Annotated in this window: 47 protein-coding genes and 1 pseudogene (2 of these 48 cut by a window edge); 43 read left to right on the top strand and 5 right to left on the bottom strand. The window is 36.0% G+C overall.

All coding sequences use genetic code 11. The annotated features are described in order from the left end of the window. A protein-coding gene (locus tag D9842_RS07045; protein WP_121661912.1) for a (deoxy)nucleoside triphosphate pyrophosphohydrolase crosses the window boundary here: on the bottom strand, positions 1 to 178 show its 5' end (the start). The gene continues 218 nt to the left of window position 1, outside the view; only the first 178 of its 396 coding nucleotides appear in the window; its start codon is at positions 176 to 178; its stop codon lies beyond the left edge, outside the window. Positions 179 to 442: 264 nt separating this feature from the next. On the opposite strand from D9842_RS07045, the gene D9842_RS07040 reads away from it, so the two are divergent. From D9842_RS07040 to D9842_RS07010, 7 genes are all read left to right on the top strand, one after another. Next, the gene (locus tag D9842_RS07040) at positions 443 to 745 is read left to right on the top strand and encodes a hypothetical protein (protein ID WP_121661911.1); all 303 of its coding nucleotides are present in this window, start codon (positions 443 to 445) and stop codon (positions 743 to 745) included. A gap of 694 nt (positions 746 to 1,439) precedes the next feature. Next, on the top strand, positions 1,440 to 2,147 hold the full coding sequence (locus D9842_RS07035) for an HAD family hydrolase (RefSeq protein ID WP_121661910.1): 708 nt from the start codon (positions 1,440 to 1,442) through the stop codon (positions 2,145 to 2,147). 215 nt (positions 2,148 to 2,362) lie between these two features. Next, entirely contained in the window at positions 2,363 to 2,746 is a 384-nt protein-coding gene (locus D9842_RS07030) for a MazG nucleotide pyrophosphohydrolase domain-containing protein (protein WP_121661909.1), read from the top strand. Between the two features lie 91 nt (positions 2,747 to 2,837). Further along, positions 2,838 to 3,527 carry a response regulator transcription factor gene (locus D9842_RS07025; protein WP_121661908.1) on the top strand — a complete coding sequence of 230 codons (690 nt, stop codon included), beginning with the start codon at positions 2,838 to 2,840 and terminating at the stop codon, positions 3,525 to 3,527. Between the two features lies 1 nt (position 3,528). Beyond that, positions 3,529 to 4,533, top strand: a complete 1,005-nt coding sequence (locus D9842_RS07020) for a sensor histidine kinase (RefSeq protein ID WP_121661907.1) — start codon at positions 3,529 to 3,531, stop codon at positions 4,531 to 4,533. A 148-nt stretch (positions 4,534 to 4,681) separates the two neighbouring features. Then, positions 4,682 to 5,365 (top strand): ABC transporter ATP-binding protein, encoded by a 684-nt coding sequence (locus tag D9842_RS07015; protein ID WP_121661906.1) that lies wholly within the window; start codon positions 4,682 to 4,684, stop codon positions 5,363 to 5,365. Continuing rightward, complete coding sequence (locus D9842_RS07010; RefSeq protein WP_121661905.1) at positions 5,362 to 7,953, top strand: ABC transporter permease; 2,592 nt, start codon at positions 5,362 to 5,364, stop codon at positions 7,951 to 7,953. Before D9842_RS07015 ends, D9842_RS07010 begins: the two co-directional genes overlap by 4 nt. A 134-nt stretch (positions 7,954 to 8,087) precedes the next feature. Here D9842_RS07010 and D9842_RS07005 read toward each other — a convergent pair whose 3' ends face one another. Next, on the bottom strand, positions 8,088 to 9,779 hold the full coding sequence (locus D9842_RS07005; protein ID WP_121661904.1) for a hypothetical protein: 1,692 nt from the start codon (positions 9,777 to 9,779) through the stop codon (positions 8,088 to 8,090). Positions 9,780 to 10,071: 292 nt separating this feature from the next. Here D9842_RS07005 and D9842_RS26635 point away from each other — a divergent pair, with 292 nt between their 5' ends. The 14 genes from D9842_RS26635 (at position 10,072) to D9842_RS06935 (ending at position 30,521) form a co-directional block, all read left to right on the top strand. Beyond that, complete coding sequence (locus tag D9842_RS26635; protein WP_373995096.1) at positions 10,072 to 10,164, top strand: putative holin-like toxin; 93 nt, start codon at positions 10,072 to 10,074, stop codon at positions 10,162 to 10,164. A gap of 336 nt (positions 10,165 to 10,500) precedes the next feature. Further along, entirely contained in the window at positions 10,501 to 11,505 is a 1,005-nt protein-coding gene (locus D9842_RS07000; RefSeq protein WP_121661903.1) for a macro domain-containing protein, read from the top strand. Between the two features lie 68 nt (positions 11,506 to 11,573). Continuing rightward, on the top strand, positions 11,574 to 11,891 hold the full coding sequence (locus D9842_RS06995) for a DUF3784 domain-containing protein (RefSeq protein WP_121661902.1): 318 nt from the start codon (positions 11,574 to 11,576) through the stop codon (positions 11,889 to 11,891). Positions 11,892 to 12,312: 421 nt separating this feature from the next. Then, a complete protein-coding gene (locus tag D9842_RS06990; RefSeq protein WP_121661901.1) occupies positions 12,313 to 12,966 on the top strand; it encodes a vWA domain-containing protein in 654 nt (217 codons plus the stop codon). A 474-nt stretch (positions 12,967 to 13,440) separates the two neighbouring features. Beyond that, on the top strand, positions 13,441 to 15,009 hold the full coding sequence (locus D9842_RS06985) for a response regulator (protein ID WP_121661900.1): 1,569 nt from the start codon (positions 13,441 to 13,443) through the stop codon (positions 15,007 to 15,009). 247 nt (positions 15,010 to 15,256) lie between these two features. After that, complete coding sequence (locus tag D9842_RS06980) at positions 15,257 to 17,584, top strand: glycoside hydrolase family 3 N-terminal domain-containing protein (RefSeq protein WP_257536056.1); 2,328 nt, start codon at positions 15,257 to 15,259, stop codon at positions 17,582 to 17,584. A gap of 99 nt (positions 17,585 to 17,683) precedes the next feature. Beyond that, on the top strand, positions 17,684 to 20,065 hold the full coding sequence (locus D9842_RS06975; RefSeq protein WP_257535997.1) for a beta-glucosidase: 2,382 nt from the start codon (positions 17,684 to 17,686) through the stop codon (positions 20,063 to 20,065). Between the two features lie 100 nt (positions 20,066 to 20,165). Beyond that, complete coding sequence (locus tag D9842_RS06970) at positions 20,166 to 21,491, top strand: prolyl oligopeptidase family serine peptidase (RefSeq protein WP_121661899.1); 1,326 nt, start codon at positions 20,166 to 20,168, stop codon at positions 21,489 to 21,491. A gap of 307 nt (positions 21,492 to 21,798) precedes the next feature. Then, positions 21,799 to 23,271, top strand: a complete 1,473-nt coding sequence (locus D9842_RS06965) for a DUF262 domain-containing protein (RefSeq protein ID WP_162987342.1) — start codon at positions 21,799 to 21,801, stop codon at positions 23,269 to 23,271. After that, positions 23,255 to 25,189 carry a DUF262 domain-containing protein gene (locus tag D9842_RS06960; protein WP_121661897.1) on the top strand — a complete coding sequence of 645 codons (1,935 nt, stop codon included), beginning with the start codon at positions 23,255 to 23,257 and terminating at the stop codon, positions 25,187 to 25,189. Before D9842_RS06965 ends, D9842_RS06960 begins: the two co-directional genes overlap by 17 nt. A 129-nt stretch (positions 25,190 to 25,318) precedes the next feature. Then, positions 25,319 to 26,035 carry an HNH endonuclease gene (locus tag D9842_RS06955; RefSeq protein ID WP_162987341.1) on the top strand — a complete coding sequence of 239 codons (717 nt, stop codon included), beginning with the start codon at positions 25,319 to 25,321 and terminating at the stop codon, positions 26,033 to 26,035. Positions 26,036 to 26,824: 789 nt separating this feature from the next. Next, entirely contained in the window at positions 26,825 to 28,078 is a 1,254-nt protein-coding gene (locus D9842_RS06950; RefSeq protein WP_257536055.1) for a prolyl oligopeptidase family serine peptidase, read from the top strand. Between the two features lie 408 nt (positions 28,079 to 28,486). Continuing rightward, positions 28,487 to 29,428, top strand: coding sequence for a DnaD domain protein (locus tag D9842_RS06945; protein WP_257535996.1), 942 nt, complete (start codon positions 28,487 to 28,489; stop codon positions 29,426 to 29,428). 622 nt (positions 29,429 to 30,050) lie between these two features. Continuing rightward, positions 30,051 to 30,521, top strand: a complete 471-nt coding sequence (locus D9842_RS06935; protein WP_121661893.1) for a hypothetical protein — start codon at positions 30,051 to 30,053, stop codon at positions 30,519 to 30,521. Positions 30,522 to 30,593: 72 nt separating this feature from the next. Here the strand turns inward: D9842_RS06935 and D9842_RS06930 are convergent, their stop codons facing one another. Next, entirely contained in the window at positions 30,594 to 31,859 is a 1,266-nt protein-coding gene (locus D9842_RS06930; RefSeq protein ID WP_121661892.1) for an erythromycin esterase family protein, read from the bottom strand. 328 nt (positions 31,860 to 32,187) lie between these two features. Here D9842_RS06930 and D9842_RS06925 point away from each other — a divergent pair, with 328 nt between their 5' ends. From D9842_RS06925 to D9842_RS26630, 8 genes are all read left to right on the top strand, one after another. After that, entirely contained in the window at positions 32,188 to 33,162 is a 975-nt protein-coding gene (locus tag D9842_RS06925) for an SIS domain-containing protein (protein ID WP_121661891.1), read from the top strand. Between the two features lie 37 nt (positions 33,163 to 33,199). After that, positions 33,200 to 34,483 (top strand): ABC transporter substrate-binding protein, encoded by a 1,284-nt coding sequence (locus D9842_RS06920; protein WP_121661890.1) that lies wholly within the window; start codon positions 33,200 to 33,202, stop codon positions 34,481 to 34,483. Between the two features lie 72 nt (positions 34,484 to 34,555). Then, on the top strand, positions 34,556 to 35,440 hold the full coding sequence (locus D9842_RS06915; protein WP_121661889.1) for a carbohydrate ABC transporter permease: 885 nt from the start codon (positions 34,556 to 34,558) through the stop codon (positions 35,438 to 35,440). Between the two features lie 5 nt (positions 35,441 to 35,445). Next, on the top strand, positions 35,446 to 36,336 hold the full coding sequence (locus tag D9842_RS06910; RefSeq protein ID WP_121661888.1) for a carbohydrate ABC transporter permease: 891 nt from the start codon (positions 35,446 to 35,448) through the stop codon (positions 36,334 to 36,336). A 6-nt stretch (positions 36,337 to 36,342) separates the two neighbouring features. Beyond that, a complete protein-coding gene (locus tag D9842_RS06905; RefSeq protein WP_121661887.1) occupies positions 36,343 to 37,167 on the top strand; it encodes a PfkB family carbohydrate kinase in 825 nt (274 codons plus the stop codon). Positions 37,168 to 37,225: 58 nt separating this feature from the next. Then, positions 37,226 to 37,951, top strand: coding sequence for a GntR family transcriptional regulator (locus tag D9842_RS06900; protein WP_121661886.1), 726 nt, complete (start codon positions 37,226 to 37,228; stop codon positions 37,949 to 37,951). A gap of 34 nt (positions 37,952 to 37,985) precedes the next feature. Beyond that, positions 37,986 to 38,648 carry an HAD family hydrolase gene (locus tag D9842_RS06895; protein ID WP_121661885.1) on the top strand — a complete coding sequence of 221 codons (663 nt, stop codon included), beginning with the start codon at positions 37,986 to 37,988 and terminating at the stop codon, positions 38,646 to 38,648. A gap of 533 nt (positions 38,649 to 39,181) precedes the next feature. Beyond that, a complete protein-coding gene (locus tag D9842_RS26630) occupies positions 39,182 to 39,274 on the top strand; it encodes a putative holin-like toxin (RefSeq protein ID WP_353056958.1) in 93 nt (30 codons plus the stop codon). 839 nt (positions 39,275 to 40,113) lie between these two features. Here the strand turns inward: D9842_RS26630 and D9842_RS06890 are convergent. Further along, positions 40,114 to 41,133: a zinc-binding alcohol dehydrogenase family protein gene (locus D9842_RS06890; protein WP_121661884.1), complete on the bottom strand. Its 1,020-nt coding sequence runs from the start codon at positions 41,131 to 41,133 to the stop codon at positions 40,114 to 40,116. 418 nt (positions 41,134 to 41,551) lie between these two features. Between D9842_RS06890 and D9842_RS06885 the strand changes: the two genes are divergently transcribed. The 4 genes from D9842_RS06885 to D9842_RS06875 all read left to right on the top strand — a co-directional run bounded on the left by D9842_RS06885 (position 41,552) and on the right by D9842_RS06875 (position 46,655). Then, positions 41,552 to 42,559, top strand: coding sequence for an LLM class flavin-dependent oxidoreductase (locus D9842_RS06885; protein ID WP_121661883.1), 1,008 nt, complete (start codon positions 41,552 to 41,554; stop codon positions 42,557 to 42,559). Between the two features lie 132 nt (positions 42,560 to 42,691). Continuing rightward, positions 42,692 to 42,784, top strand: coding sequence for a putative holin-like toxin (locus D9842_RS26625; protein ID WP_353579933.1), 93 nt, complete (start codon positions 42,692 to 42,694; stop codon positions 42,782 to 42,784). Between the two features lie 491 nt (positions 42,785 to 43,275). Continuing rightward, entirely contained in the window at positions 43,276 to 45,078 is a 1,803-nt protein-coding gene (locus tag D9842_RS06880; RefSeq protein ID WP_218975602.1) for a tannase/feruloyl esterase family alpha/beta hydrolase, read from the top strand. 650 nt (positions 45,079 to 45,728) lie between these two features. Then, positions 45,729 to 46,655, top strand: coding sequence for a phytanoyl-CoA dioxygenase family protein (locus D9842_RS06875; protein ID WP_162987340.1), 927 nt, complete (start codon positions 45,729 to 45,731; stop codon positions 46,653 to 46,655). A gap of 185 nt (positions 46,656 to 46,840) precedes the next feature. Here D9842_RS06875 and D9842_RS06870 read toward each other — a convergent pair whose 3' ends face one another. Next, positions 46,841 to 47,485: a ThuA domain-containing protein gene (locus tag D9842_RS06870; RefSeq protein ID WP_121661881.1), complete on the bottom strand. Its 645-nt coding sequence runs from the start codon at positions 47,483 to 47,485 to the stop codon at positions 46,841 to 46,843. A 402-nt stretch (positions 47,486 to 47,887) separates the two neighbouring features. On the opposite strand from D9842_RS06870, the gene D9842_RS06865 reads away from it, so the two are divergent. The 10 genes and pseudogenes from D9842_RS06865 to D9842_RS26620 form a co-directional block, all read left to right on the top strand. Further along, a complete protein-coding gene (locus D9842_RS06865) occupies positions 47,888 to 48,307 on the top strand; it encodes an LPXTG cell wall anchor domain-containing protein (RefSeq protein ID WP_121661880.1) in 420 nt (139 codons plus the stop codon). 67 nt (positions 48,308 to 48,374) lie between these two features. Then, positions 48,375 to 48,983, top strand: coding sequence for a class D sortase (locus D9842_RS06860; RefSeq protein WP_121661879.1), 609 nt, complete (start codon positions 48,375 to 48,377; stop codon positions 48,981 to 48,983). Positions 48,984 to 49,499: 516 nt separating this feature from the next. Continuing rightward, positions 49,500 to 49,823: a nucleoside triphosphate pyrophosphohydrolase gene (locus tag D9842_RS06855; RefSeq protein ID WP_121661878.1), complete on the top strand. Its 324-nt coding sequence runs from the start codon at positions 49,500 to 49,502 to the stop codon at positions 49,821 to 49,823. Between the two features lie 17 nt (positions 49,824 to 49,840). Continuing rightward, positions 49,841 to 50,830, top strand: a complete 990-nt coding sequence (locus D9842_RS06850) for an HNH endonuclease (RefSeq protein ID WP_121664969.1) — start codon at positions 49,841 to 49,843, stop codon at positions 50,828 to 50,830. Positions 50,831 to 50,914: 84 nt separating this feature from the next. Further along, a complete protein-coding gene (locus D9842_RS06845; protein WP_121661877.1) occupies positions 50,915 to 51,802 on the top strand; it encodes a glycerol kinase in 888 nt (295 codons plus the stop codon). A gap of 763 nt (positions 51,803 to 52,565) precedes the next feature. Further along, positions 52,566 to 54,785 carry a dynamin family protein gene (locus D9842_RS06840; RefSeq protein WP_121661876.1) on the top strand — a complete coding sequence of 740 codons (2,220 nt, stop codon included), beginning with the start codon at positions 52,566 to 52,568 and terminating at the stop codon, positions 54,783 to 54,785. 13 nt (positions 54,786 to 54,798) lie between these two features. Further along, positions 54,799 to 55,644 carry a hypothetical protein gene (locus tag D9842_RS06835; RefSeq protein ID WP_121661875.1) on the top strand — a complete coding sequence of 282 codons (846 nt, stop codon included), beginning with the start codon at positions 54,799 to 54,801 and terminating at the stop codon, positions 55,642 to 55,644. Positions 55,645 to 55,656: 12 nt separating this feature from the next. Next, the gene (locus D9842_RS06830; RefSeq protein WP_121661874.1) at positions 55,657 to 56,784 is read left to right on the top strand and encodes a hypothetical protein; all 1,128 of its coding nucleotides are present in this window, start codon (positions 55,657 to 55,659) and stop codon (positions 56,782 to 56,784) included. 15 nt (positions 56,785 to 56,799) lie between these two features. Next, on the top strand, positions 56,800 to 57,183 hold the full coding sequence (locus tag D9842_RS06825) for an SMI1/KNR4 family protein (RefSeq protein ID WP_121661873.1): 384 nt from the start codon (positions 56,800 to 56,802) through the stop codon (positions 57,181 to 57,183). Positions 57,184 to 57,647: 464 nt separating this feature from the next. Next, positions 57,648 to 57,671, top strand: a pseudogene (locus D9842_RS26620) (DUF6979 family protein) (its annotated part continues 228 nt past the right edge of the window); the annotation flags it as partial.

Here is a 57,671-nt window from a genome sequence, read left to right as displayed (position 1 = left end):
TTAGCTCCTCTTTAATCTCTCTCACTAAAGCAGAATAAATGTCTTCGTCTTTTTCAACTTTTCCACCTGGAAACTCCCACATATTTGGCATAGCCATTTCCGGTGATCTTAAAGCACAAAGAATTTCCTTTTTCTCATTTTCAATGATTGCAGCAACAACTTTAACCGTTTTTTTCATGATTGCCCCCAAATAATGGATTTCCAAGATTATCATAGCATTTCAACTTTTATTTAAAAAGTTTATGTAAATGAATTTTTGATAATTTTTTAAATAAACAAGAACAAACGTTCCTGTTTTATGGTAAAATATAGATATGATCATGGGTGGTCATCTTTACCCAACATAAAAAGGAGTATGATGCTTATGTAATGATTTATTTAATCTGAAGTAGTAAACAAAAGCTGACAAATTTATATTATAATATCAGGTAGAGGTGATATAATGGATGAAAAAATTCTTAACCTACTCACTGAAATGAACAAAGATTTAAAGAATATGAAATTAGATATGACTCAATTTAAAACTGACGTGAACAAAGATTTAAAGAGTTTAAAAATAGATATGACACAATTCAAAACTGAAATGCACAATCGTTTTGACAAGATTGATGCAAAACTTGATGGTGTTGGTAGTCAGTTTGAATTAACAAACGAGCAAAGAATGAATGAATATGAATTTATTGCTGACAAAGTTAATAAACTAGAGAAGGAAATTTATTTTCTTAAAACTAAGAATAATAATTAACGATAGAAAATTTAAATAGAACATAAAAGCGATGGGTGTATGAATAGCCAGCTCGGTTTTCGAGTACAAAAACTTAATCCAGATACAAATTAGCAGTCCAATTCACAAAATGAATTGGACTGAATCTTTTTGTTACTTATCAAAATTTTTGCACCATACCTCGAATTCCTTCCAACAAGATGTCAAAAGTTAGTGTTACTAAATTAATTAGGATTCATGTCCTGAAAGTGGTAGGGCTTTGAATATTTAAGTTAGAAAATTTAGTAGAAAGGTTATTCAGGGAATTGATAGGCGGAGAAATTCCGGTTAAGGTATATAGTAGGTGCTTAAATTGCCGATATAGGCGGAAATATTCCGGTTAACTTCTATATTTTAAGCTAAATTTGGGGATTAGGTTCATATAAGCGAAAAAACTCCCCTTATTTTGTGTGGAATGTTGATTTTTCCCGATTTAAACGGAATTTTTACTTTTATTTTTCAAATTTTAGCGAAAACACAAGTACCAAGTGCAAAATACTTGGAGACACAATTCCAAGCGCTTTTACTAATCAAATTGTCGGTTAATTTAAGTGTTAATTTGATTAGTCCGGTTATTTCTAATTTAGTACTTCAAAACCGAACCCGTTTAAGAATGACCCCTCGTTTTAATTCTCATAATCAGTATGATTGTCAAAACAAAAGGAGCGCTGTAAAAATGAATACATATATTTTTGACGTCGATGATACACTTTACGACCAAGCACAATCTTTTCATAAAACGGTAAGGAAGCTGCTTCAAGTAGCTTTATCAGATGAGGAAATCGATCAATTATATAAAGCTAGTCGAAAATATAGTGAGATCTTATTCGATAAAAGTGAAACCGGTGAAATTTCTCAATTTGAATGGCAAACCGGTCGAATAATTGCTGCCTGTAAGGACTTTAACATTCCGATTGATACGGAAAAGGCGGCTATTTTTCATGAAACATATGTTGCTGAACAAAATAATATTACACTGTTTCCGGAAGTTGAAGAGCTACTGAATCTTCTTTACAGAGATGGGAAACAGCTTGGGATTCTTACGAACGGTGAAGAAAAACATCAAGCCATGAAAATTGACCAGCTCGGTCTTAATCGCTGGATACCTGCAGAACAGACGTTTATTTCTGGAAGTATTGGGCATGCGAAACCGAAACGGGAAGTGTTTGAGTTTATTGAACAGAAGATGGGTCTTGATCAAAGCAAAACGGTATATATCGGGGACAATTTTGAAAAGGATATTATTGGAGCAAAGCAAGCAGGCTGGCAGGCGATCTGGATGAATCATCGAAAGAAGGGGTTACCAGCAGGCGCTGCCTATACACCTGATTATGAGGTACATAGTGCTAAAGAGCTGTTACATTTGTTTAGTGAAAATTCGTGATTTACTAGAAAATGTTTATGAACCAGCCATGAACTAAACAACATATCAATTCGCTAATATATTCACTTCGTTTTTCTTATAAGGAGAAGAGCGAGGTGTTTTTTTGTTTAGGAAGTTGCTAAATAAAATAATATACTCTTATTCTAGTGTTGGCTTGAGCATCTGATTTGTCTTAAAATAGGTTTTATAAACTAAAGAATAAAAGAGGAACAAACATGAAAAAACTACAAGAGTTTTCAAAACAATACCAAGAGGAAATGAATTGGCAAATTAAAACAGATGATTACGAAAGAACAAAGTCATCACTATTAAATAATTACATGCTACTAACGACAGAAGTTGCAGAAATAGCGGAGGAATTACGCAAAGCCTTCAATTTGACAAATACAATGATCAATGATGGAATGCCAGAGGAACAAGCGTTCGGGATAGCGAAAGCCAGTATAAAAAAGGAACTAGGGAAAGAATTTGCTGATTGTCTTGCGTACATCACGAAGTTTGCAAATTACTTCGAAATTGATTTAGAGGAAAGCTTTTATCTGAAGATGGAAGAAGTTCAAAACAGAAAAAATAAAGACATTGCTATTGTGAAAAAATAATCACTTGTGCTTATTCTCGGGTTCAGTACATTGTTATCATAGGAGAAATTAAAATATCATTTGTAAAAATACAAGAATAAAGGTGCTAGATATGAAAATATTACTTGTCGAGGATGATAAATCAATTGCAATGGGCTTGGATTACTCATTAAAACAAGAAGGATATGAAACGATTGTTTGCTATGATACTGAGCAGGCGAAAAATGTAATTGAAAAGCAATTAAATGAAGTAGATTTGTTTTTGTTTGATTTGTCCTTACCAGATGGAAGTGGTTACGAGCTATGTGAGTTAGTCAAGAAACGGGGAGATAAGCCTGTAATCTTTTTGACTGCTTTGGATGATGAAGTGAATGTGGTGATGGGACTTGATATGGGGGCGGATGATTATATAACAAAGCCGTTCCGTATTCGTGAGTTATTCTCTCGAATTCGATCCGTGCTTCGCCGTTACAATAAGCAATCAACAACGCAAGCAAAAAATATATTTGAAATCGAAACTATTCGGATCAATACACTAGAAGGAAAGGTGTACAAAAACGGGGAGGAAGTGCTCCTTACTGCGTTGGAATACCGCCTTCTTTTGATCTTTGCAAATCATATTGGACAGGTTCTTACCAGAGCACAGCTGCTTGATCGAATTTGGGATGTTGCAGGTGACTTTGTGAATGATAATACATTGACGGTTTACATAAAAAGATTACGTGAAAAGCTAGAGGACGAGCCGCAAAACCCAACCATTATCAAGACAATACGTGGCATGGGCTATAAGGTTGGTGACTAGGATGTTACGAAACAAAGAAATTCAATTTTTTCTCCTTGCTTTAGTAGCAATAATGTTACTGGCAACCATCGCTACTTTTTTCCTGCTTTCAGGACTAGCAGCAACGATGGTTTTTCTAACCTCTGTCCTACTAATTGGTTGTAGTTTATTTTTTACAAAATGGAGATACAGGGAAATTGAAAAGCTATCGGGCTATTTACGTAAAATTTCAAGCGGTGACTATAGTCTGGATGTTCGTGATAATTATGAAGGTGAACTTAGTATTTTAAAGAGTGATATATATAAAGTAACGTTGATGCTGTCTGAGCACCACTCGTTGCTACAACAAGATAAAGTGAAGCTAACGAATGCCATTTCAGATATTTCTCACCAGCTAAAAACGCCATTAACTTCGATGATGGTCATGGCAGATCTTTTAGGTGACACCAAGCTTGAGGAAGCAAAGCGAGAAGAGTTCACAAATAACATTCGTGTGCAGCTTGAACGAATTGAGTGGCTTGTATCCTCTTTATTAAAGCTATCAAAAATTGACGCTGGAACAGTTCCTTTTAAAAGAGATCCTATTTTACTTTCTGACTTACTAGAACAAGCGATTCAGCCTGTTTTAGTACCTATGGATATTAAGCAGCAAACTCTTAACGTAACTGGTGAAAAAGAAGTATCATTTATTGGTGATTTTAACTGGACAACAGAGGCAATCATCAATATTTTAAAAAACTGTGTGGAGCATACACAGGAGGGTGGAGAAATTTCCATATCGTTTACAGAAAATGCACTATTTACGGAATTGATTATCTCTGATAATGGCAAGGGTATTCCAAAAGAAGATTTACCTTATATTTTCAAACGTTTTTACAGAGGGAAAAATGCAGGAGAAGATAGTGTCGGCATAGGACTAGCAATGGCGCACAGTATTATCAAAAGTCAACATGGTGATATTGAAGTGAAAAGCGAAATCGGAAAAGGAACAACATTCATCATTAAGTTTTATAAACAAGTCATTTAGGGGGACGGAGGGTCAGGTTCCGTGTCCCAAAGGGACAACGAACCTGACCCTCCGTCTCAATGTGAATAAATTGTCACTTTGCTAGTCACTTTATTGTCATATTAGGCAGATAAACTAACAGTAAGATGAAAATATGGAGGAAATCATAATGAATATTTTACAAATTGAAAATCTGTCTAAGGTCTATGGCAAAGGAGACACAGCAGTTAAAGCACTAGATAATGTATCGTTTTCTGTGAAAAAAGGGGAGTTTGTCGTGATTATTGGTCCATCAGGATCAGGGAAGTCAACTCTACTTCATCTTCTTGGTGGTGTTGATCGGCCATCTAGCGGAAAGGTATTAATAGATAATACCGATATCTATAGCTTAAATGAAACACAATTAGCGATTTTTAGAAGACGACAAATCGGACTTATTTATCAGTTTTACAATTTGATTCCGATTTTAACAGTTGAAGAGAATATTACCCTGCCAATGCTATTAGATGAGCATAAGGTCGATCCAGAGCATTTAAAGAAGATTATTGGTACATTAGGGTTAGAAAATCGCTTAAACCATTTACCAAATCAGCTTTCTGGTGGTCAGCAGCAGAGGGTTTCCATAGGACGTGCTTTAATCAGTAATCCTGCGATTATGCTAGCAGATGAGCCTACTGGAAATTTAGATAGCAAAAACAGCGGTGAAATTATTGAGCTTTTAAAAATGTTCAATAAAACGTATAACCAAACATTAATTGTGATTACACATGATGAACGTATTGCCTTACAAGCTGATCGTGTGATTTCAATTGAGGACGGAAGGATCGCAAAGGATGAGGTGATCCGTCCATGAACATTATCAACAAATTAACAATACGACATCTCAAGGAAAACAAGCGAAGAACACTTGTTACCATTATTGGTGTGATCATTTCAGTTGCCATGATTTCAGCCGTTGCAACCCTAAGTGTTTCTTTTTTAGATTTGACCATTAGGGAAAATATCTCACAAAATGGTGAATGGCATGTTAAATATAAAGATGTGAATGCAAAACAACTTGAAGCCATTGAAAAGGATAATGAAACTGATAAGGTCATGTTATCTAGAGATCTTGGATATGCACACTTTCCAGATTCTAAAAATGAAAGTAAGCCTTATTTGTTTATAAAGGAATATAACGCAACTGCATTCAAGCAGTTTCCGATTGAGTTATCGGAAGGACGTTTACCAAAAGCTGAAAACGAAGTAGTGATATCAGAGGAAATTGATAAGAATGCGAGTGTACAATATAAGATTGGAGACAAGCTAACTCTTGATATCGGAAATCGTGTTACTCACAATCAAGAAGAGGGTCTTGACCAGTCTTATAGCTTGACGATAGATGAAAATGGAGTAGCTGAAGAACTCAAGATAAAATCAACAGAAACGTTTACCATCGTTGGTAAGATTAAACGTCCCAAATGGGAAAATTCATTAGCACCTGGCTACACCATCATAAGCTATGTTGATAAAGATGTAGTGAGCAATGCTGATAAAGCTGATGCAATTGTTGTGCTAAAGAAGGTCAAAGGCTCACTTTTTAAACATGCAGAAAAACTTGCCGAGCAACAAGGTATTGAATCTATTAGTTATAATACGGAATTGCTTCGCTTTTATGGTGTAACGAAAAATGAAGGATTATTTATTACATTATTCTCGCTTGCAGGAATAATCATGGCCGTTATTATAGTTGGTTCAGTCGCACTCATTTATAATGCGTTTGCCATTAGTGTTTCAGAACGTTCAAGACATTTAGGTATGCTTGCGAGTGTTGGGGCAACTAAAAAACAAAAGCGAAACTCTGTATTTTTTGAAGGAGCAATCATTGGGGCCATTAGTATTCCACTTGGCTTTCTTTCAGGTATTGGCGGGATGGCCGTCACATTTGCTTTTATTAACTCATATCTACACGACGCGCTTAATACGTCTGTAAAACTAAAGGTAATTGTTACACCGGCTTCGATACTAGTTGCTTGTGTTGTTTCTATCTTAACGATTTTTATCTCAACCTATCTTCCAGCAAAAAGAGCATCAAAAGTGTCAGCAATCGATGCACTTCGTCAAACACAGGATGTAAAATTAACACGAAAAGCTGTCAAAACATCAAAGTTTGTTCGCAAATTGTTTGGGATAGAAGCTGAAATTGGCCTAAAAAACCTAAAACGAAATAAACGAAGATATCAAGCAACTGTGTTTTCTTTAGTGATTAGTATTGTCCTGTTTTTAGCTGTGTCATTTTTTACGGACAATATTAAAAAGTCACTTGAACTGTCTCAACATGATATTAGCTATGATATTCAGGTATATGGATCTGGGGTTAATTCGGAGGACCTAGCACCACTGGCAAACCTTGACTATGTTACTGATTCGATTTTGCTAAATGATGTGAGTGTAAATGCTATGATTCCTGTAGAAATGGCTTCAAAAGAAATACAGCAGCTAGCAAAAGAAGATGATTCTGTTGTAAAGGAAGGAAAATACCCTTATTACGCAACGTTACATGGATTAGATCAAGAAAGTTTTAAAGAATTCGCCAACAGTATCGAGGTAGATGTTGAAAAACTTGATAATCCCAACGATCCTAGTGCCATTATTATTGAAAAGATAAAATACGAAGATGCTGAATCTGGAAAATTTATTGAAGAAAAGACCATTCATGGTGAAATTGGACAAATGGTAGATTTGCATACCTTTGATTATGAAGGAAATGGAGATCAGCAATTTTTGAATCGTATTAAGATCGGTGCGTTAACGGATCAAGTTCCAATGGGTGTTCAAACGGCTAGTTTAGGTGGACTTGATATCATTGTCACACAAGAAACGCTAGACAATCTTATTCGTTCTAATAAGCAACTACAGAGCGAAATGAATCCATACTTGTATCTGAATTCATCTGATCCACTTGGCACTCAGAAAGCATTGGATGAAGCTATTTCATCTAATATGTATGTTTATAACGTTTATGAAAGAAGGCAAGAACAAGAGCAAATGGTCCTTATGCTGTCAGTATTCACATACGGATTTATCACATTGATTTCATTAATATCGATTGCAAATATTTTTAATACGATCTCAACAAGCATCACACTTCGCAAACGAGAATTTGCCATGCTACGTTCAGTCGGTATGACACCAAAAGGCTTTAATAAAATGATTAACTACGAAAGTATTTTCTATGGAATAAAGTCATTAACATACGGACTCCCAATCAGCGGCATTGTCATGTATTTGATGTACCTAGGACTACGCCAAACCTTCGAATACGGCTTTGCAGTCCCTTGGATGAGCGTAGCCTTTGTCATCGTCATCATATTCGTCATCGTTGGATTAGCCATGCTCTACAGCATCCAAAAAATCAAAAAAGAAAATATTATTGATGGATTGAAGCAGGAGAGTATTTAGTAGGGGAAGGTGGTGCCTGTCACTTCCCGAATTTTGTCGAAAATTCTAGAATCTAATATAAAAAAGGCTGTAGATAAATTCGAGTTTATCTACAGCCTAATTTTTATTCACGCACGTGTATCAACATTTCTGGCTTATTCCAAACCTTCAATACTCATTTCCTTAACTGGTAAGAAGCTTTCTCCGGTATCTAGATAGGAAATTTCCACTGAGTCATTCTCTTGTAAGTAAATAGCCAACGGATAATTTTCAGATGATATCACGAAATTTTTGCCATTGTCTAATAAAAATGAAGTCGTCGTGAAATCTCCAGCTTTTTCTTTGTAAACACGTACAACCTTGCCTGTTACTGTTTTTTCTTCAGCTTTAGAGGTACCATCTACAGAGCTTCCACCTTTTTGTAGAGCTATTTTATATTGCTTTAGCGCTTGATTAGGTGTTGCTGCATATACGGATATTTCTGGGTTGGCAGCAGACACAATGAAGTAGTTTTGTAAAAAGCCGTTAGAATCCAAAACAGGTGTTAACCAGCTAGCTTCTCCATAAAAATTATATAAAACCGGCATTTCACCATGCCATTTTTTCTCGATAAATTTCTTTTCGATAATTTGAAGCGCACCTTGGGAATCCATATACGATGCTTCTAGATTTCCAGTATAATAGGTTGCCTTTCCTGTTCTAGAATTGGTAAGGGAGTACCCCAGCATAGAATCTACGCCTTCTTTAGGGCTAGTAAAGTCAGTAAAATAATACATGTCACCATCTTCATTAAATATTGGACTTACATTTGCTTCCGTTCCTTCATCAGAAGGTAGCTTCACATCAGATTTACCAAAAATACTATTCCAAAACCCATGTATATAATTTCCATAATAGCTGTTCTGTAAGCTCACAGCTTCAGGAGAAACAGCTCCATCAATAAAAGAGGGTACTTCAGCTAGCTTATAATCCTTTGTTTCCCCACTCTTAGGATCAACCATGACAATTCCATCAGCCTCGAAACCATTACGAGCTGAAACAAATTGACCATAGGTACGGATATAGAATGGTTTGCCATCTTCGTCAATTTCTAATTGAACATCACCATAAAAAATATGCTTAGGATAGTTCATTCTTATATGACGTTCAACATTTTTATTAAGATAAGAGGATGGTGTATAGATCATCTCAGATTTGACAAACTTTGGATTATCGGAAGAATCAGTGGCACTTAAAGTAAAGTAACCAGGTGTTTCATCACCATTCAACCATTTAAAAAATCCTGAGAACTCAACTGGTGCAATATAAACAAATTCTCCATTTACTTTTTGTACCTGTAGATTTCCAAGTTCATAATAACTTGTATTCGGTACTTGACCAAACGACTTTTTCATTTTGTTTCTAGCAAACTGGGGTGGAACGCTAGCAGGGGTTTTATTTTCATCAAATGCTTTAATTTCCACTAATTCTTCCATCTCTACATATTCGAATTTTTCATCCGCATTAAAAACTGGTGCCACAAGTAGATAAATGCCAAATACAAGACTTGCTAAGAAAACAAGACCCTTTAGTAGCTTTTCCTTTCCTGTTGCAAGGATCATACCTAATCCAGAAACAAGGATGAGAAAAAACCATAATGAAGAAATATTACGATCTAAATTAGTAAAATAGTAAACCGCAAACATTGCGATCATAATAATCACAGAAAAGATGATAAGTACCCGTACGCTTGGCTTATTTTTAGCCGATTTTTTATCTTTTTTTGCCTGCTTTTGTTTTGTAAAAGGAATCATGAAAACGACTGTTAAAAGTCCAATAATAAGAGAAAAGACAAGGATGTTAACCATAGTGTCTCCTTTCGATGTGTTTTTTTGGAATGGTTATATACTTAATACGGTTAAGTATAATGGAAGGTTTCATTTTTTATGGTGTTTATATACTAGATAAAGAAGTACATAGTGTTGTAGAAGAGTAAGAGTAGTTAATCGTTGGGGTAGAAGGTAGTTTAGTTCCTCTATGTGTAGATAGATAATTAATAGCAGATTATAAGAACAAGCGTTCTTGGTTGTGATATAATAGAAAGGCAATAGTTAGGTAAACTCATGGGTGGTCAGCGTTACCCCGTACGGAAAGGGGGTGATGCGTATGTTGACAGTATTTCAAACGTTAATGCTTATGATGGCATTTGCAGGTTTGGTGTTGTCCATCATATCTTTTAGAGACAAAAAATAACCCACCCTTGAGCTTAGCCGGCGACAGGTGAGTTATCTTACAAAATCGGCTGATCCCCTTAGTGGGAACCTAGCTATTGTATGACTGTTTGGTGTTCGAGCACCGAACAGTCTTTTTTAGTTTATGATTTCTCTAGTATTATTATAACCAAAGACTAGAAGAATGAAAAGTAATTCAAGCTTAACAACGAATACCATTTATTCTTATTTTTTCGTAGCGATTTAAATCAAGAAATAAAGCCCGTGTTAAAATGAAGTATGGAATAAATGAACTAGCTCATTTAATAAACGTTCAAATTTTACATAAAAAAGGAATTGAAAAAGGGAGACGATCTTCATGCCATTAGAAATTGTACGCAACGATTTAACTAAGATGAAGGTAGATGCGATTGTAAATGCTGCAAACACGGATTTGAAAATGGGTGGAGGTGTTTGTGGAGCGATTTTTCAAGCTGCTGGTATTCATGAGTTGAAGCATGCTTGTAATAAAATAGGAGGGTGTCCTGTTGGAGAAGCAGTCATCACTGATGGATTTCAGTTGCCGGCAAAATACATTATTCATACCCCGGGACCTATTTGGAAAGGTGGCACCAATCAAGAAGCAACTCTGTTGAAAAGCTCGTATGAACACTCTCTAGAGCTAGCGAAAAACTATCAATGTGAGTCAGTCGCTTTTCCACTCATTTCAACTGGCATATACGGGTATCCAAAGGAAGAGGCCTTACAAATTGCCGTTTCAACCATTAGTAGCTATTTATTGCATCATGACATGCTTGTGTATCTAGTAGTCTTTGATAAAGCTTCATTCGGATTAAGTCAAAAGCTGTTTAAATCGATTAATGAATATATTGATGAGCATTATGTTGAGGAAATAGAGAGCACATTTAGCCGCCGATATAATATGGAGCAACTGCATGAGTCTGATGCTATACCACAAGAGCTTTATGAAAAACAAAGCGAGCCCATTATCGAAAATAGCTTACTAAATTTGATAGAAGAACTCGATGAGTCATTTTCAGAACGTCTGCTGCGTCTGATTGATGAAAGAGGAATGACAGATGCTGAAACTTATAAAAAAGCAAATATAGATCGTCGCTTGTTTTCAAAAATAAGGAATGCAGCGGATTATGTACCTAAAAAGAAAACAGCCATTGCCTTTGCTATAGCATTACAGCTTAATGAAGTCGAAACAAACGATCTGCTGTCAGCAGCCGGCTATACGTTGTCACGCAGTAGTAAATTTGATGTAATTGTTGAATTCTTTATCCAGCAAAACAACTATGATATTCACGAAATTAATGAAGCTCTATTCGCTTTTGATCAGCCTTTATTAGGTGCTTAAAAAAACGTATAAACTTTAAACGCTAATTTTTTTACAACAAAGAATTGATAGAAAAGGAGGTAACGTGTTTGGGAGTAGCCAGCCTTATTATTTCAATACCGTTCTTCATTTTTGCTATTACCCTTTCAAAAGGAAAAGGGGCATCCTTACTTGCAGGCTATAATACAATGCCTGATAGTGAAAAGGCTCAATACGATGAAGTAGCAATGTGTAAATTTATGGGGAAAATTATGTATGGAATTAGCTTTAGCCTATTATTATTTGCACTTAGTGAGCTCTTAGCAAACCAAGTTATATTTATTATTGGCCTTATTTTATTTTTATCGCTTATTATGTTTGCATTGGTTTATTCGAATACCGGAAATAGATTTAAAAAGAAAGGTTAAGTATAAATAATAAAAACCTAGATATAAAGCAAAACAACACCTATGACAGTGCTCATTTCATATTTGAAAAAAACTATAATAATACGCTAGTAATAACAACGTGTTGTTTTTTACTTTACTTTTCAAGCATTTAATCTTTAGTTATTATAGTAGTAGATAAGCATAAACTAAAAAGAACTGTTCGGTGCTCTAACACCAAACAGTCACACAATAGCTAGGTCCCTTTAAGGGGATACAACATTTTTGGTAAAATAACTCATCCAATTACCGGTCAAAGCTCAAGGGTGGGTTGTTTTTTGTCTCTAAAAGATATGAATGTTCTTAAATAGGTTAATAAAATGTCGCTTCCAAAGCGACCACTTCTTTTTCTCATCTTGTTATCCTACATGTATAAATAAAACAAAACGGAGGATAACAAGAAATGAAAAAAAATGTAGCGGAAATCGTATTTATTTTAGACAAAAGTGGTTCAATGGCAGGACTTGAAACGGACACAATTGGTGGGTTTAATTCAATGCTAAGCAAGCAAAAAAAGGCTGAAGGAGAAGCGTTCGTCACAACAGCTCTATTCAACTATCATTATGAACTATTGCATGACCGCATCAATGTAAAAGGGATATCTCCAATGACCCAAGAGGATTATGAGGTAGGAGGAACAACTGCATTATTAGATGCAATCGGCATGTCCATCCAAAAAATCGTCAATGTACAAAAGCACACAAGCGAGGATGAACGAGCAGAAAAAGTGCTATTCGTCATTACAACAGATGGAATGGAAAATAGCAGTCGTGAATATACTCCTGACAAAATAAAGAACATGATATCACAGCAAAAAGAGAAATATGGTTGGAACTTCATCTTCCTAGGAGCGAATATTGATGCCATTTCAACTGCTGCAAAATTTGGTATAGATGAAGACTTTGCCGTTGACTATCGTGCTGACAACATCGGTACACAGTTAAATTATGAATCTGTCAGCGAGGCCGTAGTAAAGCTGCGAAGTGGGAAGAAAATTGATCGAAGCTGGAAAGAAGATATTGAACGTGATTATCATCAACGGTCACGAAAGGAATAGGCAGATCTTTAAACATCATAATGAAAACAAGGCAAAAGTAGAAGACTTTAATTTATGAATGAAAGATGGAATACTGAGTTCGCAATAATAACCATCAGGAGGATATATTTCGGCGTTTAAACAGTATGGGATTTCCTAAATTAATATCTAATAAAGAAAAATGCAAGCTTAATATAGCTTGTATTTTTTTATTGACTTTTTTCTAAAATGACAAGAATTAACCTTATGTAACTCTATAGAATAACGAAATTTGTAAAAGAATGACGATATTTATAAATGTAATTTGGAAGGGTTTTCATAACTTATCAGGAATTTTAATTAAAAATAGTAAATTTTCAGAAAAAACCAAACGTATGAACTAGTGATTTTCTATTGTCTAATATGGGATTCAATAAAAATCTCTTGAGCGTAAAAAAACAGAGAAACATAAATTAAAAGATAAATTTAAAAATATAGATAAAGGGGTGGAATTCCATGCGTCTAATCATTGTTGATGATGAGGAGTTGGAACGAAAAGGGCTAAGAAAAATGATACAAACAGAAATGCCTGAGGTAACTATTTTGGGAGAAGCAAGGAGTGGACGAATTGCTATTGATCTTGCCGAGAAACTTCGTCCGGACGTAATGTTAATGGATATACAGATGCCAGGGATAGATGGAGTAGAGGCAGTAAAAGCCATTCGTAAGAAAAATAAAGAGATCAAATTTATTGTCATTTCTGCCTTTAATACATTTGAATATGCAAAAGGGGTTATGCAAGAAGGGGTAAAAGAGTATATTTTGAAACCAAGTATAAAAGAAGAAGTGATGGCTGCGCTCAGACGTGTACAAGGTGAACTTGAAGAGCAAAAGAAGAAGATTGAAATAGAACATAACTACAATAGAGCATTATCTCTTATGGAATCAGGCTGGCTTTCGTCGCTCTTACTGGAACAAGTAGAAGATATGTATTTGCAGGAATGGAATAAGTTGTTAAATATTGAGGCGATTAAAGGCTTTATTATCCTATTTTCATTTAAAGGGAAAAATATCTTAATAGATAAAGAGATGAATAAGGTTTACTACAACTGGCTAAAGAACAAGGCAAAAGAAATGGACAAAGAAGTCGTTATTGGCCCAATGATTGATGAGAAGGTACCTGTATTGATACTAGTAAAAAAATCAATCCGGGATTCAAAGATTAGAGCATATGCGAAATCGTATTGTCGATTAGTAATCAATCAATTTAATGAGAAATTTTCAGAGACTATCCTGAAAGTAGGAATTGGGTTGCCGTATCCGAAAAGTGAAGACTTTGTCAAATCTTATCACGAAGCGATTATCGCCTTAGAGCAAATACATGATGGTGAAATACCTTATGCAATGATTTCCGAAAATTCACTAGGCATATCAGAAAGACAATCTCTTTACGAAAAAGAAAATGAACTTTTAGAACAAATAAGATTAGGTGAAAAATCGAAAGTTATTCATGAATTTGATTTTTATTTTGAGAGCTTACTACATAAAACAGAAGGAGATTTACAACTGCTTGTTCAGTCAATTGAGGAGTTTTTTGTAGTTATTTCTCGTGATTTATACAAAAATGGATACAATATCGGGTCAAAAACAGTGTTACAAGATTGTCGTACACCTGATGAGTTGAGGAAGGTTGCGAAAGAAAAGTTACTCGACACCATACAGCAGGTTGTGATATGGAAAAAGTCTCACATGAAAGGAATGATTCAAAAGGCAAAGGAGTTTATTGATCGAAGGTTTAAAGAAAACATAACACTAGAAGAAGTGGCTGATTATGTTAACCTAACACCGTTTTATTTTAGTAAAATCTTTAAAGAGAAAATGGGAGTTACCTTTATTGATTATATGACAGATGTGAGAATTAATTTTGCAAAGAAAGAAATGATTCATTCAAAGAAGAGTGTAAAAGAAATATGTTTTAATTGTGGCTATAATGATCCGAATTATTTTAGTCGCGTCTTTAAAAAGAAAACAGGTGAAACACCAAAGGATTTTCGACAAAAATATTTACAATTTGAACATTTTTAAAATACGGATGAAGTCTCCGTTTTTTTTTAGATTAGAAAGAACAAAAAAATCCTAATAACCACAAAAAAGTCAGGTCTTTTTAGCAACTTTTAGGAGGAAAAGTCTATTAAACTAAAGTTGTCAGCGTTTTCATGAGTGGAAACGAATTAAACAGAAGTGAGGGGATAAGTAAATGTTAAAAAAGTGGAGAAAGAAGTAAAGGAAGTTAGTAGCTATTGCACTAGCGTCTGGTGTAATCGTGTCTGGTATGAGTATGGATTCGGTAGCTGCTTCAAGCCAAAAAGCAAATGGAAGTAAAACAGAAGTTGTTTCTCAGGATGTTAACCAACAGGCTGCACCACAATTAGTAGATGCTGCCTCTATTGATGCCGTTATAGCAGCCATGACATTAACAGAGAAAGCTGCGATGGTAGTTGGTGCGAATTCCGTGGCGATTGATCCAGTTAATGGAGAAATTATCGGAGCACAATCAAGTAAGGTTCCTGGGGCAGCTGGACAAACTCAAGCCATTCCTCGTCTTGGAATTCCTTCTATTGTTTTAGCAGATGGACCTATGGGGGTTCGCATTAACCCAACTAGAGAAGGTACAGATCAAACATTCTATGCCACAAAATTCCCTTCTCCAAATGTCCTAGCTTCTTCATGGGATACAGAATTAGTAAATAAGGTTGGTGTAGCAACTTCTGAAGAGCTCAAAGCATATGGTATTGACCTCTTACTTGCACCAGGCATGAATATTCAAAGCTATTTACTAAATGGTCGAAATTATGAGTATTTCTCAGAGGATCCACTCGTAACAGGTATTATGACATCAGAGTTTGTAAATGGTGTGGAAGATAATGGAGTTGGAACAACAATTAAGCACTTTGCAGCCTATAATCAACGAACAAACAATAATGGAAATATGATTGTGAGTCAAAGAGCTTTACGAGAAATCTATCTCAAGGGATTTGAAATAGCAGTAAAAGAATCACAGCCATGGGCCATTATGGATTCTTATAACATGATTAATGGAACATATGCGACCGAAAACAAGGATCTATTAACAAGTGTTCTAAGAGAAGATTGGGGCTTTAAAGGATTTGCTATGACGGATTGGGAGTTCGGTGCACGAGACATTGCTAAGCAAATTGAAGCTGGAACGAATCTTCTGATGCCAGGAAGCATAGCACAGGTTAATCGTGTGATTGCTGCCGTGAATGATGGTAGTCTTGATGAAAAATATCTAGATCGAAATATTAAGGAAATTCTTAACGTGGTTATCCAAACTCCAACCTTTATAGGGCATGTTGCAACAAATAATCCTGATCTAGAAGCGGGTGCTCAGCTAGCAAGACAAGCGGCTGCAGATGGGATGGTACTCCTTAAAAATGATGAAAAGGCTTTACCAATCGACAATGGTGTAAGCGCTTCATTATTTGGGACTCCTACTGTTGAAACGATGACTGGAGGCCGTGGAAGTGCACTTGTATATGCACCATATCAAATGGGTATTCCTGAAGGACTAAAGAATGCAGGATTAACAATCAATGATGAATTGTTAGGGAAATATGAAACCTATGTTGAGGAATTAAGACAGACAGATGAGTATAAGCAAACTCCAGGAAACTTTTTTGTTTCAACATTCCCAACACTTCCGGAGATGGATATAAAACAGGATGCTATCGCAGCAGCTGAAAGCACAGATGTAGGAATTATTGTTTTATCATCTGAGTTTGGGACATATGGATCTGACCGATCAAAAGAGGATTTCTATTTATCAGAATCTAAACAAAAAATGATTGAAGATGTATCTGCTGCATACCGAGCTCAAGGTAAACCAGTCATTGCCGTACTAAATGTTGAGGGTCCGCTTGAAACAGTTAGTTGGCAAGATAAGGTAGATGGTATCGTTCTTTCATGGCAACCAGGCCAAGAATTAGGAAATGCAGTGGCAGATGTTTTAACTGGAAAGGTGAATCCGTCAGGTAAACTTACGCAAACATTCCCGGTTGACTATGAAGGTCTTCCATATGCGGATCGTTACCCTGGTGAAAATAATGAGTTTACGTATGAAGAAGATATTTACGTCGGCTATCGCTACCATTCTACCTTTAACCTGACACCTGCATATGAATTCGGATATGGTCTGTCTTATACAACTTTCGACTATGACAAAGTAAGAGTGAATCGAAATGGAAAATTCAAGGATAAGATTACCGTGTTTGCAACAGTGGAAAATACAGGTGATGTTTCGGGCCGTGAAGCAGTTCAAGTCTATGTCTCTGCTCCTGATGGAAAGCTTGAAAAGCCAGAGTTAGAACTAAAAGCATTTACAAAAACAAAAGAATTAAGACCTGGTAAGAAAGAAAATCTAAAATTTGAACTAGATGTAAAAGAGCTAGCTTCATTTGATGAAGAAAAATCTGCTTGGATAGTTGAAAAAGGAACATATGAGGTTCTTGTTGGTGCTTCATCAGAAGATATTAGAGGAACTGCTTCATTTAAAGTAGATCAAGATATTTTAGTAGAAAAAGTTAATGACGTTCTAGAGCCACAGGTTGAAATTGATCGACTTTCAAAATTTGATAAGTAACCTTCAACACAAGAGAGCTATGCTTAGCTCTCTTGTGTTAATAAAGAATCTAATTGACTCATAGTGTAGCTGAGTGAGTTTTGAAATGGAGGGAAAAAGATGTTAAAGAAAATGAAGAAGGCAAGAAAAAAAAGATTACTAGCAGTAGCACTTGCTACTGGGTTTGCAGTCAGTAGCTTTGGATACAGCACAACTACTTTTGCGAATGATTCCACAGAAAATACCGTACAAGTTCAAAACGAAGCTCCAAAGCTAATTGATGCTGCTTCGATTGATTCAGTAATCGCAGCAATGACACTTGATGAAAAGACGAAAATGGTCGTAGGTGTTGGGATGCCAGGATTGTTTGGCGCACCAAAGCTAGCTGTTGCCGGTGCAGTAGGTGGAACCCCTGCTATTGAACGATTGGGGATTCCTGCCATGTTTTTTGCGGATGGTCCAGCTGGACTAAGAATTAGCCCAACTCGAGAAGGTGAAACCAAAACCTATTATGCGACTGCATTCCCTATTGCAACAAATCTTGCATCTACATGGGACATGAAAATGGTTGAAGCAGTTGGGAAAGCTCAAGGAAATGAAGTCAAAGAATATGGTGTAGATATTCTACTTGCACCTGCTTTAAACTTACATCGCAATCCATTGAATGGGCGAAATTTTGAATATTTTTCAGAGGATCCTTTAGTTGCAGGTAAAATGACAGCTGCTCTCGTAAATGGTGTTCAATCAAATGATGTTGGAGCGACAATCAAGCATTTTGCAGCTAACAATCAAGAAACAAATCGATTTACAATTGACACGATTGTTTCAGAAAGAGCACTAAGAGAGCTTTATTTAAAAGGCTTCGAAATTGCAATTAAAGAGTCAAACCCATGGGCGGTTATGAGTTCTTATAATCTAGTAAATGGAACGCCTGCTTCACAGAATACAGATCTTCTTACAACGGTTTTAAGAGACGACTGGGGTTATGAAGGCTTTGTAATGACCGACTGGTTTGCGGGAACAAATCCAGTAGAGCAGATGAGGGCTGGTAATGATCATATCATGCCAGGTTTTCCTAGTAGCTCTACAGCTATAGCAAATGCGGTGAAGGATGGTAGTCTGGATGAAAGCGTCCTTGATCGGAATATTAAAAATATACTTGAGTTTGTAGTGAAATCTCCTACATTTAAAAACTATGCAAACTCAGATTCTCCTGATCTAGCTGCACATGCCAAGGTTGCTCGACAAGCAGGAGCTGAAGGAATGGTGTTATTAAAAAATGATGATAATGCATTACCACTGAAGAAGGAAAATAAGCTAGCAATCTTTGGAAATGCACAAATAGAGACCATTAAAGGTGGAACTGGTAGTGGTGATGTTAATGCAGCCTACACTGTTTCATTGGTTGATGGATTAAATGAAGCCGGGTATCAAATGCAGGAGGACTTAGTAACAGATTATAAAAACTATATTAATACATTAAGGCAGCAAGATGAATACAAAATTAAGCCTAGTCCATGGGGAGAGGACTTTGGTAAAGAAATTCCGATTATTCCTGAAAAACCACTTGATATCAATGAAATCAATCAGGTTCAAGAAGATACAGATACAGCTGTTATCGTAATTGACCGCAATTCGGGAGAATCTGCTGATCGTCAAAATGTTCAGGGTGATTATCTGTTAACCGAAACGGAACAGGAGATGATTAAAAACATTTCAAGCATTTATCATAATGCAGGGAAAAAGGTTACAGTTGTATTAAATATTGGTGGTCCAATTGAGGTTGAAAGCTGGAAGGATAAAGTTGACTCTATTCTTGTAGCATGGCAGCCAGGGCAAGAAGCAGGATATGCCATTGCAGATGTTTTAACAGGTGCAGTGAATCCATCTGGTAAGCTAGCAACGACATTCCCTAAAACATATAGTGATACACCATCGTCATCTAACTTCCCAGGTACACCTGCAGAAAATCCAACACAAGTCACCTATGAAGAAGATATTTATATCGGTTACCGTTACCACTCAACATTTAATGTTTCCCCTTCCTATGAATTTGGATATGGACTCTCTTATACAACCTATGATTATAGCAATATAAGAGTAAACAAAGGTGGGAAATTTAAAGATACCATCACTGTCTTTGCGAACATTAAAAATACGGGTGATGTTGCAGGTAAAGAGGTTGTTCAACTTTACATCTCAGCTCCTGATGGAAAACTAGAAAAACCAGAAATCGAGTTAAGAGACTTTACGAAAACGAAAGAATTAAATGCAAATCAAAGCGAGCTAATTAAATTTGAACTAGACGCAATGGATTTAGCATCCTTTGATGAAGCTAAAAATCAATGGATCGTTGAAAAGGGAATATACGAGGTTAGAGTAGGTGCATCCTCAGAAAATATTAAAGGAACGGCCACATTTAACGTGGAAAAAGATATCGTTGTGGAACAGGTCAATAATGCTTTAGAGCCAAAGGTTGACATTGATAGATTAACGAAATAAAAGAAAATAGGATGAGCTCTTTTAGAACGAATGTCTAAAATCAAGAAATGACAAGACCAACTAATGTAAACGCGTTTACTCAAACAGGAGGTAAAGATTAATGGTGACTAAGAAGAAAAAATGGGCGAAACCTCTAATGCTTTTAGGTTCAGCTGCTGTGATGAGCCTAATGTTAAACACAGGTGTATTTGCAAAGGAAATAAAAACACAACCACCTTCTTATCAAACAGTTACAGAAATTGAGGATTGGGGAGCAGTTATCACAAAGGTAATCGTTGATTTAGGGAAACCTGTTCCAGTAAATTCGGTTACTAATGAGACCTTTAATGTTCATGTAGAAAGATATGATAGTAGATTAGCGAATCCATTCTTACAAGAAGGCAATCGAAAAGTGAAGAATGCTTATGTTTCAGATAAGCATGGGAATCCAGCTAAGAAAATGGGAAAATACGCTGTTTTAGAAATGGAAATTTCTCCAAGCTTATCACTATCTTCTGCAATCAACTACGACTGGGCAGGTACTGGATTTAATGATTGGACAGATAATAAATATACAATCACACAACAAAAGAATATCATAACCAATGCAGGATCAATCTCAGGGTTAGTTGTAGATACATTTACAGGTGGAGTGAGAGAGCTTGTAGATGAATTTACTACTGGTACTGCAACCTATGACAACGTTACTTTATCCTATGCTGACTATTCTCCAGCAAAAGATAACGCAAAAAATCCACTAGTCATTTGGTTACATGGAGCAGGAGAAGGCGGTACAGACCCAACCATGGCCATCGCAGGGAACAAAGCGGCCAACTTTGCATCAGAAGAGATTCAAGCCTATTTTGATGGTGCTTATGTATTAGCACCCCAAACACCTGGTTTTTGGATGGAGGGTTTTACTGGATTTGGAGATGGTACGTCAAAATATCAGAAAGCACTGATGGCCTTAATCGACGACTATGTTTCACAAAATAAGGACATTGATCCTAGTAGAATTTATATTGGTGGAGATTCAAATGGTGGATATATGACGATGCTGATGGTACGCGACTATCCAGAGTATTTCGCAGCAGCCTTCCCAACATGTGAAGCGCTAAAAGATACCCTTATTACTGACGAAGAAATTCAAAAAATGAAAAACCTTCCAATCTGGTTTATTACTGCCAAAACCGACATGGTTGTCAATCCTGATCAATACACAGTTCCAACCTATAACAGATTAATTGAAGCGGGTGCAAAGGATGTTCACCTATCCTTATTCGAGAATGTAATTGATACTTCAGGTCTTTATAAAAACAGTGACGGTACTCCATACGAATATAATGGACATTGGTCATGGATTTATGTATACAACAATGAAGTAACAAACACTTTAAATGGAAAAACAACAACCTTAATGGAATGGCTTGCTAAGCAGTCATTATAAAAGTAGGAATATATTTGATAGATTGAGAGGCATAAATTAATATAAGCGGTTTCTCTGATGAAGGAGAAGCCGCTTATTTTTATATCAAGTGAATTTTCGTAATAGATCCCTACATTCACCTCGTAGGTGCTTGTGGAACTAATACATACGCTCCATTAAAGTAAGATTTCCTAGAAGATAAATTAACAAAAATTGTCGAATGAGGTAAAATTAAGCTATTAACTGTTCAAGTACTAAGGAATTAGTAGAATGGTAGTAAACAATAAATAACAAAAAAATGAAACCTAGATAAATGGAGCTGAGCAAGATGACATATACAGCAACCAGTAAAAAGAATGATGTAAAAGTAGAGGTTGGTACGTTTGAGCAATTTTTTAAAGAAAAGGCAGTTTATCCAATCGCGATCGATACCTATCAACGACCATATGTTTGGAATATAAATAAAGTAAAAGAGTTGCTGGAGGATTTACTAGAACACATCGAATCACAGCCAAATATCCCTTATTATATGGGAAGCATATTGCTACATAAAAATGATGAAAAAGAAAAGCTGTTCATTATCGATGGTCAGCAGCGTATGACTACGTTAAGTATTCTTTATTTTCTATTACATAGAAGATTAATAGAAGGCAAAATTGCGATGGAATTTAACTCACCAGAATCCATTAAAAATATTAAAAGCATTCAAAGATTTTTTCATCATGATGAGAATAAAGCATGGAAAGAGAAGGTATCTTTATTGTTTCCTAATATCCAATTCACCTTTATTACCACACCTTCAGAGGATTTGGCTTTTACCTTTTTTGATACGCAAAATTACCGAGGAGTAAAGCTGGAGTCTACCGATTTACTAAAGGCGTATCATCTTAGAGCGATAAATAATACAACCGTTCAGGAGCGTTGTGCGAAGGATTGGGAAAACATCCAGAATATCAAGCCCATTCTTCATAAAAAAGGAGACTTTACAGTAGAGTTATTTACAAAATATCTTTCTCGTGCTCGTACTTGGCGTGGACAAAAACAAATCACACTAGCTAATGATGAAGACATGTTAGCGGAATTTATGCGAAACACCAAACAGAGTGATGATGACAAAACAATTGAGTTATTTCCTAATTTTTACAATACCTATGGAGCTAAACTTTATGTAAAAGATAATGGAGATTATGAAATACAAGTGAAGAATCATAACCATCTTGCTAGCTCTCTTCCTTTTTCATTAAGACAACCTATAAGTAAGGGCCTGGGTTATTTTCTTTTTTCAAAAAGATATGCAGAAGTGATTCACTTACTTTTTACAGATCAAACTATTACTAGTAAAGAAATAAAGAGATTTAGAGATTTTTATGAAAACGTCTGGAAGCATTTATCCGTTTATTTGAAGGAATTGTTCATTCTAGCTAGCTTGATGTATTATGACAAGTTCGGTGAACAGCAACTGTTTCGCTTTTCGCTATGGCTAGATCATTTGCTTGGGGCGATTCGATTAGAAAAACAAAATGTAGTAAAGCAAGCACCAATGAATTTTCTTAAAGATAGCGAAAATAACCTGTTAGATGTGATTAGTCATGCGTTTACACCAGAAGAAGTGTTTAATTTCTTATCAAGATGTTCACAACCAATCGATATTTACACGAAAGAAAACATTGAAAATGGCAAGGGTGTGCGTGGTTATTATAAAGAACGCATTTTGAGTTATTACGGTAAAAAGAGTTTCGATTATAAAGAAAGCTGGATGGATACATTTGTTAAGGAGATTGAAAATGGAGATACAGTCTAATTTAGTCACATTAAAGAGTTTAGTAGAAAAACAATATGTTTTTAACATACCGATTTATCAAAGATTATATGTTTGGCAGGAAGAACAAGTGAAAACGTTACTAGAAGATATAGAGGCTGCTTTTAATGACGGAAAAGAGCTATTTTACTTAGGAGGTGTTCTCGTTGTTGAAAATCCCTCCTCTTCTACCGAACAAAGAAAGGTATATGATTTAATCGATGGACAGCAACGTTTTACAACACTTTGGATGATTTCGATCATATTTGCAGGTACTTTAAAATCGTTTATTGAAAATGAGGGAGAGAATCGAATAAGCTTCGCAATTAGAGAGGAAATCAATGAGAAATTTCAGTCATTAATTAACGGAAGTAAAAACGTAGATATTACGGCCAATATTGATGACTCACTAGCTTTAATTAGACGATTTCACTCTGAATTTGAGGGAAGTAAACCTGGGAAAGCAGCCAAGATAGCCGAATTTATATACGAGAAAGTCCAGTTGGTTTATACAGAAGTACCAGAGAAAACCGATTTAAATAAATTGTTTGAAGTGATTAACAACCGTGGCATTCAGCTACAACATCATGAAATTTTAAAAGCAAGATTACTAGATAAACTACAGGCTCAAGACCGCATAAAATACAGCAACTTATGGGATGCATGCGCTAATATGAATCAATATATTGAGAAAAATATTAAAGATATAACTCATATTAAAACAACTCATTTATTTGACCAGGAAACTGCCAAGGTTGGTGAGGAACAATTGGCTGATCCGACCAAAGTGTTAGCGGCGATTGACGAGAAAGCGGAAGAAAACAGTGAGTCTATGACTTTATTAGATATATTAGAATCAGAGGATGTTCATGCTAGCTTTAATAGTGATGAGGATAATGAAGAAGATGAATATGATAGTGAAGATGTAAGGAGTATTATAACGTTTCCTATGCTTCTGCAGCATACATTAAGAATATATTTAGCTAAGAAAGAAGAAAAAGATATCCTGAAAATTTCAGATAAAGAATTACTAATGATATTTTCGGATAATTTTTTAACAAAATCAGTTAAAGATGAAAATGTTAAGAAGTTTATCAAATTGCTGTGGAAAGTTCGCTATTATTTTGATAAACATGTGATTAAATGGGTTGGCCCTAAGGATCATGAAATTCATTCAATCCGAAGAACATACAAAAACGCTAATAAAAATGGCAGAAATATTTATTACTCCTTACAAAGGGGAGAATCAACAGCTCGGGGAGAGGCACTCTTGCAAAGCATGTTATATCACTCCCAACAAATTACAACACACTATTGGTTAACTCCATATTTACATTATATATTAGAGAACAACGGGCAGGATAGTTATAAATATTTAAAGCACCTAGACAATCACTTGCTATGTGCGGAAAAAGATGACAAAACCTTAATCGAGCGAACAAGGTATTTTCTAGAAAAACCTTATTATAAAACTACCTTAAGTACTAACATTTTACACGAGGAGCTTGGAACAGAATTTCCTCATTACTGGTTTTACAAGCTAGAGTATGTTCTTTGGGAGAAATACGGAAACAAGGGAACTAAGTGGAGAGAGTTTAAATTAACAGCCAAAAACTCTGTGGAACATATTTCCCCACAAAATCATAAAATCACCGATACAAACACAGTATCTCAGGAGCAATTAAACAAATTCGGCAATCTCGCCCTAGTTTCCAGAAGTGTTAATTCAGAATATAGTAATTTACCATTTAACGAAAAACGTCAACGTTTTATCAACAATAATCGAGAGAAGCTAGATTCATTGAAGATGGCATTGATTTATGAGAATGAGAAGTGGAATGATGATTTGGCTAAGAAACATCAGATGGAGATGATTCGGTTGTTGGAGGAGTATTTGTTTAATACAAACTCATACTTTTGACATATGTTTTATTACAAACAATAGAAAGATTAATTATACGGGTGTGAAAATTGTATGGATTCTAGTAGGAAGTTATGGGTTGATGAAATTACTGATGTTCTAAGAGAGTTAGGTGGTAAAGGCTCATTATTGGATATTCGTAAAAAAGTAAAAGAACGAGGAATTATACCTTATAAAGAGTCTTCAATTCCTCGAACCTTAGAACGTTATTGCAGTGATTGTGAGAGATTTTGTGGAAAAAAAGATAGTTTTTATATTGTAGAAAGAAACGGTAGAACAAAAATATGGGGGCTAAGAGGCTATTATAAAGACGGCATCCCAAATAATAGCGATGGAAGTGATAATGAGGATATACCGACCAATTCTTTAAGTAAAAATAAAATCGAACCTTCACCTTTAGTACCATTCCAATCTGACAGTGAAGATAGTTTTAAACATATTCCAGAAGAAAAAACTGAATACAGTGAACAAAAATTCAAGAAACGTATGGGTCAAAGTGATTTTAGAAAGAAAGTTTTAAACGCTTATGGTTCAAAGTGTTGTATAACTAATGAAACATGTTTGGAAGTGCTTCAAGCTGCTCATATTCAAGCATATGTTAATGAAGAAAGTAACCATATTCAAAATGGAATTTGCTTTAGAATGGATATTCATAAACTATTTGATGAGGGGTTGATTGTGATTAATGATCAATTCCGAATAGTGGTAAGTCATATTTTACAAGAAAGTAGTTATAAACAATTTGACGGAAGGGAAATATCCTTACCTTTAGAGCCAAATGCGTTTCCTTCTCTACATGCAATAAGAAAACATAGAGAGAGAAGCATTCAAAAAGGGTACTTTTAAAAATTATCATAATACACCTTAGTATCAGAAATTGATATAACAATTTGTTCAAACAGTTAGAGTTGTTTTAATTATTGGGTAGATATTATGCTATGAAGTTTGTAGAGAAGGTATTCAACATAACTATGCACTTTCATTTGAAGATTAGGGGATTTCTCAATGTAACAAATGATCAAATAGAAGCTAGAACTTTCAATAGAAAGAGGAAACAAGTTCAATAGTGTTAACGTTAAAAGATTGCCATTCATTAGGTAAACTGATGAAAGTTCAGAGTTCCCCATAAAAAAAGGGATGATTCTTATGATCGCATTTGAAGGTTTGGTTTTGTTCATCATATCTTTTAGAGACAAAAAATAGTCCACCCTTGAGCCCAAACAGCATTTAGAGGGTGGATTTATACCTACAATGCTGACTCCCTTGAAGGGAACCTTCTATTGTATAGGCCGTTTGGTGTTCGAGCACCAACGGTCTTTTTAATATATGCGTATATATCTTTATTATAACCATGTTTAGTAGAATTGAACGTGAACTTTCCGGCATCAGCTATCTTTTTGTCGCTCTGATATTAGATTGAAATCAGTAGACATGTGACGAAATATTTATAATAATTTGAGAGGGTTTTCACTTTTAAGCAGGAATTATTAAGTTAATAGGTAACTTTCAGAAAACTCATTAAAATGTAAACGGTTACTTTAATGCACGCATTTACTAAAAGGGAGGTAAATCATAATGGAGAACAAAAAGAATAAATCGGAGAAATCTCTAGCGCAATTAGGTTCAGCAGCTGTGATGAGCCATACGGTTAACACGGAAGGAAAAAAACAACCTTCTTATCAAACGGTTACAGAAATTATGGATTGGGGAGCAGCCATTACAAAGGTAATTGTTGATTTAGGAAAACCTGTTCCAGTAGATTCCGTTACGAAAGAGACCTTTCATGTTCATGTGCAAAGATACGATCACAGATTGGAGAATCCATTCTTACAAGAAGGTAATCGAATTGTGAAAAATGCTTATGTATCAGATAAGCATGGGAAACCAGCCGAAAAGATGGGGCAATATGCTGTTTTAGAAATGGAAGTTTCCCCAACCTTATCACTTTCTTCTGCCATTAACTATGACTGGAAGGGGACTGGCTTTAACGATTGGACTGATAATCAATACACGATCACACAACAAAAGAATATTCAAACTAGTGATGGAACAATCTCAGAGTTAGTGATAGACACATTTACCGGGGGAGTAAGAGAGCTTGTCGATGATTTTACAACAGGCAAAGCAACTTATGACAATATTACTTTAACCTATGCTGACTATTCTCCAGCAAAAAATAATGAAAAAAATCCACTAGTCATTTGGTTACATGGAGCAGGAGAAGGCGGTATAGATCCAACGATTGCCATCGCCGGGAACAAAGCAGCAAATTTTGCATCAGAAGAAATACAAGCTTATTTTGATGGTGCCTATGTATTAGCTCCTCAAACACCTAGTTTTTGGATGGAGGGCTTCACTGAATTCGGTGATGGTACGTCGAAATATCAAAAAGCACTTATGGCATTAATTGAAGACTATGTTTCACAAAATAAGGATATTGATCACAGTAGAATTTATATTGGTGGAGATTCAAATGGTGGATACATGACGATGCTGATGATACGCGATTATCCAGAGTATTTCGCAGCAGCCTTCCCAACCTGTGAAGCTCTAAAGGATTCCTTGATCACAGTTGAAGAAATACAAAAAATGAAGAATCTTCCTATCTGGTTTATCACTGCGAAAACCGACAAGGTAGTTAATCCGAATCTATACACAGTCCCAACCTATAACCGATTAATTGAAGCAGCCGCAAAAAATGTTCATCTCTCTCTATTCGATCATGTCATTGACACTTCAGGACTCTATAAAAATAGTGACGGTACTCCATACGAATATGATGGACATTGGTCATGGATTTATGTATACAACAATGAAGTAACAAACACCATCAATGGAAAAGCAACAACCTTAATGGAATGGCTTGCGGAGCAGTCTTTAAAAAAGTAGGAAGATATTTGATAGATTCAAAGATATTAGATAAAAAATAGGTAAAGAAACATTTTTTACGATACGTGGGCAAAAAGAAAAAGAAGAATAAAAAGAAAAAGAACAACAACAAAAAACTTATAACACTAGCATAGACGATAATCTAGAATGGGTCACATTCTCAAATTTTTGTATAGTGGTAGTTTAGCTGCCAAAGCAAACTTAATAAAAAAGATCAACGTTCCTTACAAACTGTTAAGGAACGTTTTTATTTTAGATAACATAAATTTTTATTTTACAGATTCTAAATAGTCTCAATAAATATTATCTTTACAAAAATTTAACATTTAAATCTGCTACTCTACCCCCTCTTTTTGTCTATATAAAGGATGATAAAACAATAATTTGATAAAAAGGTAGTGATGAAAAATGGCAAAATTTCGTATGATCTTAACTGGATTTTGGAGATCTTCCTTTAATTTAGAGAAGATGTCTTCGGAGGATAAATTATTTTACGTGTATTTACTAACAAATGATAAAACGACACAAATTGGAATCTACGAAATAACGAAGAAAGAAATGGCACTCGAATTGGATTATACGCTTGAAGAGGTGGAAGTATTATTAGAACGCTTTACAACACGTCACAAATTAATCCGGTACAACCTAGAAACATGTGAAATCGCTATTAAAAACTGGGGGAAAAATAACCTTCATAGAGGCGGCAAACCAATTATGGATTGTATTACAAAAGAATTAAAAGAGGTCAAGGATACCTCGCTTATTTCGTATGTTTGCGAAGGAATTGAAAGAGAGGAAATAGTTCGCTTATATGAACCTTATTGTCATAAAGAAGTTGAGGAAGAAATGAGCCATAAGGGTAAAGAACATACATATTCTGCAACTGTACAAGATCAAATTGAAGAAAACTCAAACCCTCGAGTTACAGAAACTAGGGAAGAAAAACAATCCTCTAAAGACAATTCAGATCTAGATGATGACCAACAAAGTCAAAAATCAAAAGATATAAACGAAATCATAGAGTTCTGGGACAGCAATGGATTTGGGTTATCTAACATAAACGCCAAACACCAGCTATTATCCTGGTTAGACAATTCGTGCTTTTTACACCCTAAAGATGTTGTCTTAAAAGCCATGGGTATTGCCTGTGCTAATAACAAAAGAAAACTAAACTATATCGTTGGCATACTTAAAAACTGGAAAAATGAGTCTTTACTAACCATTGAAGAAATAGATTCTTATCAGGATAACCAGTCTTCTAAACAAAAGTCCAAGCAGTCAAATTCTACTGGAACTGGACGACCGATACCGAGTGAGTTTGTGCTTGATCTTACAGCGGGGGAGGATTGAAGAGACTCTAAACTTTGTCATACTTGGTAAGAAATTTAATAATCGCAAAAAAATTTAAATTTTTTAAAAACAGACGCTACTCTTCATCCGTTTTTCTATATATAGAGGGTGAAGAGAAAATAAATAGGAGATAGGGAAGTGTTGAAAAATGGAAAAATCCAAAATGGTTAACACAGATTTTTGGAGAGCTCCAGTTGTACAGGAGATGGCTTGGGAGAAAAGTAATTCTATCTTTACTTACTTACGAATCCGCAAGCTACTACAGTTGGAAGCTATCAAGTATCAATCGAACAAATTTCACAGAAAACTCGTTTATCAATTGAGGAAGTCCAAGCATTGATAAGCCGTTTCAGTGAGCATTAACAACTGATTTCCTACAATTATGAAACATGTGAAATCAATGTGAAAAAACAGGGAGCATATTTACAAGATTAACAATTTCATAGCTGAAGTAGAGGAACTTAATGAATGATTGATGGGGGAGAGATCACTCCCTTGAAATCATTTCCTCTAATAGATTTTCGTGAACATTTACGAATACATAATAAAAATTGTTGAGTAAAAAGAACGAGTGTTCGTTCTTAAATATGTTTAAACATTTTAAAAATTGAGGTGTGATCACATGAATGTAAAAGAAGTTTACGAGGAAGCGATAAAATTAGAAGAATCTCCGTTGGCCCATTATCTTTTTCATTTATTACAAGAGAGGAAAATTTCTTCAAATGACCACATATCGAAAATCGATTTAAATCAGGCAAATCACCAGACCGTGGAGGAAATGATCCAAAAAAATCTTTTGCATTTTCGAAAGGTTCGAATTTATTCTTTGAAGCAGAACAAGACTGATTTTGTCTTCATTTTTGCCCGTAGCCAGGAAGATGCCATTCAACACTACAGAGAAACATATTTTCATTCTCCCTTAAACTGTATTGAAACCTCGCTAGATAATGATTTTTATCAAGGAAATGGTAGGATTTCGTTCCGAGATATGAAGAAGGAATTCACAATTTTTCCTGCGATAGCTGGGGATTATAGTAGAGATGATTACGTGTTAACTGAAAAGGAGGTTAGTCAGCAATATAAATTATCATAACTAAAACACAATGAAAAAAGGGGTTCTCGTGTTTTTAAAATAGAAACATAAGAACCTCCTTATATTTAAGTCTTATTCTATCACTTTAGTAGGTGTCGCGTCCTTTACAATAATCAAACCATCATAAGCCTTATCAGGCACCATTTCAATCGTATAAAACATCTTTAATAGCTTATACCATGAGCGAAAATCATCACCTATATTTGCCATTTTTTGTTTACTAGATAGGATCTTGGACAATTCTTCCGACTCACGGCTCTTTTCAAAATCAACGTAAAAGGTATTAGACTTAACTTCACTAAATGCATCCACTAAATCATGTTGATTTTTTACGGTAAATGTTTTGCGGTTGCCTGAACCATCGTTCTTTGCCTGAAATTCACTGTTGATAAAGTCAGTCCCTATTGCAAAATACTTTGTTCCATAAACCTCATCTAAGTAATTTCCCATTGATTTATAGCCAGCAGGTGAGGCAGACGTTTTTTCGACATGGCCATTATGTCCTGAGAAAAACACTTTTTCATTTCCTCGTTCTTTTTCATATTTCATAATCCATTGTAAATTCTCAGCTAAATATTGATCACGAAGGTTTGTATAGTTTTCTTCTGATAAAAATAGCTGTGTACGCTGCTTCATATTTTGTGCATAGGCTGTAGCAAACGCAAGCTCGTCAGCAGATGAATGTTCCAAATATTTAGCTTCATTTGCTTGTAAATCTTGAAGAATGTGATCGATCGTTTTATCTACATTTTCTAACTGCTTCGTTGTTAAATCGCGCATCGTTTCATTGGAAACATGCTTCAATTGATCACTATATTTAGTAGCAGCTTCCTTGTCTACAACAGCAAAATAATCTAGTAGGTTCTTTTTACTGTAGTCATAGCGCTGCATATCATTCCCATAAAAACGAATTTTCTCTTCGTCTTGCACCGATTTGTTATAATCATACATCCACTCAACAAGATCAATCATTTGCTGAGTTTTATAAATAGGATAATCAAGGCTATTAACAGCAGCATCTGCGGAGCCTTCTCCATCTAAAATATAATTGTTAATCTGCTGACCGCCTCCGAAATCACCTTCTAAAACAAAGACGCGTACATGTTCATTAATCACCAATGTTTCAAAAACCTGTTGTTTTAACTCCTGAAATTCAACATTCCCATGTGTTGCTTCACCCAGCCCAATCACTTCCACGTCATCTGGAATGTCCATTGTATCTATTGATGAAATATACTCCTCCGCGTGATCTATAGCTTCACCTTTTCCACAACCTGAAATGAAAACAGTAAGTGAAAGAACTGCTATGAGCGAAAAGCAGCTTTTTAAAAATGTCATTTTTTCTCCTCAACTTTCTTGTTTTTGTCTGATCCAAACGTCGAAAAACCAATCTATAAATGTAATGGTACATGACAAAGTTTAAATTAAGGTTAAATCTGGATTATTTGTAGTTAAATCTGGTGGAGAGTGGGTGTGAGCGGTCAAGAATAGGTTTTCATATAAATTTTTAGAAAATTTAAAATAGGTTGTTGACCTATGACATCATATGATGTACTATTACCTTATAGATGATGTTATATGACATCATAACAAAACTTAGAGGTTAGATGGTAAGTAAATCATTCACTACCTAACTAAGTGAAAATTTGAGGGGAGAGGTTAATTTATGAAACAAGAACATGTGGAACAAATTCAAAACGTGATCGAGGCTGTGAAGGGGAAGGATATTAAAAACATTTTCTTTGTGGCATGTGGCGGTTCAATGGCAGCGCTTTCTCTAGGGGATTATTTTGTGACGAAGGATACTAGCATGCCGAGCTTTGTTTATACTTCAAATGAATTTATTCATCGTGCACCGAAAGCATTGGGTGAAAACAGTCTTGTGATACTAAGATCTCATTCTGGTACAACTCCAGAAACAGTTGGAGCTGCTACATATGCAAGAGAACAGGGTGCCTTAACTGTTGCGATTTCAATGGATGTTGAATCTCCTCTTTGTCAGGAATCAGAATATACCGTTCATTACAACTATAAAGATGGCTCAGAGGCCATTGATGGAGAAATAGGAGTATACTACACATTGCTCTTTAAATTACTAAATCAAACTACTGGGGAAGAGAAGTTTCTCCGTGGTGTAGAACAATTATCTAAGCTAGGAGAGTTAATAGAAAGCAACCAAGCAAAGTATAAGGATGTAGCGGATACATTTGGTAAGAAATATAAGCGTGATAAGGTGATTTACACAATGGCAAGTGGAGCATATATCCACCATGCTTATTCCTTCACAAGTTGCTTGCTAATGGAAATGCTGTGGATCCATTCAAACGCTATTCATTCAGGAGAGTATTTCCATGGACCATTTGAAGTAACTGATTTTGATGTCCCATTTTTAGTGGTAGTTGGGGAAGGGCCAAGTACACCGCTTGATCAGCGTGCTCTTGATTTTGTAACGAAATATAGTGAAAAAGTTGAAGTGGTGAATGTGAAAGAGTTTGATTACAGTGGAGTGGACGAAGACCTTAAAGAGTATTTTGGTTCAGCACTAGCGGGTCCTGTTTTACGCTTATATGCTGATGGTTTAGCGGAACATACCGGACATCCATTATCAGTAAGAAGATATATGTGGAAAATGGAGTATTAATCTTCGGAAAAATTGGTTACGAGGGGGAAATAATTTAATGAAAAAGTACCTATGCTTTTTAGTTGTTATTTTAGCCAGCTCTATGTTTTTAGCAGCATGTTCTTCCTCCAATGAAAGCAATGGCGAATCATCTGATGGTGATACAGTAGTAATTGATTTTTTTCATAGATGGCCGAATGAACCTAGAAAATCATTTTATGATGAAAAAATTGCAGAATTTGAAAAGCAGCATCCTAATGTAAAAATTAATGTTGATTCTGTTTTAAATGATTCTTATAAAGAAAAAATTAAAGTCCTCGTTTCAAATGATGATCTTCCCGATGTGTTTACCTCATGGTCAGACACGTTTGCCGCAAATCTAGTAAGCTCCGGACGTATTATGGAGCTAAACGATGTAATGGCAGAGGATACAGAATGGTCAGGTAATATTATCGAGTCTCAGTATGCTGGATTTACGTTTGATGATGTTACGTATGGAATACCGTTTACAGTTGACGGTAAAGCTTTCTTTTATAACAAACAAATTTTTGAAGAAAATAATATAGAGGTACCAGGATCATACGATGAACTGATCGATGCGTTAGATCAATTGAAGAAAGCTGGCTATGAAACACCATTAGTAGAAGGATTAACAAATGGTTGGGCCATTTCTCATTACATGGGCACTATTTTTGATAGAGTCATAGCTAATGATATACTTCTTAAAGATTATAATACCGAGACGGGTGAATATACAGATCCAGGATATATTCGCGGTCTAGAAATCTTTAAAGAGTTGACCACTTACATGGGTGAGGTGTCAACGGCTATTGATCATGAAGCAGCTCGAAATATGTTTGCTGCTGGTGAAGTTCCAGTATTGTATATGCAATTTGCAGAGGTTGGATATGTACAAGATGCTGGAGATGTGGAGTTTGGCTTCTTTAATTTCCCTGAGGTTGAAGATGGGGATGGAAGACCTAAATCCCTTACTGGTGCACCAGAAGGCTGGATGCTAAGTAAAAATGCTCCACCTGAAGCCGTAGAGTTCTTGAAATTCCTCACATCAGAGGAAACGGCTAAAGAATTTACGAAAGCAGATGGTCAACTGAACGCAATTAAAGGCGGGGTAACAGAAGAAACATCCAACCCAACAAGTCTAGAAGCCTATCAAATTATACTAGATGCATCAGATGCGACCCCTTGGTTTGATAATGCGGTTGATATATCCATTGCAGATGTTTTCATGCGTGGTGGTCAAGAATTAGCAACCGATCAAACAACACCTGAAGAGATTATGGCAAAAGTACAAGAAGCAGCTGCTAAATTACGTAACCAATAAGAAGTAGAATTGCCCTAACTAAGATATTGAAAAGGTTAGGGCGATTCTTCAAAAGAAGGGTGGGGGATTGTAATGAAGATAAAAAGGGTAAAAATAACTCCAATTCTATTCATGTTACCAACTGTTTTATTTTTAGGACTATTTATTTACATACCACTTATTCAAAACTTCTATAATAGTTTTTTTGAATTTAGTGTTTTTTCACAAACGAAAGAGTTTGTTGGTTTGAGTAAATTCAAACAATTATTTGCTGATGGAGTAGCTCTCACTGCATTAAACAACAATGTTAAATATGCAATTATTTCTGTGATACTTCAAGTGTTCTTCGCTTTAGTGCTAGCTGCTATTTTAGAGGATAAGTTTTTTAGACGATTTGCGCAAGTCTTCCGAGTGATTTATTTTATGCCAGTTATGATTTCAATCTCAGTTATTGCCTTATTATTTGGATTTGTCTATAATCCTCAAATTGGATTATTAAATAGCTTCCTTGAGCTCATTGGATTAGAGCAGTTTGCCAAGCCTTGGCTAGGTAATTCAACAACGGCTATCTATAGTGTGATCGCCATGTCTCAATGGCAAAGTATAGGGCTAATTACGATGTTATTTATCGTTTCCATTCAGAAAATTCCGAAGGATCTGTATGAAGCTGCAGAGATCGATGGTGCTGGGAAAATACGAAGATTCTTTAGTGTAACAGTACCACAGGTGAAGGAAGCTACTTTTGTTAATCTATTAGTAACTGTGACGGGCTCTATTCTAGTATTTAATGAACCTTATATTCTCACAAATGGTGGGCCAGGAAATAGCTCTATGACTTTAGCGATTCACATGTATCAAACAGGCTTTGTTAAAGATGACATGGGCTATGCATCAACATTAGCATCCCTAATCTTCTTATTATCTGCTGTATTTGCGCTTATCCAAATCAAAGTCTCGAAAACAGGGAAGGAGGAATGAAGTACATGATCAAAACAAATGTAAAGAAGTCCACATTCCCTAGTACCGTTCCTACAAATAAAATAAAAATCCCAATTCAAACTCGTATCACCAAAAATATTGTCTTTCTCGGTTTGCTGTGCTTTGCTATTATCATTCTATATCCACTTTTTTGGATGTTTATCTCATCATTTAAAAGCTATCAGGAAATTTATAGTAATGTTTGGGCTTTGCCAACCGAATGGAAGGTTGAAAACTATTCTCTTGCATGGTCAAAAGGAATTTCGAGCTATTTTATCAACAGTGTATATGTCACATTATCAACGATTATTCTAACGGTCCTAATCGGAGCAATGGCTGCGTTCGTACTATCCCGATATAAAAATCGCTGGATTGACGCCGCACTCCTTTTTACAATTGGTGGGTTAATGATGAATCCACAGGTTGCTTTAATCCCTTTATTTGAAATTTTAACGATCACAAACTTGATTGATACACATTGGGCACTCATTCTGACTTATGTGGCCTATCGATTACCTTTAACGATTATCTTGATTCGGGCTTTCTTTTTAACAGTACCAAAAGAGTTATCGGAATCAGCGTTGATGGATGGCTGTACGGAATTCGGTATTTTTTGGCGTATTTACTTGCCGATTTCACTACCTATTGTTGTTACATCTGTTATTTTAACTGCCTATTTCGCTTGGAATGAATTTTTATTTGCAACCGTTTTCATAAACTCCAGTGAATTAAAAACAATTCCATCAGGTTTAATGGTCTTTCGAGATGCTCTTCGTACAGATTGGGGAGTATTGCTATCAGGAATGGTTATTGCAACAGTACCAATGATTGTTTTACTTATATTCTTACAAAAATACTTGGTTAGAGGTCTTGCAGAAGGCTCTGTGAAAGGATGATGCTTTATGAAATTAATCACAATTGGTGATAACGTAGTGGATTGCTATTTAGATCAACATAACTATTATCCTGGAGGGAATTGTGTCAATGTTGCAGTCAATGCGAAACGGAATGGAGCAAGTGAAGTTTCGTATATTGGGATATTTGGGAACGATGAGCAGGCTGAACATATTAAGTATGTACTTCGGCAAGAAGGGGTGGATTATCAATATTCACGTGACGTCATTGGTATCACTGGCCAGCCGCAGGTTACTTTGACTGAAGATCATGACCGTGTATTTGTAGGAGGACCTAAAAATACCGTCCAGCATAAATTCAAAATTCAGCTCATTCAAGAAGAACTGGATTATATTAAAAATTTCGATTTAAGCCATGTGAGCTGCTATTCCTCGATGGAAAGTGAATTGGCTAAATTATCAAAAGAAGCAAAGGTTTCGTATGACTTTTCGAATAGAAAGGACCTACCTTATATTGAGTCGATTTCTCCGTATATTTCGTATGCATTTTTCTCAGCTGCTGAGCTCTCAGATGAAGAGTTGGAAAAGTTCATTAACGATTTACGTTCTTTTCAATTTGAAATCATTGGCTTGACTAGAGGGGGGAAGCCAGCAATTTTTATAAAAAATGGCGAGATGTATGAGCAAAAGTTAAAGAAAATTGATGTGGTGGACACAATGGGTGCAGGTGATAGCTTAATCGCAGGCTTTTTAACGGCTTATATGAATGGTGATGAGATAGAGGCTGCCATTGAGAAAGGAACAAAGTCCGCTGAGAAGACTTGCCAGGAATACGGTGGATTCGGTTACCCGAAAGAAATGCAAAAAGTTTAATGTGCCTAAAGGTTATTGTATAATTAATGGTAACGTTAAACATATAGGAGCGAGCTTAATGAGTAACCGCGATTCAATTCAAAATTATTTATATGAAGAAATCATGACGGGAATCAAACAATATATTGAAACTAATCGGCTAAATCAGGGTGACCAAATTCCGACTGAAGCTGAGTTATGTGAAATTTTTCAGGCTAGTAGAATATCGATACGTCGTGCCATAAAAGAATTAGTAGACGAAGGTGTTCTTCAGATTATTCGGGGAAAAGGTACATTTGTGAATACATTTCGTAAAGAAATTCACCTTTTACATTTTCAAGGATACACCGAAGGCTTGACGACAAAAAGTGAATTTATTACAAAAGATATTCTTTCAATGGAGAAAATAAAAGGAACAGCCCATATTAATAATAAATTTAATAATCAATTTGACGAGTACATTGAACTAGTCAGAAAAGTTTATCGAAATAACCAAATTTTAAGCTTGGATTATGCTTACTTTCCAACAGAGCTTTATCCCGAAATAGAAAACAAAATCACAGCAGAAAGTTCAACCTTTAGGATTATTAATGACGAGTATGGAATAAATTTTAGTAAGGTTTGTAAAGACCTTGAATTTGTCCATCCAACAGAAGAGGTACAAAAGCATTTAGAGGTTAATAGAATGACCCCAATCATTTTAGTAGATAAAATCATTTATAATGAAAAATCAATCCCTGTTCATTACTCAAACTACCATTTAATCGCAGATCGGGTGAAGCTACGACTAGAAACAGATTACTAAATGCGATAAAAATATACGTAAAGGAAATGATTCCATGTATAAAGCAGTTGTGTTTGACTTTGATGGGTTGATTTTTGATACCGAATCTGTTCATACAACGATTTATAAAGAAATGTTTGAGTTGCATAACGTAGAATTTCCATTTCAGTCATGGATACAACATATCGGAACAAAATCTAATGTCTCAATATATGACCTTCTAGAAAAGGAAATCGAACAAATTGATCGAGAGCAGCTCAAAAAAATGAATAAAGAAAAGCTGGAAACAAGGCTGAATTCTTTAGAGGTACGACCAGGTGTTGAGGATTTCCTAAAGGAAGCACAAGCGATGAACCTAAAAATTGGTCTTGCTTCAAGCTCTGATTATAAATGGGTTTCAAGCCATTTAGATCGATTAGGCTTACTACATTATTTTGAATGTATCATGACGTCTGATGATGTTGCTGAAGTGAAACCCCATCCAGAGCTTTACCTGTTAGCAGCTAAAAAGCTAGGAGTTGAACCTGAATTTTGTATTGCTTTCGAGGATTCAGCCAATGGTTCTCTCGCCGCAAAACGAGCAGGTTTAACCTGTGTGATTGTTCCGAATGACACCACGAAGCATTTAACATTTCCTGAGGTTGATTATCGACTATCCTCAATGGCAGATTGTGGATTGGTGGAGCTTGTTGGGAAATTAAGTGATCGGAAGGTTTAGTTTACTAGAGTTTGTAGAGGTTATCGTTGGTTGAAAGCGTTGTTAAGTGGTTGAGTACATCTGTATATGTTTATAAGAAAGGGGCGTGAGAATTTTATTTCATGCTTCTTTTTATTTCTTACCAATTAGCTGTGCAGACCTTCTAGTTTTGCCTTAATTAAGTAACCGATCGTTTAAATAAACGGATTTTCTCCGGTTAGACGAGGAATTGAACCCGATTTGGGAGATATAAGCGGAATTTTTCCGGTTAAGCAGTGTAAAATGGTCCATTTTCTTCTTTTTTGATAAAATAGACGGTATTTTTCCGTCTATTTTATCTATTTTCCGTAATATTTCATTATTAAGAGGAATTTTTCCGGTTATTTTAGTAGCTTATTTCTGGCGATTCTTGAAGATTTGGAAATAGATTAATCATCTATTGCGTTAAAAATAAAATATAAATCGAACAAGCGTTCTTTTTTTATATTATAATAGAATGGCAATAGATAGGTAACTCAAGGGTGGTCAGCATTACCCCGTATGGAAAGGGGGTGATGCTTATGTTGACAGTATTTCAAACATTAATGCTAATGATAGCATTTGCAAGTTTGGTGTTGTCGATCATATCTTTTAGAGACAAAAAATAACCCACCCTTGAGCACGGCAACGCGATAGGGTGAGTTATTTCCAAATCCGCTGATCCCCTTGTAGGGAACCTAGCTATTGTATGGACTGTTTGGTGTTACAGCACTGAACAGTCTTTTTTATATTATGTTTTCTCTACTACTATTATAACCAAGGTATAAATGTTTGAAAAGAAATGAATAGAAAGAATTTGTTTTATTCTAGCAATTTTAAGTACCAGGGGGTGGGAGTTGAAGTCAGAGAGACGGTTAAATAAAGCAGATTTTCTTGATTTTCCTTAATTGGGTAACCGATCGTTTAAATAAACGGAGTTTTTCCGGTTAAACGAAGAATAAAGCTTGGTTTTGGGGGATATAAGCGGAATTTTTCCGATTAAGCAAAGTAAAATGATCCATTTTCTTCTTTTTCGATGAAATAGGCGGAATCTTTCCGTTTATTTCATCTTTTTTTCGTGGTATTTCCTTATTAAGAGGAATTTCTCCGCTTATCATAGTAGCTTATTTTTCTGTTGATTCTTGAAGATTTGGAAATGGATTAAGCGGGTGCTTACACATATGTCTCCAAGCATTTTTCTTTGCTGATTTACTTGCAAAATTGCTTTTTAATCCTAAAGCGTACCGTTAAATGATTAGTTGAAAAAAGATACAGTTAATACGGTTCCTTCAGAAATGGCGCACATACACTACGCTACCAGGCTTCGGTGATACATGCGGCAACCTTATTAAGAAAACACAGCAGTAATATGAACAACATGGGAAACAGATGAACTTTATTTCCCATGCTGCCAATATCAGCATAGGGTCTTGCATAATACTCCGTATATATTTAAGGCTTAAACAAGTTAAAAACCTTCTAGGACGATTTTTCCAATCGTTTTTCCTTCCTCTAACATAGCATGTCCTTTTCTTACATTTTCCGCATTTATTGGAGAAAGAACTTCATTCACTGTTGTTTTAAGTATGCCAGAGTCAATCAAATCTGAGATTTTATTTAAAATTTCATGTTGTTTCATCATATCGGGAGTTTGAAACATGGCTCGAGTAAACATAAGTTCCCATACAAACGTAACACTTTTATTAAATAGAGGATATAAGTTCAATTTCTCATCAGTCTCATATATGGAGCAAATTTTCCCTTGAGGTTTAATCGCTTTGGCCATATTATCCCAATGCATGTCGGTACGGTTCAGGCACAAGATATAGTCAACATGTTCCAATGCAATTTGTTTTAGTTGAGGGACAAACTCCTCGTAATGGTTAATAACATGATCAGCACCACGTTCTTTTATCCAATCCGTTGACTCTGGCCGGGAAGCTGTTCCTATGACGGTCAGACCAGCCCTTTTTGCCAATTGAATCGCTATTGAACCAACTCCTCCAGCGGCTCCAATAATTAATAGATTTGTTTTCTCGTTTCCAGTCTCTGGTATACCTAATCGGTCAAATAAGGCTTCCCAAGCAGTAAGAGATGTAAGTGGTAATGCAGCTGCTTCTGGAAATGATAAAGTTTTCGGTTTACGTCCGACTATTCGTTCATCGACAAGATGATACTCACTGTTGGCTCCTTGTCGAGTAATGCTACCTGCATAAAAAACATGATCACCTTTCTTAAACAATGTAGTTTTGGGCCCAGTTTCTTCCACAATACCAGCAACATCCCAGCCAAGTATTTTCGGTTGCTCTTCCACACGATCCTTTGGGCTTCTTACCTTTGTGTCAACAGGATTCACCGAAATAGACTGAACACGTACTAAAAGATCATGGTCTTGTGGTGTTGGCTTTGGTATTTCAAGATCTAATAAGCTTTCTGGATCAGTAATTGGGAGATAACGATGTAATCCCACTGCTTTCATCTTTGTCATATGGTTTACTCCTTCAAAATAATTTATCGAATAGATTTCTATAAACCACAAATTAGTATTCACTTGAGTTGGTATTATATGTAGATTTCTTAAACTCTTAGATTTTCCTCAAGTCTTCAAAAATCTAGAAGGAAGGATGTTGCTTCGGGAATAGTCCAAATCTGGTACGTAATTTGTGTTTGAATCAATACAGGATGGATATATTCGGCAGTCTAAATTGAAGAACGAATGTTGTTTTCCAAAGTGTAGTATGTGAACGCAACCTTCAACTAAGTCATCTTAATTTAAATCAGCTATTTTTCTTGTTATGATATTAATTATTATGTTCTACCCTTTTTGGATGGGGTACATACTATACTAGGCAAACATATCTAAGCCATTCCAACTAGTAAATTAAAAAGAAAGAAGATGTTATACAATGGCAATAAATAGACCGAAAAAATCAATTAACGAAATATCCTTTTCCGTCCTTGATCTTGCATCCATTGTGCAAGGGGGGACGCCTAGTCTATCCTTTCAACATTCGGTAGAGTTAGCACAGTTAACGGAAAAGCTAGGCTATAAACGGTACTGGTTAGCAGAGCACCATAATATGCCTGGCATAGCAAGCTCTGCAACATCTGTCGTCATCGGCCATGTTGCGGCGCATACTTCTACTATTCGGGTAGGATCCGGCGGAATCATGCTTCCAAACCATTCGCCACTGGTGATCGCGGAGCAATTTGGAACCCTCGAAGCGATGTTTCCAGGCCGAATTGATTTAGGATTAGGGCGTGCACCGGGAACAGACCAACGAACAGCCCATGCTATTCGTGGAGCAAACTACACCAATGGCGATGATTTCCCAGAACAATTAGAACAACTACAAGCCTATTTTCAAGGTACTGGACCGGTACGAGCAATCCCTGGTGAAGGAGCAAATATCCCTATTTGGTTGTTAGGTTCTAGCGGCTTCAGTGCCAGATTATCAGCACAGCTCGGGATGCCATTTGCTTTTGCCAGTCATTTTTCACCTGAAAACACATTACCAGCTCTAAAATTGTATTACGATAATTTCCAGCCGTCGGAGGAGTATAAAGAGCCTTACGCAATGGTAGCCGTAAACGTGATAGCAGCAGATACGGATGAGGAAGCAGAATTGCTAGCCACTTCCATCAAACAAAGCTTCCTGAACATGATAAGGAACACACCATCAAAGCTACAACCACCAGTAGAGAGTTTAGATGAGCTCATGAGCCCATATGAAAAGGCAATTTTAGAAAAACAATTAAGCTCCACGATCATTGGGAGTCCTAACAACGTAAAGAAAAAGCTGCAATCCTTCTTAGATGAGACGAAGGCAGATGAGATAATGGTCAGCACAATGGTCTATGACCACAAAGCTCGACTATACTCCCACCAGCTTGTGGCAGAGATAATGGGGTAGAGGACACTTAAAAAACAAACAGCCATTTTGCTAATAATAAAACGAAAAGCTAACAAATGTTCTACAGTGTAATAGAATCGCAATAGATAGGTACTCAAGGGTGGTCAGCGTTACCCCGTACGAAAGGGGGTGATGCTTATGATGACAGTATTTCAAACGTTAATGCTTATGATAGCATTTGCAAGTTTGGTGTTGTCGATCATATCTTTTAGAGACAAAAAATAACCCACCCTTGAGCATGACAACGCGATAAGGTGAGTTATTTTTCCAACCCGCTGACCCCCTTGTAGGGGACCTAGCTATTGTATGGCTGTTTGGTGTTCGAGCACCGAACAGTCTTTTTTAGTTTATGATTTCTCTATTACTATTATAACTAAAGACTTGAAGTTTGAAAAGCGAGCAATCTTGGTGAAAATTCACCCTTAATTACATAATAGAACCACTACTAAATATAAAAATGCGTAAACCTTTAACTAAGTAAAGTTGGATATTCATTTTTTAGAATGTAGAGTTATTAATTCGTAGGTCGTTAGATCCTTTCATTACTATATAGGAATTTTGAAGTTTGAATTCCTACACAATAAGGGTTATTAATTTTCTGAATATTATGTACAATCTTTGTGTGGTGATAACTTTTAAGAGGAGGTAAATAAAAGCTATATAACCCTAAAAGGATTATAAACTGCTTTACAAGCGAAGATGAAAGGAGAAAATATATGAAAAAGAAAAAAAGCTTTTCCATTCTACTCACAGTAGCTCTTGTCATTATGTCGTTAATTCCTTCTAGTGTGTTTCCTGAAAGTGTAAGCGCTTCAAAAGTAAGTGCACCCCATAAAGAAGAAAATACAAACAAACCTACAACTAAAGGTGGGGCAAAAGATGAAATTCCCCAGCTTGCTCCAGCACAGCCAGGCAAGCTGGAGATGTGTGTGGATTTAGTAGAAACATTTAGTTTTAATAATACCACTATCACATCGGCAGAGCTTGTTGCTGAGGGAACACTGTCCAATGCCGGTAAGCCTGTAGGCGAGCATTGTCTCATCAAGGGAAAAATGAACGAGCGAGAGAGCCCTGTAGACGGTCAGACGTATGCGATCGGTTTTGAAATGCGGCTTCCAGTTGAATGGGCGGGACGGTTCCTCTATCAAGCAAATGGTGGAGCGGATGGCAACGTCGTAACAGCAGTTGGAAGTTTAGGAGGCGGCCCGCTGGAAAACGGACTGCAAAAGGGCTTTGCTGTTATTAGTTCGGATGCAGGTCACACTTCAGCTCAGAACGTTGGTTTCGGATTTGATCCGCAGGCACGTCTTGACTTCGGTTACCAAGCAGTCGGAACACTTACACCTATGGCTAAGAGCTTGATCGAAGCTGCTTACGGACGCAAGCCTGATCGCTCATATATTGCCGGGGGGTCAAATGGCGGTCGTCACACTATGGTGGCTGCTTCACGCTATGCAGATCAGTACGATGGCTTTTTAGCCATCGCGCCAGGATTTAACTTGCCCCAGTCTGCGGTAGCCCAGTTGTGGGGAGTTCAGCAATGGGCAAAGGTTGCAACCGACATTAACAACTTGGAGACAGCACTACCTTTAGCCGAACGTCAAGTTATTGCTGAGGCGATTTTAGACCGCTGTGATGGTCTGGATCGGCTAAACGACGGAATCGTACAGGACACTGAGCGTTGTCAGAAGGTCTTCAGCGTTGAGCGAGACGTACCTACTTGTGACTTGGATCGGGACGGCACCTGCTTAACGGAAGAACAGAAGCAAGTCGTGAAGGATGTTTTTGCGGGAGCTCGTACTAACTCAGGAGAACAGATCTACACTTCTTTCCCATTTGATCCGGGACTTGTCCATAATGGGTGGGGCTTATGGAAGTTCAGAATTTCGGTTGCACTCGATCCAGGAACTGTTAGCCACATTTTCCTATCGCCCCCTGAAGGGGTTAATGGAAAAACGCCACCGGAATATGCTCTAAGCTTTGATGTGGACAATAAGTGGCAACTTATCTATGAGTCTAACGATTTGTATACAGAGAGTGCCATGGAATTCATGACGCCTCCTGACCCAACGAATTTGGACACCCTTCGCAATTCAGGAGCTAAAATGATCGTGGCACACGGTTCATCAGACGGTATCTTCTCCTCTGATGACACAAGGCGCTGGTACAAGGAACTCGACGCGAACTACCGAAACAAAGCCGATGAGTTCGTCAGATATTTTGAGGTCCCTGGCATGGGGCATGTCAGTGGCGGTCCTGCCACCGACCAGTTTGATGGCCTGGGCGCTTTAATCGATTGGGTTGAATATGGCAAGGCACCGGATCGTATTATAGCGACAGCTCGCGGTGAGGGAAATCCAGGTGGCGTTAACCCTGAGGTACCTTCCACATGGGCACCGGATCGTTCACGTCCACTATGCGCTTATCCATTAGTGGCACGCTATAAAAAAGGCGACCCGGAAGCAGCAAGCAGTTTCGAGTGCAAACCGAGTTCAGGAGGACCTGGTCTGAGCCGATAGTCCTTTCAGTACAGATGATAATATGCTAGTAAATCCCCTACGGGTAGACATGATAAAAAAGAGAGCATGAGATTATGTTCTTAAAAGTCTATCTTTAGGGGATTTTTCATTGGCAAAAAAGAGTTAACCTTTTAAAATATCATATGAGTTTAAAATCACATCATTTAAAAATACATAAACCAAGCATAAGTCTTCTTCAGGAGTGTTATCTGTCTGCCCTTTACCCAAAACAATTTTTCTATCCTTAGCTCTGTAAAGTGATGTGGACTATTGTAAAAATAATAAACACCAAGTCAATTGTTGTACAGTACAACCATACTGATCAGGGTTAGGATATCAAGGACCAAGTAAAATCCAAAATTTTATAAAAACATAACAAACTTACTTTATTTGACAGACAAACTAAGTAAAATCTATTATAATATAAGAATAGGAAACAAGCAGCAGGATCGTTATCATCAAGAAATGAAAACCCTTTCTTGTGTTATCTTTTTTAGAAAGGAAGGATGAACCACCTTATTATTTTATCTTCATCCATGAGAAAACTGTTAAAACCAAAGGCTCTCAATAGTGGGAAGAAGGTAAACACATGTTAGAAAAAGATAAGCTTTATTCTTTTGGATTTGTCCATATTTAAAGGAGGAAGTACTTTGACGAATTATAAGGTGTTAACTCAAGAGCAAGTCAATCAGTTCATCGAATTAGGTTGGGTAAAGGTTGAACAAGCATTTTCTAAAGAGGTGGCGTTAGAAGCTCAAAGTATAGTATGGGAGAATGTTGAAAAACGAGGAGTTCTAAAGGATGATAGTTCAACTTGGACTGAAGAAATGGTCCAATTAAATGAAACCTATGAACATGATGAATTCCAGAAATGTAATACAACAAGATTAGCAGATGCCATTGAGGATCTTGTTGGTGAGGGGCGATGGGCGAATAGGACAGTATATGGTGAAAGTGATAAGAAGGTTGGCTATGGATGGTGGCCAGTTAATTTTTCTCAAGGTGCTAACAAACCATGGAGCGTACCGACTACTGGATGGCATTGGGATGGTATTCATTTTCGCCATTATATTGACAGTCCTGAACAAGGCCTACTTTGCTTAAATTTATTCTCTGAAATAGGAAAACAAGGTGGGGGCACACTTGTGGCAGAAGGTTCACATAAAGTAATAGCAAAATTTCTTTCCAAGCAACCTGACGGAATTGAGCTTGAAGAGGGCATTCGTGCTTTGAATAAGCAGCACCCGTGGTTTTCCGAATTAACTGCCTCTAATCAAAAGGATGACACAACGAATAATGAACAAGATCGGATCGAGAAATTTATGGAAAATCCTTATGTTGATGAAGATGGTATCAAGCTTCGTGTGATTGAAACCACCGGAAACCCTGGAGATGTGATTTTATGCCACCCGTTTTTATATCATGCTGCCTCACAGAATCATTCAGGCGTTCCTCGATTCATGTGTAATCGGACTACTCCACTAACTGAGAGAATCAACTTAAACCGTCCAGATGGGAACTATTCACCATTGGAGTGGAGTATTAAATCGGTACTACATAAAGAAGCTACAATATAACAGACTATTAATAGAGGAGCTGCAAGTATTTAGCAGCTCCTCTATTTCTTTTAGGTTCATTAATTCTTATTCTAAAAAGATTATTATCTTTTAAAATATTTTATGATACATTTGTATTTCTGTATAAAGTATAAGCCACTTCATATTTGAATTTTGGGTGGAGGGAGAATTCTTCGTTCAATTATTTATTTAGAGATCGTCCAATTAATTCTGTCGGCTAATAATCTTGAGACGTTTTCATTCAACATCCCATCTTTCGTATGAGCAGGAGTAAAACAGCATACCTTTCCTTTTCCATAGGAATGCTTCCAGCCTGCGATCGAATCGCCATCTACACCTGTACTCCAAAGGTCAATTTCTGTATTTGCTACATCACAGTGGACAAAATACTGCTCATCGGAAAGGGAAAAAGTATTTTCTCCACTTTTTTCATTTTCCTTCAACATGTAGGTAACATCCTGAAGTCCTGGTGGGTGATAGTCAAAATATCCGCGTAGCATTTGAATGTAGTCGCTATCAGGATCATATCCAGCTAATCCAGCATGCCATGCTAAGACATTTCCACCATCCTCCACATACTTAACAATCTTTTTATCCAATTCATCCGTTAGCCAAGTGTACACGTGTACATTTTGGGGATTTAATTGATCCATTTTAGCATTGATGAATAAGTCTGGCTTTTCATCGAGGACCTTTGATACTTCTTCATGCGTAATGTAGTGAAGATTTACGTTCTTGTTTCCTAAGCGTTCAATTGCTGCTTCTAGACCAGCCTTGGCCTCATCAGCATCGTGCCAATAATCTCCTAGTAGTGCTACTATATTTACCAACGTTTATATCCTCCTTACCAGTTCATTTATTCCCTTGATAATCAATGTACTTATGTTCTTTAATTGCTGGAGCCTTCAACATTTGCTCTTGGATTCCAGTTGCCGATTCTATTGCATCAATCGTTGCATCTGGATTAAATTCACCTATTACATTTTATCATTCTCCCTTTGAAATCATATTCCTGTTATTACTATTAAAAACAAGAAAAAAGCAGAGGGAGTAGCTTCTGTACGACTGACTCTTCATGGGAAATATCATGTTTTGAATCTCTCCTTTTAAGTAAGCCAGTAATACCTCCAAATTCAGTTAAAAAAACAGTGCATATAATACAGATTTTTACAAAAGCTATTTTTGGTTGTCTATAGACAATACATATATTTTAAATGTAGGAGGAAGAAAAATTGCTTAAAAAGCTTATCACACTTACTGTTCTATCTTTCGGTATTCTTTTTAGTGGATTCCAAGTTACACATGCACAGGATATGAACTGTACAGATTTCACTAACGACCCTCAAGGCTTAATGGATTTTTGGCACAGTAACGGATATAGCGCAACAAATGACCCACATGATCTTGACAGAGACAATGATGGTTTACCATGTGAAGTATCACAAGCTGATTACGACGAATACGTAGCAGATCTTCAAGCTAATGAGGGCGGAACTGAAACAAATGAAGGTGAAACTCAAATTGGTGAGGGAATGCAAGGGGGAGGAACACTTCCAGAAACAGCAACAAATAATCCAATCATGATGGCACTAGGTATCATGACTGCCGCTATTGGTGCATTGTTTCTTTTACGAAAAAAACAGGTCGACTAACAAATAACGAATGCAATGATTGAAGGGTAGGCTATACGCCTACCTTTACTTGACTGAAGGTGATGACATGCAAAGAAAAATTGGTCTAGTCATGATATTTCTAGGGTTCGCTCAATTTGTCTACTTTGGAGTTGATTGGTGGCACCAAAGACAAGCAATTCAACAAATGAGCGATGAAGAATTGAATCAATACCTAGGATACGAGGATACATATCATGAAGGAATTCAAATAAAAAATAGTAATGAAAGTAATGGGAAGCCTCACGTACAAATGGGTGAAGAGATAGGGGAATTACATATACCAACTCTTAAGAATAAGTATCCAATCTTCCTAGGAACGGATAGTGAAACCTTAAAGTCAGGGGTAGGAATGCATAAAAGCAAATGGACAGTCCTCCCTAATGAAAATGGACACGTCCTTTTATCAGGGCACCGAGATACTGTATTCGAAGAAATGGGTGAACTCAAAATTGGAGATGCATTATCCATTGACTTTGAAGGCAGTACTTACGTTTATCAAATTAGAAAAATCTTTATCACAAATAAAGAAGATCGAACCGTCATTGTAAGAAAAGAACAACCTCTTCTCACCATTTCAACCTGCTATCCGTTTGAATTTATAGGAAAAGCCCCACATAGGTATATTATTCAGAGTGAGTTGATTGATGTGAGATAATATATAGCAAATACGCATGATGTTATTAGTCTCTTGCTTAGAATGAAAGTATCTAACAAAATAGTTTACACTTTCTAGTTTACAATCGGCAAAAATCCTGAAAATGACCTTTGTATTGAACAAGGGTTATTTTTTTGTTTAAATTACTTGACATTAAAGGATTTAAGTAGGAATAAAAAAATTCATTTTATAAGCACGAATAATAGATTATAAATAAAAGTATGATAAGTTATTCAAAATTAAAAAGGGAAATTATTGGAAAATATCACCTTAGATTGATAGCTATTAAAAGATAAATTGACTTTCTCTGACAAAATCCCTAAATATTATGTTTAAACCAAATTTTATATATTAAAATTGAAAAAGAGACTTTTTTTAAAGAGCTAGATCAAGTTTTTATATTTGAATAGAGTTACAACTTTATAAATATTAGTGTTAGAGTTTTAAAACAGATTAAACAAATGAGCTTTTATGAGTAAAATCAAACTAAGGAGTAGAATGAAAAGAGGGGTTTCTATGGCAGTTTACAACAAACTTGTAAGAGATAAAATACCTGAAATAATAGAAAATACAGGTAAGCAATTCCGAACAAAAATATTAAGTGAAGCTGAATATATTAAAGAGTTGAGAAATAAATTAACGGAAGAAATTACTGAATATCTAGAAGCAGATACAGACGAACATGCTCTAGAGGAATTATCGGATGTCTTGGAAATTCTCCATAGCTTAGCTTCTGTTCATGGCTCTATTTTTGAAAAAGTTGAAGATATTCGTAATGAAAAATACATAAAACGTGGAGGTTTTCAAGAAAAGATTTTTCTAATTGATGTAGAAGAATAGAAATGGGAGGAGAGGAATTGAGTCATAAATTAAAGATAGGTGAGTTAAACGAGGTATACTTAACAGATGAGAATATTTGGAGAATATTCTCAATCGTATTATCTAGCAAATCAGTCAAATCCTCTACATATAAATATGCACTTATAAAAGCATTAATAGAAAATTTATATCAAATAAATGAAGAATTTGAATTAACTTATGATCAGCTAGCTTACTCGTTTACTAAGATCTACTGGAACCTAATTGTTCACCACAACTTGTTAAACCAGAACAGAGGTAAAACGGCTCGAGTTGTCTCAATTATTAAAGAGGAACAAAGCAAAAATGATATTCCCTCTGAAATGGTTTTTGATAAGGTACCTGATACTTTACAGGTGAAACTAGTTAGTAAAATCAAAACAACAATGAAGGAAAATGTATATGGAGCTCTTTATGGAGATACAAGAGAGAGCTTTTATGCATTCGATCATAAAAAAGAGATTTTGAGACTAAACCCTACAGTTCATGTTTTTATGTTGAACTATCAAAGGCTTATTGTGAACCTAACAAATTACCATATGGCCGCTATGATTGAACAACTAAATGAAGTTCCTAGTATTAATTATCTGTTAGGTAAAGTAGAGAGCATTGCAAAGCGATCTTCGTTAAAACCTTTCGAAAAAATCCTCTTATCATATTTTCAAGCCGAATGCTTCTATTGTGGCAAGAAGTTAACCGACAGCAACAGAGAAACTCACGTAGATCACTTTATCCCTTGGTCGTTCGTACAATCAGATCATATTTGGAATCTTGTATTAGCATGTAATAAATGTAACAGTTCTAAAAGTGATAAATTACCAACCAGAAGCTATCTTGAATACATAATAGACAGAAATAAAGCATTAAGGGATAAAAAAGAGGATTCTACAATTCATATTCTGATGAATAATTATCAGTCAAAAAAGATTATTATGCTGTATGATTATTCAATTAAGAATGGGTTTGATTCTATATGGGTGCCAAAATAATACTAATTATTTTTGAAATTAATTCAAAAAACTGGGATTTTTACCGATAATATCATTAACAATATTATATACAGGGAGATTGAAATGACAAATAAATATTTATCAACAACAGCACTCTCTAAGGAATTACAACTACCTGCAAAGGAAGTTTTTAAATTACTTTCAGAGAATGGATTAGTAACTAGAGAAGAAGAGAATTGGATACTAACAGATAAGGGGAAAGATAAAGGTGGTATTGTGAAATCTCATACCAAATTCGGGACTTATATTGCCTGGACCGAGGATTTCAAAAACGATATCATTTTTAGATCAGGAGAAAATAATACAAAACATCTCACCTCAACTGCTCTAGGGAATCATTTTGGAATATCCAAATTCAGAATTAATCCAATTTTATCTGAGCTTGGGTTAGTTCAAAAGGGTGTAAAGGGATGGTTAATTACCCCACTTGGTAAGCTGATGGGTGGGGAGCAATATGAGTATGATAAGACTGGTGTTCCATATGTTTGCTGGAATCCAAGTATTCTTTCAAAAAAAAGTATCATTAAGTCATTGAAAGAGATACAGGGTGAATCTCCAACAGAAGAAAAAAGTGAAGATAATCAAACTAATGTAGGGTTTAGAGAAAAATTTGAAGCGAAGCTGAGAACTGCTGATGGACATTATGTACGCTCAAGAGCTGAAATGTTAATCGATAATTGGCTGTATATGTCTGAGATTGTACATGCCTTTGAGAGAAAGCTTCCAGTAGAAGAAGATGTATACTGTGACTTTTACTTACCTGTTGGAAAAGTTTATATTGAGTTTTGGGGACTAGAAAATGATGAAAAGTATAAAGAAAGAAAACAAGAAAAGATAAAAATTTATCAAAAGTACGGTTTTAATTTAATAGAGTTAAATGACGATGATATTAAGAACTTAGATGATGTGCTGCCTAAGAAGTTACTTAAATTTGGTATACAAGCATATTAAGGTGACTATTGTGAAAATAAGATTGATGAACTAATTGTTGTTATAGGATTTTTTGAATATAAATGAGAGAATGACTAATTAACGGGGGGTTCGACCCTGACCACCGGTATCTTTAGGTGAAAACGAGTTAAGTTAAGAAACGATAAAACACCTACAAACGTTGATATTTCAATGTTTGTAGGTATTTCTTGTTTTTCGGGAAAACGCCTGAAAAAGGTAGGTTTTGAAATCATTTTACACATTTTTTACACAGGAAAAACCTTGAGGTTGTAGAGTAACCCTTCCGTTGTGTAGTAGACTTTGTTGGACAGTAGTCTATTACTCTGCAAAGATCTTAGTTTTAGGTGACTTGTTAAAGAAGTACTTAAGCAAATGCTGTAGGGGAAGTATTGTTAAAGAAAACTAAAAGTCAATTTGGTATCATTTTCTGACTAAACTAACGGACAATAATCTAAATAAGAAAATTGCCATTCTTTAATGCGTAGTAGACAATTACTGCGTAGCAAGCAATTTTCATCTTTAGATGGGTCTATAATAATAACGTACTTACAAGCTAACAATATGGCAGGTTATTTAGAACCCCCCTCTGATTTTTTCAGTAGTTTAGTGAAGAGGAAACAGGAGAACTGTCAACGCTTTCCCCTTATGTTTACTTTTTTAGAAAAAAATATGCAAATTTGCATATTTTATTTGACGTTAATAGTAAATTGGTTTATTATTCCAGTATATACATATTATTTTAATATTTAGTAGGAGGAGAACAATGTTTGATTTGAAGGATTTTCGACAAAATGTACTAAAGATGACGCAGGATGACTTTGCGAAGATGATAGGGGTTCGGCAGGATTATGTTTCTAGAATGGAAAAGACTCCTGAGGCAATTGAATTCAGTATACTTTTAAAAATAGCTCAAGCAACAGGTACATCTTTAGATGAGCTTGTAGGATATAAAAAGTCTATACCTAATGCTTTAGAGGTAAGTAACACGTGGGAGACCTCTACATTTATTAAAAAGACATTGCTTGACTACATAAAGATGAAAACTGAAGATATAAAGCTATCATCTGAAGAGAAATATGAAAAAATGGTTAATGACTTACAACAAATTATTGAATCAACAATTGTTAAGCCGTCTGTTGCAATAGTAGGAATGTCTGACGCTGGAAAGAGCAGATTAATTAATTCTCTTTTAGGTATGGATAAAATGCCAACTTCATGGACACCAACCACATCCATAAGCGTGCATATTAAACATATTGATGATCGACCAGACTTTATAGAGGATGAAGTGTGGATTTTTAAAGGTGATAAGAATGGATTTGATTTTAAAAAGCTTTCTAATGAAAACTATTGTAGAAAATGGAAAATCACAGGTGGAACAACATCCTTATTAGCTGAGTATGGTACACGTCAAGGAGATAAATATGATATTGAGGATGCTTCAGCTGCTGTAATTTTTCTAGAGAGCTCCATTTTACAAATATGCGATATTGTTGACTTACCTGGATTCGGAACAGGTGATAGAAAGAACGATGATATCCTAGCACAGAAATCAAGAGAAATTGCGGACGTTGTCATCTATATGTCGATTGCTAATGGTTTCTTACGAGGAACGGATATTGAATTTTTAAAAACGACTTTAAATTCTTTACCTGTTATTGAGAATAAAGAGAACAAGCTAAGTCCTCTTAATAATTTATTTATTGTTGCATCTCAGGCACACACCGTTGATAACGGAAACAAAACAGAGTTAGAAAGAATTTTAGACGCTGGTGCAACTAGATTATATAGTGAGGTTCCTGAAGAAATTTGGCAAAATCGAGCGGAACAATCGGTGTATAAGCATACGATTAAGGATTTAAGAAATAGATTCTATACCTATACAACAGATAAACCCTATTTAAGAGAAGACTTTGAAAAGGAAGTTAAACAGCTTTTAGAAAAACTCCCTACAATTATTAATAAAAATGCAAAGGACTCGTTACAAAAGTACGTTGAAGACCAAAAAATATTGCTTGAAAACGATATAAAGCAATATGAAGGAATTATCTCCGAAAGAGAAAAGTATAAACAATTACTAGCTGATATTCGTAAAAATGAACCAATACGAATCCAAGAAAACCAAAAAGCTAGAATGGAAGTACTAGAAAAAGTAGAGAAGCTGCATAAGGACTCGATCAAACAATTTGAGGATGAATTTGCTTCTATTATTTCGATTGATAACATTGTTGAAATTATTAAAGAGAAAAAGTACAAAAAGAAAAAACAAGACATGGAGAGCCTTGCAGGATATCTAAGCAGTAAAATTCAAGCAAAGATGCAAGTTGTGTTAAAGAAAAATTCGGAAGAGTTAAATGAAGTCATTGATAAATACCTGAAGAACTTCAATGTTCAAATTAATAAATTTGAAAGTAAGCTAAAGGGTTTCCAAGTTCCTTTTAACACGGTAAAGGTTTTTGCCAGTGGATTAGCGGGTCTAGCTACATTTGGCGGTCTTGCAATCTGGGCTTCAACACTAGGCAATTTAGGAGCATATATCTTAGTGGCTAAGGGAGTAAGCGTTCTGTCAGCACTTGGGATTACAGTAGCTGGAGGAACAGCTGGTGCTGCCTCGGTGGTTGCTGCGCTTGGCGGCCCTATAACATTAGGAATTGCCTTGGCTGTTATCGTTAGCCTATCAGTATTTGCCTTTGCAACAGGCGGATGGCAAAAAGGTATTGCTAAAAAGATTGTTAAGGAATATTCGGCCCAAGATGCATTTGGTCAATTTGTAAAAGAAATTGATAAGTTCTGGGATGATACAGAGACTGCATTTAACGCAGCAGCTGACCACTTAGATGATGAGTGGAAAAAATATGTGGATGACTTAAACAACATGGTTTCTTCTTATAGCATCAAAGATATTGAACAGAGAATTATTAATGCAAATAACCTTAAAGCTTTTTTCGTAGAAATGCCATTGTCGGAACCAGCAATGGCATAATGGAGGGGATAAAATGTTAACTACTACAGATCAACTAGCCTTATTTCAGGAATACTTCGATAAAAATGATGTTTGGCAAGCCAACTTGATTATAAAGAATCTGTTCAATAAAAATATAAGTGATCGTGATGTATTTCAAGCTTTTTTTGAATTTAGCATGAAAATTGCAAAGTGGAATATTGACATCCCAACTAGAAAAGTATTTTTAGATCAGGCATCTTCTTCTATTCTGTTTTTTAGTGAAAATGCGGAGCTGAGCCAGGACGTTCTTGGGATGATACAGGCTTGCCAAAGTGAAGTGGACGACCTTCGTAATGAAATCCTTCAAGTAGAAGAAGTGCAATCAAGTCGTAATTTTGAAGAAGCCAAAAAAGAACAAACGGAATTTTTGCGCCAGCTTACTGAATACAAGTATGAACTTGTTAAATGTCAGGACCAAACACAATTCAATACGATACTTGAAAAAGTAAAAGTGGCGGAGGAACAAATTAATGAAGATATTCTTGATAAGGATGAAGGAAGTCTTTATCAAGAACTAACACAAGAGTACCCGAATGTAATTAGTGCCAAGCTGACTGAGTTCGAACAATTAAAAGTTAAATCCTATAACAAGAAGGCCGTAAGTGATTTCCAATATGTTTATAACGAGTTCAAGAATAATGAAGATAAATACAAAAATAGCATGCTGGAGTTAAAGCGACTTATTGGAAATAGATTGTTCTCCTATGATTCAAGTCAATTAGTTAACGAGACATTAATTTATTACAACCATATCTATTCGTACATTTTCGGTCAGCTTAATGAAGAAGGGAAATATAAGTTAACCGAGTTAGCAATTGAAATGGAAAAAGTCAAATAACAGGAGGTTCTCATGTTTAGTAAAAGAAGGTCTATAACACGTCCAGCGGGTCTCTCCACTTCATTTTCAAATGCGAACATTATTGCTATGCCAATCCATAGCACAAATACATTCGGGACTATCAATACAACAAATGCCTACAATGAACAATTTGATCAGATTTTTACGACTTTAAATGAGAGACGACAGGAGTTACAAGCTAAAGTAAGTTCATTGTCGCATGGAGATACATCCCTTAGAAATGAAGGGGTCTCCATCGCCTGGAAATATGAGCAGGCAGAGATCAAAATGGGCGGAAAAGGCACTGCTGGCTGGAGTGAAGGACAGAGGCAGGAGATTATTGATACGGGAAAAGCTCGAGGTGCCGAGGGACATCATATTAATTCGGTTAAGGATCATCCAGGTGAGCAAGCCAATCCAGACAACATTAATTTCGTAAAAAGCAAGCAGGAGCATTTAGCAGAGCACGGGGGAGATTTTAGAAATCCAACGGAAGGTGAACTTGTTGATCGAAATGCCCGTCTTGAGGATGTTAATAATCAACGCGTATTGAAAAACGAATTAACTGGAATCGGCTTAGCAGCTGCTATTGGCTTAGGAGTAGGCTTTACCATTGGAGCTATTGTTACTCTTGCTAAGCAGGGTGTTTCCACCAAATCATTATTGGAAGCAGGAATAGTTGGGCTCAAAACAGGTGCAGAATCCTCGGCACTTGCGGTAGTCAATCATGGTATTGTCCGTGGTATAGGAGAAGCAGCAACTACTGCACTAGCTCAAACCGCTTCTGAAAGACTAGGCTTCGCATTAACAGAGAACCTATTAAAAATGTGTAATATGGCTGTTGCTGGTGCGGTTTCATCTATTGTGTTTAGTGCGTATGTTTTTATAAAGCTAAAGTGGAAGGGACATACAACTTCCTTCGCTCTCAAACAGGCTGGTAAAACACTCGGATATTCACTAGGGGTTCTCTTTATCTCGATAGTCGCCCAAGGCATATGGGGAGGCTATGCTGGTCTAATAGCATCGCTTAGCATCGGTATCCTAATGATTTTTTACCACTTCATTAAGAATAAATTGTTCGAAAAGCTACTAGATGAGATTAGGCACTTTACCATAAATAAAGTAAGACCAATTTATTGATAGGAGGTGAGGAAATTGCTTTACAAAAAGTTCGTTGAAAAAGCAAAACAGCAAGATGAACGAAATGAATTTGGGCAATTAGAGGAATCAACTAGTAAGAGCCTTCCAGAACCAGTACGTGAGTTTTACAATTATGCTAATCCAGTTGATGTAGAACTAAGGATGGCAGACCTAACATCAATTAAGTTATATTCTGCTGATTCCTTACCAGCACTACAACAAGAATATAGAATGCCTGAAGAATTCTACGTAGTTGCTACAAGAGAAGGAGATCCTATTTTCATTAAAAATGGCAAGGTATACACTGCCGTTCATGGTGCGGGAGAATGGGATAAGGAACTGTTATTTAATTCTTTTAACGAGTTCTTAGAGAATATCATTGACCAGATAAAGCTGTAGAGACGTGGGATTGTTGCCTCATTCGGGATGCCAATCCCACGTCCCACATTATGTATAGTTGAATCGAATTATGAAGTAGAGTAAATGTTTAAATGGCGTGTAATAACGTGAAAGTGATTAAATATAGTGGTCTTTCAATTAGTTAAGTGAAGTATCCTGTAGCTAAAGCTGTTATTAAAACGATTATTATAGGTAATGGCCCGTACTTACGTGTTAAAACAGAATTAGGAAATATCGTTGAGATTGCTAAGAGTAAAGTGTTTGATGTGAAGGATAAATGATATGAAAGAAGCGGTGACCTGTTTACGAGGTTTATAAAGACCACAATAGAAGTATACAAGTTGCTTTCATGGATTTCGGAAAAGTAGCTAAAAAACAAGCGATTAACAAAATTTATGATTATCTATGTTCGGATAACGAATGACTACAAATAGGGTTTAAAAGTATAGGGTCAAAAGAAAGGATGTCCTAAAAATTCTTTTCTTGGT

The organism is Metabacillus litoralis (assembly GCF_003667825.1).
Lineage (GTDB): Bacteria > Bacillota > Bacilli > Bacillales > Bacillaceae > Metabacillus > Metabacillus litoralis_B.
The sequence above is the reverse complement of the archived record's forward strand: the minus strand, read 5'-3'. Positions and strand labels throughout refer to the sequence as shown.

Excerpts from the sequence above, each read along its gene's own strand:
- D9842_RS07040 (WP_121661911.1), top strand. The coding sequence starts at position 443 with ATGGATGAAAAAATTCTTAACCTACTCACTGAAATGAACAAAGATTTA.
- D9842_RS07035 (WP_121661910.1), top strand. The coding sequence starts at position 1,440 with ATGAATACATATATTTTTGACGTCGATGATACACTTTACGACCAAGCA.
- D9842_RS07030 (WP_121661909.1), top strand. The coding sequence starts at position 2,363 with ATGAAAAAACTACAAGAGTTTTCAAAACAATACCAAGAGGAAATGAAT.
- D9842_RS07025 (WP_121661908.1), top strand. The coding sequence starts at position 2,838 with ATGAAAATATTACTTGTCGAGGATGATAAATCAATTGCAATGGGCTTG.
- D9842_RS07020 (WP_121661907.1), top strand. The coding sequence starts at position 3,529 with ATGTTACGAAACAAAGAAATTCAATTTTTTCTCCTTGCTTTAGTAGCA.
- D9842_RS07015 (WP_121661906.1), top strand. The coding sequence starts at position 4,682 with ATGAATATTTTACAAATTGAAAATCTGTCTAAGGTCTATGGCAAAGGA.
- D9842_RS07010 (WP_121661905.1), top strand. The coding sequence starts at position 5,362 with ATGAACATTATCAACAAATTAACAATACGACATCTCAAGGAAAACAAG.
- D9842_RS07005 (WP_121661904.1), bottom strand. The coding sequence starts at position 9,779 with ATGGTTAACATCCTTGTCTTTTCTCTTATTATTGGACTTTTAACAGTC.
- D9842_RS26635 (WP_373995096.1), top strand. The coding sequence starts at position 10,072 with ATGCGTATGTTGACAGTATTTCAAACGTTAATGCTTATGATGGCATTT.
- D9842_RS07000 (WP_121661903.1), top strand. The coding sequence starts at position 10,501 with ATGCCATTAGAAATTGTACGCAACGATTTAACTAAGATGAAGGTAGAT.
- D9842_RS06990 (WP_121661901.1), top strand. The coding sequence starts at position 12,313 with ATGAAAAAAAATGTAGCGGAAATCGTATTTATTTTAGACAAAAGTGGT.
- D9842_RS06985 (WP_121661900.1), top strand. The coding sequence starts at position 13,441 with ATGCGTCTAATCATTGTTGATGATGAGGAGTTGGAACGAAAAGGGCTA.
- D9842_RS06980 (WP_257536056.1), top strand. The coding sequence starts at position 15,257 with ATGAGTATGGATTCGGTAGCTGCTTCAAGCCAAAAAGCAAATGGAAGT.
- D9842_RS06975 (WP_257535997.1), top strand. The coding sequence starts at position 17,684 with ATGTTAAAGAAAATGAAGAAGGCAAGAAAAAAAAGATTACTAGCAGTA.
- D9842_RS06970 (WP_121661899.1), top strand. The coding sequence starts at position 20,166 with ATGGTGACTAAGAAGAAAAAATGGGCGAAACCTCTAATGCTTTTAGGT.
- D9842_RS06965 (WP_162987342.1), top strand. The coding sequence starts at position 21,799 with ATGACATATACAGCAACCAGTAAAAAGAATGATGTAAAAGTAGAGGTT.
- D9842_RS06960 (WP_121661897.1), top strand. The coding sequence starts at position 23,255 with ATGGAGATACAGTCTAATTTAGTCACATTAAAGAGTTTAGTAGAAAAA.
- D9842_RS06950 (WP_257536055.1), top strand. The coding sequence starts at position 26,825 with ATGAGCCATACGGTTAACACGGAAGGAAAAAAACAACCTTCTTATCAA.
- D9842_RS06945 (WP_257535996.1), top strand. The coding sequence starts at position 28,487 with ATGGCAAAATTTCGTATGATCTTAACTGGATTTTGGAGATCTTCCTTT.
- D9842_RS06935 (WP_121661893.1), top strand. The coding sequence starts at position 30,051 with ATGAATGTAAAAGAAGTTTACGAGGAAGCGATAAAATTAGAAGAATCT.
- D9842_RS06930 (WP_121661892.1), bottom strand. The coding sequence starts at position 31,859 with ATGACATTTTTAAAAAGCTGCTTTTCGCTCATAGCAGTTCTTTCACTT.
- D9842_RS06925 (WP_121661891.1), top strand. The coding sequence starts at position 32,188 with ATGAAACAAGAACATGTGGAACAAATTCAAAACGTGATCGAGGCTGTG.
- D9842_RS06920 (WP_121661890.1), top strand. The coding sequence starts at position 33,200 with ATGAAAAAGTACCTATGCTTTTTAGTTGTTATTTTAGCCAGCTCTATG.
- D9842_RS06915 (WP_121661889.1), top strand. The coding sequence starts at position 34,556 with ATGAAGATAAAAAGGGTAAAAATAACTCCAATTCTATTCATGTTACCA.
- D9842_RS06910 (WP_121661888.1), top strand. The coding sequence starts at position 35,446 with ATGATCAAAACAAATGTAAAGAAGTCCACATTCCCTAGTACCGTTCCT.
- D9842_RS06905 (WP_121661887.1), top strand. The coding sequence starts at position 36,343 with ATGAAATTAATCACAATTGGTGATAACGTAGTGGATTGCTATTTAGAT.
- D9842_RS06900 (WP_121661886.1), top strand. The coding sequence starts at position 37,226 with ATGAGTAACCGCGATTCAATTCAAAATTATTTATATGAAGAAATCATG.
- D9842_RS06895 (WP_121661885.1), top strand. The coding sequence starts at position 37,986 with ATGTATAAAGCAGTTGTGTTTGACTTTGATGGGTTGATTTTTGATACC.
- D9842_RS26630 (WP_353056958.1), top strand. The coding sequence starts at position 39,182 with ATGCTTATGTTGACAGTATTTCAAACATTAATGCTAATGATAGCATTT.
- D9842_RS06890 (WP_121661884.1), bottom strand. The coding sequence starts at position 41,133 with ATGACAAAGATGAAAGCAGTGGGATTACATCGTTATCTCCCAATTACT.
- D9842_RS06885 (WP_121661883.1), top strand. The coding sequence starts at position 41,552 with ATGGCAATAAATAGACCGAAAAAATCAATTAACGAAATATCCTTTTCC.
- D9842_RS26625 (WP_353579933.1), top strand. The coding sequence starts at position 42,692 with ATGCTTATGATGACAGTATTTCAAACGTTAATGCTTATGATAGCATTT.
- D9842_RS06880 (WP_218975602.1), top strand. The coding sequence starts at position 43,276 with ATGAAAAAGAAAAAAAGCTTTTCCATTCTACTCACAGTAGCTCTTGTC.
- D9842_RS06860 (WP_121661879.1), top strand. The coding sequence starts at position 48,375 with ATGCAAAGAAAAATTGGTCTAGTCATGATATTTCTAGGGTTCGCTCAA.
- D9842_RS06855 (WP_121661878.1), top strand. The coding sequence starts at position 49,500 with ATGGCAGTTTACAACAAACTTGTAAGAGATAAAATACCTGAAATAATA.
- D9842_RS06845 (WP_121661877.1), top strand. The coding sequence starts at position 50,915 with ATGACAAATAAATATTTATCAACAACAGCACTCTCTAAGGAATTACAA.
- D9842_RS06840 (WP_121661876.1), top strand. The coding sequence starts at position 52,566 with ATGTTTGATTTGAAGGATTTTCGACAAAATGTACTAAAGATGACGCAG.
- D9842_RS06835 (WP_121661875.1), top strand. The coding sequence starts at position 54,799 with ATGTTAACTACTACAGATCAACTAGCCTTATTTCAGGAATACTTCGAT.
- D9842_RS06830 (WP_121661874.1), top strand. The coding sequence starts at position 55,657 with ATGTTTAGTAAAAGAAGGTCTATAACACGTCCAGCGGGTCTCTCCACT.